Here is a 57,671-nt window from a genome sequence, read left to right on the forward strand (position 1 = left end):
CTGCGCCGCTCGTGCCAATAGTTAAAGCAATACAATTTTTGTTCATCGCGCCTGTTCCGAGATTAGCCAACGCACCGTCGCCACCGCCTATTATGTAAAGAAAATCATCTGAAACTCCTTTGCATTGATGTGTGACTTCGCAAACTTTAGATAATTGGTGTGGCTTTATGTTTAAGAAATCTAAAATTTCCTCATCCCAATTTAAAGTATGAATGTTTAACAATCCGGTTCCGGATGCCATGGAAGTGTCTGTATAATATTCATTGGTCAAATGATGCCAGATATATTCTTTTATACTGATGAATTTATAGGTTTTGGAAAATAGTTCAGCGTCAAATTCTTTGAACCAGGCAATTTTTGTCAAGGGAGAAAAAGGATGAATTGGTATTCCGGTTTTTTGATAAAAGTGTTTTCCCTGATCTGAATTTTTAAGTTTTTCGGCAATTCCCGCAGCTCTGTTATCTGCCCATAAAATAGCATCTGTCAATGGTTTTCCATTTTCATCAATTGCAATGACACTTTGCATCGCCGAACTAAAACTGATGAACTGAGGCTGAATTCCGTTTGTAATCTCATCAATACATTCCTTTACGGTTTGCAAAATTTCGTGCGGTTTTTGAACACTCCATTCCGGCTTGGGATGATACATGCTGTACGACTTAGCAATTTGTCGAAGTACATTTCCCCTTTTATCAAAACAAACGGCTTTTGTTGCTGTTGTTCCAATGTCAATGCCAATATACAATGCTTCCATGTTATTTATTTGATCCATAAATTTAAAAGTAATACCCCAATTAATCCCATTACTCCTATAATTGTTTCCATAACCGTCCAGGTTTTAAAAGTGTCTGACACGCTAATGCCAAAATATTCCTTAAACATCCAAAAACCAGTATCGTTTACATGCGAGCACATTAAGCTTCCAGCGCCAATAGACAAAACCATTAATTCCGGACTCACACCAGATGCAATCACTAAAGGCTGTACAATTCCGGCTGCGGTTAATCCGGCGACTGTCGCAGATCCTAAAGCAATGCGAATAATAGTCGCAATCAGCCAGCCTAAAAATAAAGGTGAAAGAGAGGATTGTTTAAAAAAAGTACTTAAATCTGTTCCTATTCCGCTGTCAATTAATACTTGTTTAAAAGCACCGCCGGCAGCAATTATTAAAATGATCATGGTAGCCGAACTTAAAGCATTACCTGATTTATCCATGATATCCTGCATTTTTCTTCCGCGCAAAATACCTAAGGTAAATACAGCAAAAAGTATTGCAATTAACATTGAAGTCAGCGGATTTCCAATAAAAAGCAATACGGCACATAACGCACTTTCTTTGGGCAAAATTAATTCACTGAACGTAGCAGTGGCCATTAAAAAAACTGGAACTAAAGCCGTTACAATGCTAATTGCAAAAGAAGGCATTTCTGATTCTGTGAAAGTTTTACTGTCGAATAATCCTTTTGGAGGAAAGGCATTTATTTTTTTTACAAATTCAGGAAAAACGATTCCCGCCATGAAAAGTACCGGAAGCGCAACTATAAGTCCGTAAAGAAGTGTTTTACCAATATTGGCCTTAAAAATAACTGCAATTGCTGTTGGTCCCGGATGTGGAGGTAAAAAACCATGTGTAATAGAAAGTGCCGATGCCATGGCAATTCCTAAATAAATGATAGGTTGTTTAGTGCTTTTGGCCACGGCAAAAACCATTGGAATCAAAATTATAAACCCTGCATTGTAGAACATAGAAATTCCAACAGAGAATCCGGTTATAACCATTGCCCATTTAATATACTGAATACCAAAGGACCGAATCATGACAGAGCTGATTCGCTGTGCAGCGCCACTATCAGAAAGCAAATTACCTAAAATAACGCCAAAAGCAATAATTAAAATTAAAGAACCTAACGTACTTCCTATTCCCTCCTGTATCGAATTGATTAAATCCGGAAAAGGCATCTGCTTAAAAATACCGACAAAGCAAGCGGCAATAAGAATTAGTAGCGACATAATTAAATTATTGAATGAGTGTTCTTTGAATTGTCTCGTAAAAATATTACTTTCTACACGTAAAAAGGCGCCATTTAAAATTTAATATGTTAAATAAATTCCTTTAAAGCTACTTAGAAAAATTATAAAAAAGATACGTTCTCGCCTAGCCCCGATCGAAACGGCATCTCCCTATTTAGAAAAACAAGGCTTTTTAGCCGTAGTTTTTCTAAATAGGGAATATAGTGGAGAGCGGGACTAAACGTTCTTTTGAAAAACGGAATTTCTGCTCCTCAAAAGAATCTTAACCCAACTTTACAGAATATCAGAAATAAAAACTACTTTTAAAAACGCTTCAAAAGCAACTTTTAAACCTTTTTATAATGCTCCAAATTAAAATAAAATCGCACCTTTTATTTGTTATTACTTTAACTTTTGCAAATTTCATATACGCTCAGACATCAAAAGAAAAAAGCTATAACTTAATAGCAAAAGGCGCAGTTCTCACAAAACTATCAGATCAATTCAGTTTTACAGAAGGCCCTGCAGCGGATAAAAAAGGAAATATTTATTTTACGGATCAGCCTAATAATAGAATCATGAAATGGTCGGTTAATGACGAACTTTCTGTTTTTATGGAAAATGCCGGAAGGGCTAACGGTTTGTATTTTGATCACGCAGGCAACCTTTTGGCTTGTGCCGATGAAAAAAATGAGCTTTGGAAAATAGACAAAACCAAAAATTATACTGTATTACTAAACAACTTTGAAGGAAAAAGGCTGAATGGTCCCAATGATCTTTGGGTTGATCCAAAAGGCGGTATCTATTTTACAGATCCTTTTTACCAAAGGGATTATTGGAAACATACCTCCAAAGAAATAGAGAAAGAATGTGTTTACTATTTATCTCCGGATAAATCCAAAATTATAAACGTTGGGGATGACCTTGTAAAACCTAATGGCATTATTGGAACTTCTGATGGGAAAACCTTATACGTAGCAGATATAGGAGCAAATAAAACGTACTCTTATACAATCGAAAGTAACGGTTCTTTAGGCAAAAAAACGCTGTTTACCGAATCTGGTTCGGATGGAATGACAATAGACGAATCCGGAAATATTTACTTATGCGGAAAAGGAGTTACTGTATTCAATCCGCAAGGAGAAAAAATAGCCCATATTAATGTTCCTGAACCATGGACAGCTAATGTTTGTTTTGGAGGAAAAAAATTTAAAACATTATTCATTACTGCCAGTAAAAGTGTTTATACGATAGAAATGAGTGTTCGGGGAATGAAATAATCGATAAATCATCGTTCCTATTTCTCTTGTTTATTTTTAGCACTTTCCAGAGTTTTGATTGAAATTTTATTCGTTAGTGAGAAATCAGACTTTTTTCAGAATCAAAAAACTTCAAAATCATCTTAATTTGATTCGAATTTGGGTTGAATTTTGCTTAAAATTAAATTTCACAAAAACAGAAAACCTTTCGAAACACCTTATTTTACTAGTATTTTAATTCTCTCTATGGTTGAATAAGAAAATATTATGATAAATTTATTTCATAATTAGAAAATCCGCCATACATTTGCCTAACAGTGTTAAACAATTTAATACTCGAATATAATGGCTAGCAAAGATCGAATTTTAAGACAAAAAGAAGAGACAAGGAATAATATCCTTGGGGCTGCTTATGATATCGTAAAAGATGAAGGCTGGAATGGTTTGAGTATGCGTAAAATTGCCGACAGAATCGAATATACTGCTCCTATTATTTATGAATACTTTTCGAATAAGGAAGCAATACTTGAAGAATTGACAGGTAAAGGTTTTATAAAACTGACTAAAGAACTACAGGTTGCAATAGATAAGTTTGAAAAACCGGAAGATCAATTAGAAGCCATGTGGATGACTTACTGGGACTTCGCTTTTACAAATACTGAAATGTACCAACTAATGTTTGGTGTTCAAATGACCTGCTGCGCACAACGATGTTCGGCTCAGGAGGGACCTTACAAATTATTCACCGGAGTTATTGCTGATGTAATGAAAGACAGCAATCCGAGCGAAGATATCATTAAACAAAAATATTTTACTTTCTTTTCTGTTATTCATGGTTTAATCGCCATCAACATCATTAACAAAAGTGATATTTTAGAAACAATAAATGCTCAAATTTTGAAAGATGCCATTGGTGGTATCATCAAATCGATACAATAGATTTTTTTTCAATTTTTACTTAACAGTGTAAAATAATTTAATTGGATAATATAAAATCCTTTTTTTTATAACCTTAACTTAACACTGTTAGAAAATTTAATAGAGTAATAAAAGCTCTTTTTTTAGACTTTTACTTAACGCCGTTAAATATTTTAATAATGATTAAAATAGAATTGAAAAAGCTTAAAGTATGAAAGTTTGCGCACATTTACTTAACAACGTTAGATAATTTAATTTAATTAGATATGAATCCCGAGAATCCCGAGAATGCCAGAATACTTAAGAATTTAATCCGAGAAAATGTTCAACCAATTAAAACCAATATGAAAATGAAAAATGTAATAATTATAACCAGTTTTGTTCTGGCTTTAGTATTAAGCAGCTGTGGCGACAAAAATCAGGCGCCTACTGCTCCACCACCGCCGGTTTTACCTGTGTTGGCTATCACAAGTGCAAATACAACTACTGATGCTGAATATCCAGCTGCTATACAAGGAACTGTAGATGTTGAAATTCGCCCGCAAGTAAGTGGAAACCTTGACAGAATTTTTGTTGACGAAGGTGCTTACGTAAGCAAAGGACAAACTTTATTTAAAATAAACGAACGTCCGTACCGTGAGCAGTTAAACAATGCTTTAGCAAGTTTACACGCTGCAGAAGCAGCTTTAATCAACGCTAATTTAGAAGTAGATAAATTGACTCCTTTAGTTCAAAACAAAGTAGTTTCTGATTACCAATTGAAAACAGCTAAAGCTTCTCAAAAAATTGCTGCTGCAAATATTGAACAAGCAAAAGCAATGGTAGGTTCTGCTAAAATTAATTTAGGATATACAAATGTTACGGCTCCAGTTAGCGGATATATTGGCAGATTACCTAAAAAACAAGGAAGTTTAGTTTCTGCTTCTGATGTTGAGGCTTTAACCACTCTATCAGATGTTCATGAAGTATTTGCTTATTTTTCTTTAGGAGAAACAGATTTCATCAACTTTAAAGAGCAATATAAAGGAAGTTCACTTGGTGATAAAATCAAAAAATTACCTCCCGTTACTTTGATTTTGGCAGATAACAACGCTTATCCTCAAACCGGAAAAATTGATATGGTTGACGGTCAGTTTGATAAAACTACCGGAGCAATCACAATTAGAGCGACTTTCCCAAATGCAAACGGAACATTACGTTCTGGAAACACAGGAAGAATCCGTTTAGGATTACAACACGACGATGCAATTTTAGTTCCACAGTCGGCTACAGTTGAAATGCAGGATAAAGTATTCGTTTTCACTGTAGGTAAAGATAACAAAGTAACTAAAATGCCTATTACAGTTGTGGGTAAAAGCGGTACTAATTATTTAATTAAAGAAGGTGTAAAAACTGGTGACCAAATCGTGTTAAGCGGTATTGACAAACTTCAGGATGGACAAGCGATTCAGCCAGAAAAATCAACTAAAGTTGCCGAAGTAACTAATAAAAAATAATTCTAAAAGACAATGTTCAAAATATTTATACAAAGACCTGTACTGGCAACCGTAATCTCCATTTTATTGGTGATTCTTGGAGTACTTGGTTTAACTAAACTGCCTTTACAACAGTTTCCTGATATTGCGCCGCCATCGGTTTTGGTAACGGCGGTATATCCGGGAGCCAACGCAGAAACGGTTTTACGTTCTGTGGCACCTTCTATCGAAGAATCTATAAATGGTGTAGAAAACATGACTTACATGAGTTCTACAGCAAGTAACGATGGTACTTTAGCAATTACTGTTTTCTTTAAACTAGGAACAGATGCCGATCAGGCTGCGGTAAACGTACAAAACCGTGTTGCTCAGGCAACCAGCCAGCTTCCTGCCGAGGTTGTACAACAAGGTATTGTTACGGCGAAACAACAAAACAGTTTCATCATGGCAATTGGTATGTACACTGATGATGAAGCAAAATACGATCAGACATTTGTTGCTAACTATGCACAAATCAATATTATCCCAGAATTAAAACGTATTCCGGGTGTAGGTTCTGCCAGTATTTTTGGTGGTGTAAAAGATTACTCTATGCGTGTTTGGTTAAACCCAACACAAATGTCAACTTACAAAGTGACGCCAAGCGAAGTTATGGGCGCTATTCAGGACAAAAGTTTGGAAGCGGCTCCGGGTAAATTTGGAGAGCGAAGCAAAGAAGTTTTTGAATACGTTATTAAATACAAAGGGAAATTAACTAAACCAGAGGATTATGAAAATATTGCTATACGTTCTAATGCAGATGGTTCAGTACTTCGCTTAAAAGATGTTGCGAGAGTAGAACTTGGAGCATATTCTTATAACAGTTTAACACGTTTAAATGGTAAAAAAGGAATTGTAATCGGAGTTATTCAGTTAGCTGGATCTAACTCAAATGATATTCAGATTGCCATTAACAAAATGATGGAAAAGGCTTCTAAAGATTTTCCTAAAGGCATAAAACACAATATTTTCTATAGTACAAAAGTATCTCTTGACCAATCTATTGAACAAGTTGAGCATACTTTATTAGAAGCTTTTATACTTGTATTTATTGTGGTATTTATCTTCTTGCAAGATTTTAGATCAACATTAATCCCGGCTATTGCTGTACCTGTAGCAATTTTAGGAACGTTCTTCTTCATGCAGTTATTCGGATTTTCGATCAACCTTTTAACACTTTTCGCATTAATTCTGGCGATTGGTATTGTGGTCGATGATGCCATTGTGGTAGTCGAAGCGGTGCATGCGAAAATGGAGCACAAACGCTTGTCTCCAAAAGTCGCAACCCATGAAGCAATGCACGAAATAACGGGTGCTATTATCTCGATTACGCTGGTAATGGCTGCTGTATTCCTGCCGGTTGGTTTTATGGAAGGTTCTACAGGAGTTTTCTATCGTCAGTTTGCCTTTACAATGGCAATTGCAATTGTAATTTCGGCTGTTAATGCCTTAACATTGAGTCCGGCGCTTGCGGCATTATTCTTAAAAGATAATCACGGAGACCACGATCACGACTCAGCTTATGTAAAAAAAGGATTTAAAGAGAAATTCTTTACTGCTTTCAACAGCAGTTTTGAATCTTTAACGAATCGTTACGTAGGCGGACTTAAATTCTTAATCAGAAGAAAATGGTTGAGTTTAGGCGGATTAGCTTTAATTGTTGTGGCTACGATTGTAATGGTAAAAACAACTCCTGCAGGATTTATTCCAACAGAGGATCAAGGATTTATTGCGATTGCAGTAAATACGCCATCTGGTACATCATTAGACGGAACTCAAAAAGTTATGACCGAAGCTGAGAATACTTTAAAAGCATTAGACGCTTCAAGATTCGTAACCGCGATTTCAGGTTTCAACTTATTGACCAACTCTACAAGTCCATCTTCTGCAGTTGTATTCGTATTGCTTAAACCAAACGAAGAACGCGGCGAAGTAAAAAACATTGACGAAATCATGAATCAGGTTCGTGGAAAACTGGGCGCTATTTCTGGCGGAAGTTTCTTCGTATTCAGTTTCCCAACTGTTCCAGGATTTAGTAACGTTGAGGCTTTAGATTTAGTTCTACAAGATAAAACAGGAGGAAAACTGGATAAATTCAGTGGAATTTCTCAAAACTTTATCGGTGAATTAATGAAACGTCCGGAGATTGCAGTTGCCTTTACCTCTTTCAAAGCAGATTATCCACAATTACAGTTGGAAGTTAATGACGAAAAAGCAAATCAATTAGGTGTAAATGTAAAAGACATTCTGCAGACAATGCAGGCTTATTTTGGTAGCGCACAGGCATCTGATTTCAACAGATTTGGTAAATATTACCGTGTTGTAGTTCAGGCTGATATTGCCGACAGAGCTGATCCAACAGCAATTGACCGTGTATTTGTGAAAAACAGAACAGGCGAAATGGTGCCAATAAATACTTTAGTAAAACTAACTCGTATTTATGGTTCAGAAACCGCATCACGATACAATTTATTTAACTCAATTTCTATTAATGCCATTCCAAAACCAGGATTTAGTTCAGGAGATGCCATTAAAGCAATTGAAGAAGTAGCAGCACAACAATTACCTGCAGGTTACGGGTTTGAATTCTCGGGCCAAACTCGTGAGGAGATTTCATCCGGAGGACAATCCGCAACAATATTCTTACTGTGTTTGATATTCGTTTATTTCTTACTTGCTGCACAGTACGAAAGTTACATTTTGCCTTTGGCAGTAATCTTATCAATCCCTGCAGGTATTTTTGGAGTATTCGTAGCTATTGGTTTAACTGGAATTGAGAACAACATTTATGTACAAGTTGCCCTTGTCATGCTGATTGGACTTCTCGCCAAAAATGCCATTCTGATCGTCGAATTTGCCGTACAGAAAAGAAAATCGGGACAAGCGTTAGTTAGAGCTTCAATCGATGCTGCAAAATTACGTTTACGACCAATTATCATGACGTCTCTTGCCTTTATCGTAGGTTTAATACCAATGATGAGCGCCACAGGACCATCAGCTCAAGGTAACCACTCTATTAGTATTGGTGCCGCCGGAGGTATGATTTCAGGAGTAATTCTAGGTTTGTTTATCATTCCTGTTTTATTCATCATCTTCCAGCATTTACAAGAAAAGGTTTCTGGAAAACCAGTTGCCGTAATCCATAATGAAGAAAAAGAATAAATGGAAAACTATATAACCACAGCTTTAGTAGCCATCATAATTGGCATCGCTTATATATCGTACAGAATCTCAAAAGATCTTGAAACTAAAGAGACTTGTACAGAAATTTAACCCTTTGGGATGAAAAAATATTTTAACACATAGAGACATAGTTTTTTTGTCTATGTCTAACAAAGAGAGCAAAAGAAACAAGTTTCCACACATAGCTAAGCTATGTGCATTTAAACTAGTGAAACGCCTTTTTAAAAGCCTCAACAAACTATGTTCCTATGTGTTTAAAAAAATCACACCTAACGGATAAAAAAAATTAATAAAAGAAAGAATGAAAAATCATATAACCAAAATCGTGACCTTCGCCATTCTGATCACGACATTAATATCCTGTAAAGTTTCGAAGGATATTGAAACTCCAAAAGATGCATTTCCTGAGAATTTCAGGAATGCATCAACTTCGAGTGATACAACAAGTATTGCTGATGTGGAGTGGAAAAACTTCTTTACCGAAAAAGATATTATCAAATTGATCGACAGCGCCGTTACGAGAAACAACGATTTGCAGATTGCCGAAAAAAACATTGAAATTGCACAATACAGATTTACACAATCTAAATGGGGAAATGTTCCTCAGGTTAATTTATTTGTAAACGCAAGTACAAGCAATCCGTCTGACAATAGTTTTACAGGATTGAACTTAAACCAGGCAATTGGTGCTAAACATATCGATGATTATTCTGCTGGAGCTTCACTTTCGTGGGAAGCTGATATCTGGGGAAAAATAAGAAATCAGAAAAAAGGTGCTTACGCAGGATATTTACAATCTGCAGAAGTTAAAAAAGCATTGCAGACAAATATTGTTGCCAATGTTTCAAGAGGATATTACAACCTTTTAATGCTGGACGCACAATTAGAAATTGCTAGACAAAATCTAAAATTAAACGATAGTACAACGAATATTATCAAATTAAAATACGATGCTGGTCAGGTAACTACATTAGCGATTCAACAATCTGAAGCACAAAAATTAAACTCAGCGCAATTGATTCCGTTATTGGAACAAAACATTGCGATACAGGAAAATGCTTTAAGTGTTTTAACTGGTTCTTTTCCGAATTCTAAAGAAAGAACAATTAAATTAAGTGCGATTGAAGTTAAAAACAATACAGCAATTGGAATTCCGTCTTCTTTAGTAAGCAGAAGACCTGATGTAAAAAGTGCTGAATTAGCTCTTAAAGCGGCAAACGCAAATGTTGGAATCACAAAAGCGGATTTATATCCAACTTTAAGAATTACTGCTCAAGGCGGAGTAAACTCTTTTGAAACCAGCAATTGGTTCAACATTCCGGCTTCATTATTCGGAACTGTTGCAGGAGGTTTAACACAACCGCTTTTGAACAACAAAAGAGTGAGAACTCAATATAATATTGCTGTTGCAGAAAGAGAAAAAGCTGTTTTAAGTTTTAGACAATCTGTTTTGGTTGCTGTAAGCGAAGTTTCTGATGCTTTAGTTAAAGTAGAGAAATTACAACAACAGGAAACTTTCTTAAAAGAAAAAGTAAAAACATTACAGCAAGCAATTAAAAATGCTAACCTTTTATTCAAAAATGGTATGGCAGAATATCTTGAAGTTTTAACAGCGCAGGCAAATTTATTGCAAAGCGAACTTGAACTTGCAGATGTTAAAAGACAACAACTTACGGCCAATACTGAATTGTACCGCGCTCTTGGCGGAGGCTGGAAATAATACCTGTTACATTACCCGTTAATTATTTATTTTTTGAGAGGAAAACGCTGTGAGACTTAGGTTTCATGGCGTTTTTTAGTTTTTTTTTGCCACTAAGTCACTAAGGCGCTAAGTTTTTTTTAAGTTTCTCGCAGATTTTGCAGATTGACCAGATTTTTTTTATGCCACAGATTACTCAGATTAAAAGGATTTTTATCTGCTTAATCTCCAAAATCTGCGAGAGCTTTTTTTATTCTCATTTTTTGTCAGGCTGAGCGAAGTCGAAGCCCCGCAATCAAAATCGACAATCTTTGCAGAGCCTCTTTGCGATCCTTCGACTTCGCTCAGGATGACAAACTGTATGGTTACTTCACTCCTACTATCGGTTCCAAAAAAAACTTAAAAGAAAACTTTGCGCCTTCGCGCCTTTGTGGCAAATAATCTACAATCAAAAAACTTGTCCCAAATGCCCCTAAAATAGTCGTAAATAACTATTTCATGAAAAAACAAGAATAGTATATTTGTAATACATTAACTAATAACTATTTAAAAATAAACCACATGAAAAAAGCAAAAATTATTTTTTGGATTGCAACTACTATTATTTTTCTATTCGAAGGCGTTATGCCAGCTTTGACTTCCCAGTCTGAAATGGCTAAAGAAGGGATCAGACATTTAGGTTATCCTGAGTATTTTGGAAATGCATTGGTGATTTTCAAAATTCTGGGAGTTCTCATTTTAGTAATTCCGTCTGTTCCTAAAAATGTAAAAGAATGGGCTTACGCCGGATTTGGTTTCGACTTTATATTTGCTTCAATAAGTCATTTTGCGGTTGATGGGATTAACTTTCAAAGTTTCTTTCCGTTAATCTTTTTAGTGATTTTGGCAATCTCATATATCTATTATCATAAAATCGAGCGATACAAAAATATTGCTTTGTAAAACATTCCTGCGATGATAGAAGTTTTTAAAACAAATGTTCAGGAAGTTGAGCAATCAGTAATGATTGTTGGGAAACTTCTTGAACATTTCCCAAACAGCATCGTCAATTTTGATCTCGAAGACTGCGATAAAATTCTTCGGGTTCACGCTGCTTCTATTTCAAACCATAAAATAATTGAACTTCTAAATTCGCATGGTTTTCATTGCGAAGCACTTCCGTAAATTCACAATTTATTGATTTACAAAATATTGCAATAAAAATCGTACTTTTGAGATACTAACATCTAAACCACAAAAAATGAATTTACCTGCAGAACATCAAACCGTAATGCCATACCTTATCCTGAAAGGCGCATCGCAATTTATAGATTTTACAAAAAATGTTTTCGGAGCTTCAGAAACGCATTCGAAGGCAGTCCGCGAAGACGGAACCATAATGCATGCCGAAATTACCTTAAACGGAAGCACAATTATGGTAACCGATGAAACTGAAGACTGGTCAAAACAAACGGCCAACTTATTTGTTTATGTTCTTAATGCCGATAAAACCTATCTAAAAGCATTAGAAAACGGTGCTGTTTCATTAATGGGATTAAGCGATCAGGATTACGGCAGAACCTGCGGAGTAACAGATCCTTTTGGAAATGTCTGGTGGATTACTTCCGTAAATTAAACTTTAAAAATCAATAATATGAAGACAGACGTTCAAAAAGATATTGTTGAAACATTCAAAAAATTAAATGATATTCTATCAAAATTTTCTGAAAACGAATTAAATCAGGTTCCCTTTCAAGGAAGCTGGACTCCCGGACAAGTTGTACAGCATATTATTTTAGCCTGTTCCGGATTTCCCGAATTATTTGCCGGAAATACGGAAAAAACAACCCGAAAACCCGACGAAAAAATTAAAGATATTGAAGGGCTGTTTTTAAACTTCAACATAAAAATGGATGCTCCTGTATTTCTGAAACCTGAGAAAAAAGAATACAATAAAAATGCATTAAACATAGAATTACTCAGACTTGAATCTGAGTTATTAGATTGTGCCGAAAAATACGATTTAACCCTAACCTGCTTAGATTTTCAGGTTCCGGGCTTTGACAAATTCACCATGTACGAATGGATTGATTTTGCATTAGTTCACACCCAAAGACATACGCATCAATTAAATTCTATTTTTCAACACATAACTAAACTCTAAATTAATGACATCAAAATCTAAAACTATTTTATTCTCTGGTTTACTGGCAGGAACTTTAGATATTCTTGCTGCAATTTTTGTTTACTCCGTTATATTACATCAAACAACTGCCGAAAAAATTCTGCAGTCTATTGCAAGTGGCATTTTTAAACAGCATGCCTATACAGGCGGCACACAAATGGTTTTCTATGGTTTATTACTGCATTACTTTATCGCATTTGCTTTTGCCTATTTTTATTATAAGATATATCCGCACGTTCCTATTTTGAAAAAGAACATTGTTGTTTCGGGAATTGTCTATGGAATTTTTGTCTGGATTGTAATGAACCTTATTGTGCTTCCAATTGTATTTCCAAAACTTCCATCAAAAGAATTTGATCTTCCCTTAATCATTTCTGTTTTAATTTTAATCGTCTGCATTGGTTTGCCAATTGCTTTTGTAACTAAGAAAAGTTATGAGATATGAGATATGAGTTATTAGCTTAACGCAATAATTTTAACGCAAAGGACGCTAAGATTTTTTAAAAGGCTGCATTTTCAATGCTGAAGTTCGCAAAGCTTTGCGAACTTTGAGTTTTAGTAAAAAACTAACTTATTAAAAATCTTAGCGTCCTTTGCGTTAAAACTATTTTAGCGTGCTTTGCGTTAAAATTATAAGTATAGATTAAAAACAAAAAAGCGAAATCAACACAAGTGTTAATTTCGCTTTTTTTAATAAACTTGAAACTTTAAACTCTTGATCTTCCGCTTATTAATGAGATAATAAATAAAACTAAGAATATAAAGAATAAAATTTTTGCGATACTAGCGGCTCCGGCAGCAATTCCTCCAAAACCAAAAATTCCGGCTACTATAGCCAAAATAATAAATGTGACTGTCCAACGTAACATAATATTAAAATTTAAGTTATAAAATGTGACTTTTACAAGTCTGATTTGTTTGTCTCTCAAAGTTCTCTTTTACTTACAAAAACAATTAACTCAAACGGTATATTTATTATCGCAATCCATTACAAATCATAAATTTATCAGGCTCTTTTAGAATTTTGGTCTCAACGTTATACAATTCCCATCCAGAAGCTTTAGAGTTAATTTTTTGATCGATTGAGTTAATTACCGCTGCGTTCCCAAGGTAATTTTATTCAAAATTAAAAACTGGCTCAGTTGAATCTTATAAAAAGATACTGTTATATAAATAAGGTATTTTTCTTAACAAAAAGTCATTTTTAATAGTATAACATTATTATGGTGTCGCCAATAAAAAAATTGTGGCGACTACTTTGAACCTTGACGACTTATTAACAGAACTAAAACAGAATCCCCATGAAGAAGATATCAAATAAATCGAAAATTGTTTTTCTTTCAACATTTCCTCCAACACAATGTGGAATAGCAACATATACTCAGGATACAATTAAAGGAATTACCGACATTTTTGGTAAATCAATAACTTGTGAAATTTGTGAATTAGTAGACAATCCAAAGACAAATTCGACACAGGCCTTTACATTAAACACAAAAGAAAGAGCAGAGTACACAAAAGTTGCCGAAGAAATTAATAAAGATAAAAATGTGAAACTAGTTCACATTCAGCATGAATTCGGTTTGTTTGGCGGTAATTATGGTGATCATTTACTAGATTTTTTAAATGCAGTAAAAAAACCTATAACCTATACTTTTCACACCGTTATTCCAAACCCGAATAACGAATTGAAAACTTTTGTAAAATTACTTTTGAGCTACAGCAATTCTGTTTTTGTAATGACAAACCAGTCAAAAGAAATTTTAATACAAGACTACGATATTGACGAAGATATCATTACAACAGTGGCACATGGAACCCATATTGTAATTTATGAAGAGCCGGCACAAGCAAAAGCAAAATTTGATATTCAAAACAAAATTGTACTTTCAACTTTTGGACTTTTGGGCGAAGGAAAAAATATCGAAACAGGTTTACAGGCTTTAGCAAAAATCGTCGAAAAAGAACCAAATGTATTGTATTTAATCATTGGCAAAACACACCCTAATTTAATTAAAGATGGAGTTGATACTTATAGAGATAAACTGGAAGCACTTGTTGACGAATTAAATTTACACAACAATGTTCGTTTCATTAATCAATATTTAGATACAGAGGAACTTTTAGAATATTTAAAAGCAACGGATATTTATTTGTTTACTTCAAAAGATCCAAACCAAGCTGTAAGCGGCACTTTTGCTTATGCAATGAGTTGTGCCTGCCCTATGGTCGCATCAAAAATTGCACATACAAAAGAAGTTTTAACTTCTGACTGTGGTGTTCTCGTTGATATTGGAAATGTGGATCAATTTGCAGAAGAAACATTAAAACTGATTTCTGATGAAAATTTAAGACGTGAAATGGGAATCAATGCATTTACTAAAATGAGAGCTTCATCTTGGGAAAATGCCGCATTAACACTTATGAATACTTATAAAAAGTTAATCGAAAATCCATCAGATGTCAAATACAGTTATCCTGATATTCAGTTAAGACATATTAAAAGATTAACTACAGATCTTGGAATTATTCAATTTAGTAAAATTTCAGTTCCGGATCTGGATTCCGGTTATACTTTAGATGATAATGCCCGCGCTTTAATCGCATTTTGTGCGCACTATAAATTAACCAGGGACAAAGACGATCTTCCGTATATTTTAATTTATTTGGATTTTATCGAAAGATGTCAAAAACCAAAAGGAAATTTCATCAATTATGTCGATCAGGAAAACCGTGAACATATTGAGCAAAATGCCGAAGTTAATTTAGAAGATTCAAATGCAAGAGCAATCTGGGCTTTAGGAACTGTGGTTTCAAATTCAGATATCCTTCCTGAAAACATTTCTAAAAAAGCAGCAAAATGTTTCCTTAATTCCTTAAAATGGGCAGAAAATATTCAATCGCCTCGTTCTATTGGTTTTGCAACAAAAGGATTGTATTTGTATCATAATGCCGTTCCAAATTTATATGTGGCAGCCATTATCAATAAACTAAATGCAAAACTGCTGGCAAATTACGAAGATACAGCTACTGAAGACTGGCAGTGGTTTGAAAATTATTTAACGTACGGAAACGGAATTCTGCCAGAATCTATGTTGTACGCATATTTAATTACAAACAAACCAGTTTACAAAAAAGTAGCCTTAGATTCATTAGATTTCTTATTGTCGAAAACATTTGTTGACGGGAATTTTAAAGCAATCTCAAATCAAAGCTGGTATCACAAAGGTTCAGAACCACAAGAATATGGAGAACAGCCAATTGATGTTACCTATACAATTCAAACATTAAATGCTTTTTATAACACATTTGAAACTCCGGAATACAGAAAGAAAATGAAAATTGCATTTAACTGGTTTTTAGGAAAAAATCATTTAAATCAAATTATGTATAATCCCGTAAGCGGCGGTGGTTACGACGGTCTTGAAAAAAACAATGTAAACTTAAATCAAGGAGCAGAATCAACCGTATGTTACTTAACCGCAAGATTAATAATGGAAAAATTTGCTCATGACGAATCAAAAGTTATTCCTTTAAATAAATTGAGAACAGGAGTAGCGATCAACTCTTAAAAAAATTATAGAAAAATTCCAATTAAAAAATTCCAAATTCCAAAGTTGGGATTTGGAATTTAAATGTTGTAATTTTATAACGTAATAGACTGACCAAAATTCTATTAAACCCGGAAAATCCCTTTCTTAATGAAAGGGATTTTTTGTTTACAGTAATAATTAATCTTAAAAATAAACTAAATAAATTTGCCTATCTACTAATAGGTAGTATCTTTGTCAAAAAATTACAGTCATGACAACACGGGAAAATATTATAGAAAAAGCAGATCAGTTTATTCGAAACAAAGGCTACAACGCTTTTAGTTTTAAAGATATTTCAAATGATATTGGCATTAAAACCGCTTCTATTCATTACCACTTCCCTACTAAATCTGATCTTGGCGTAGCGACCATAAAAGAACATATTGCCAGAACAGAGGCTTTAAAGAAAAGAGTAGCCAATGAATCTCCTCTAATAAAACTGGAAGCTTTTTTAGAAGTACAGGCACAAATAAAAAAAGAAAATAAAGTCTGCATTGTAGGTTCATTAGCAACAGATTTAAATACGCTCGACGAATCCATAAAAAAAGAACTACAAGGATTTTCCCAAATCGTAATTACCTGGCTGACGGAAGTTTTAATCGAAGGAAAAGAACTCAAAATATTTGATTTTGAAATGGCGCCAAGAACAAAAGCTATAATGATTATAACCAATATGGTTGCGATTGTACAGCTTTCGAGACTTACTAACGATAGTGATTTTGACTTGGTTAGAGAAACAATATTAACAGAATTAAGACCTAAAAAATAATGAAAAGAGTTGTAGTAACAGGATTAGGAGCAGTAACTCCTATTGGAAATAATGTTCAGGAATTTTGGAATTCATTAATTAACGGAGTCAGCGGTGCTGCTCCTATAACAAGATTTGACACCACACAATTCAAAACTAAATTTGCGTGCGAAGTTAAAAACTTTGATGCTTCGGCTATTTTTGAAAAAAATGAAATCAGAAAATACGATCTTTTTACGCAATACGCATTGTACGCCGCAGACGAAGCCGTAAAAAATGCCAATATCGATTTTGATTCTTTAAATAAAAACCGAATTGGAGTGATATGGGGCTGCGGCGATGGTGGTATTTCAACTTTTGAAGAACAAATTGGAGAATATAAATTAGGAAATGGCACACCAAGATTTAGTCCGTTTTTTATTCCGAAAAGAATTGTGAATATAGCTTCAGGCGTTATTTCGATTAAATACGGACTTCGCGGCATTAACTATACAACGGCTGCAGCCTGCTCTGCCAGTAATACTGCAATTATAGATGCTTTCAATTATATACGCTGGGGAAAAGCCGATATGATGATCACTGGAGGTTCTGAAGCTTCGGTTACAGAATCTTCCATTGGCGGTTTTAATGCTTCAAAAGCATTGTCTACCTTAAATGATGATTACAGCAAAGCTTCAAGACCTTTTGATGCCACAAGAGATGGTTTTGTTTTGGGCGAAGGAGCCGGCGTTGTGATATTAGAAAGTTACGAACACGCCATAAAAAGAAATGCTGTAATTCTGGCCGAAATTGTAGGCGGCGGTTTAGCCGCAGACGCTTACCACTTAACAGGAACACATCCTGAAGGTGAAGGAGCTGTTTTAGGAATGGAGCTTGCGCTTGAAGAAGCCGGAATTTCTCCAGATCAAATTGATTACATTAATGCCCACGCAACTTCTACTCCAACCGGAGATTTAAGCGAACTTAAAGCTGTTGAAAAAGTATTTGGAATAAACCCGAATGCGAATATTAGTGCTACAAAATCAATGACCGGACATTTACTTGGCGGTGCCGGAGCAATTGAAGCGATTGCGTGTATAAAAGCGGTTCAGGAAAATATTGTTCCGCCAACGATAAACACACAAAACGTAGAACCGGAATTTGCAGATAAATTTAATTTGACACTTGGTAAAGCACAATCCAGAGAAGTGAATTATACGATGAGCAATACTTTTGGTTTTGGCGGTCACGTTGCCAGTTCCATCTTTAAAAAATTCAAAGAATAAACAATTACAAATATTTCATTTAAAAAAGGGTTGCTCAATTTTTTGAAGCAGCCCTTTTTCGTTTTATATATTTTCATGTTCCATAGGAATATATCATCGGTAGAAAAATTATATTGTTATTATAATTTATGTTCCGTAGGAACGTAAATGTCGCTGATTTGCATTTTTTTTCTACCTACGAAACATTCCTATGGAATGATAACTGGATATACAAAAAGAGCTGTCTCGATTATTGAGACAGTCACATTTATTCTATATATTTTCATGTTCCATAGGAACATCTCGTCGGTAGAAAAATTATATTGTTATTATTGTTTACGTTCCGTAGGAACGTTTGATAAGCCAGATTATTAAAAAACGATTTCAAAATCAAACCTTCCTACGGAACGTAAATGTCGCTGATCTGCATTTTTTTTCTACCTATGAAATATTCCTATGGAATGAATAACCGGATACATAAAAGGGTTGTCTTAAAATTGAGACAGCCCTTTTGTTTTCTATAGGATGCGTGTAACGCAGCATTCATAAAAATATTGTGATTTTATGAAAATTATATAAGCCTCAAAAAAAGTTGTGTAAAGTATTTTAACAAGTATAGAAGTAACTTTCATATATAATTTAAAAAGTACCATAAACTGTTAAATAATTGATTTTCAAATTACACCTAACTATAAAAACTAAACATTTTGATTCTCAGCCTAAAAAATACATTCGCACAAATTGGAGATGCAACATTGTTTGCCAAGAGGTTTTTTAAGGAGGTTTTTGTTCCTCCTTATGAGGCTAAAGAGTTTTTGAAACAATGTTACATCATCGGTTATAAGTCATTGCCTTTGGTGGCAATTACAGGTTTTATTATGGGATTAGTGCTCACGCTTCAATCCAGACCAACTTTAGTGAAATTTGGTGCCGAAAGCTGGCTTCCCGGAATGGTGGCACTCTCCTTAATTAGAGAAATTGCACCCGTTATTACGGCCTTAATTTGCGCCGGAAAAATTTCGTCGGGAATTGGAGCCGAATTAGGTTCTATGAAAGTAACGGAGCAAATAGACGCTATGGAAGTTTCGGCTATTAATCCTTATAATTATTTGGTCGTAACGAGAATTTTAGCCTGTACGTTAATGGTTCCGTTATTAGTAATTTTTGCTGATGCCGTTGGAATTGTTGGCGGTTACGCCGGAATAAACATTCACGGCGACGTTAATTTCTATCGCTATTTAACGCAGATTATTCAGTCTTTAGAATTCTCAGATCTAATTCCGGCGACGGTAAAAACTTTCTTCTTTGGCTATTTCATCGGAATGATTGGATGCTATAAAGGATTTAATGCCGCAAACGGAACAGAAAGTGTGGGACGTGCTGCAAACTCAGCCGTAGTTACAGCTTCTTTAAGCATATTTATTATTGATATGGTGGCAGTACAATTAACCGATTTAATTTATTTGAAATGATTAAAGAAGAAAAAAATATCGAACCAAAATCAAAAGATAAAAAAAAGACCCCAATCATTGTGATTAAGGATTTACATAAAACTTTTGGCAAAGATAATACGGTTTTAAAAGGCGTAAGTCTTACCGTAAATAAAGGAGAAGATTTAGTGATTTTAGGACGTTCCGGTTCAGGGAAATCGGTAACCATAAAATGTATTGTGGGCTTAATTGTACCTGACAAAGGCGAAATAAAAGTTTTTGACGAAGATTTACTTGCTCTTTCTAAAGATGAATTAAACAAGATGAGAGTCAAAATTGGATTCTTATTTCAAAGCGGCGCCTTATACGATTCTATGTCGGTTAGAGAAAATCTTGCTTTTACGCTTCGTGCACACAAAAGAGATTTAACCGAAGAAGAAGTAGAAAAAGAAGTTCTGGAAGCACTTGAAAGTGTGGGTTTAGGAGATGCAATCGAAAAAATGCCTGCAGAATTATCAGGCGGGATGAGAAAAAGAATTGGTTTAGCAAGAACCCTGATTTTAAAACCGGAAATCATTTTGTATGATGAACCTACAACGGGTTTAGATACCATTACATCAAGAGAAATCAGCGAATTAATTCTGGATATCAAAAACAAACAAAAAACATCATCAATCATTATTACGCACGATATGGCCTGCGCCAAATTAACTGCCGATAGAATTATGGTGCTTAAAGACGGCGTAATTCACGCCGAAGGAACGTACGAAGAATTAGAAAAAGACGAAGACGAATGGGTACGCTCATTTTTTCAATAAACAGCAAAAATAAATAACTAGAAATCATGGAGAAGCAATCTGGATATACTTGGAAATTAGGAATGTTTGTAACAGTTGGGCTGCTGCTTTTTATAATGGCCATTTATTTCATCGGAAAACAAAAAAATCTGTTTGGCTCAACATTTAACCTAACCTCAAAATTTAAAACGGTAAGCGGTTTAGAAGTTGGAAACAATGTCCGTTTTTCAGGAATTAATATAGGAACCGTTGAAGAAATAAGATTAATAAATGACTCATCGGTTGTAGTATCGATGGTCATAAAAGATGAAGTCCGCGAATTTATAAAAACAGATGCGCGCGCCAGCATTGGTTCTGACGGATTAATGGGCGATAAAGTATTAACGATTTCTCCGGGAGTAAAATCCCAGAAAATAGTTGAAAATGGCGGAGCAATTGCTTCTGTAAACGGAATAGAAATGGCTGACCTTATGAAAAGCGTTAAAAAGAGCGTTGATAATGTAGGCGTAATATCTGATGAACTTGCGATTTTCAGTCATAGCATGAATAACGGAAACGGAGCATTGGCACGATTAGTCCGCGATGATAAAATGGCAAACAGCGTTTCGAATACACTTTCAAATTTAGAAACCGGAACAAAAGGTTTCAGCGAAAATATGGAAGCCGCAAAAAGCAATTTCCTTTTTAGAGGTTACTTTAAGAAAAAAGAAAAGGAAAAAGAAAAACAGAAAGAAGAAATAAAAGAGAAAAAAGAAGAACAGCAGGAAAAAGCGGCTAAAGAAAAAGAAGCCAAAGCCAAGGAAGAAAAAGAAAAACAGGAAAAAGCCAAAGAAGAGAAAGAAAAGCAAGACAAGCAAAAAGCTGAAGAAGCCAAGAAAGAGGCTGAAAAGAAATAGTAAAACTCTACGCCATGAAAACTTCGTTTAAAAATATAAGCCTTAAAATACTCAAATGGACGGGAATAGTAATAGCAGGAATCCTGCTGTTACTTTTTTTGGTTCCATTACTATTTCCCGGAAAAGTAGCCTCAGAAGTTAAAAAAATTGCCAACGAACGTTTAGACACAAAACTCGAGTTTTCGAAATCTAAGCTTTCGTTTTTTACCCATTTTCCATCGCTTACTGTTTCACTTGATGATATATCGATGACAGGTTCTAAACCTTTTAGCAGTGATACTTTACTTAAAGCAGATCAGGTTGCGTTTGGGATAAATTTGAAAAGACTGATTTTTGACAGTGAAGTTAAAATCAACAAATTATACGTTTCGAATGCTTTGATAAATGTAATGGTCAACGAAAAAGGACAAGCCAATTACAATATTTATGTCGCGCCAGAAGACAGAAAAGACGAAAAAAAAGATCCAAATGCTCCCGAAGAAGGAACGGCAATAAAGCTGGAACGAATTGATTTAGAAAACTGTCATGTTAAATACAACGACCGTTCTGCTAAAATTCTGGTTGACGCAAAAGGTTTTAATTATATCGGAAAAGGAAATCTAAGCGAAGATATTTTTGATTTAAATACCGATGCTAAAATTGACAGCTTAGATTTCTATTATAACCGAACAGCTTATCTTAGAAAAAAAGCCGTACGCGCAGATTTAATTACCAGAATCAACACACACGCACTTTCATTTATTCTTCAAAAAAATGAATTGCAGATTAATAAACTGCCATTAACCTTTACCGGTTTATTTACCATTTTAAGAGACGGTTATAAAATAAATATTAAAGCCGCTTCAGAAAATACAACTGTAAAAGATTTACTTTCTGTAATGCCGCCAGAATATTTAACCTGGCTGGAAGAAACTGAAATTTCAGGAAAAAGTAATTTAGTGCTTTCTTTTAAAGGAGATTATAACGTTTCGAAAAAACAGAAACCCAATTTAGCTTTCAATCTAAAAGTGAAAGACGGAGCGATTAATTACCAAAATGCGCCAGTTCCGTTAACTGATTTTCAAATGGATTTGAATGCCATTCTGCCTTCTCTTGATACAGAACAATTATTGGTAAATCTTAGAACTTTACGATTTAAAGTAGGTGAAAAAGATTATTTCAACGCTTATTTAAACAGCAAAGGTTTAAGCGAAATGAATATCAACGCAAGTGTAAAAGGTGCGCTTGATCTTGCTGTTGTCGATGCTGCAATAGGTTTAAATACTGTGGAATTAAAAGGGCTTTTAAAAACCAATATTCAGGCGAGAGGGTTTTTTAGTACTTCAAAAAAATTATTTCCTAAAACAATTGGTGGTATTTCGCTTAGAAACGGCTGGCTGAAAACAGACTCCTATCCTAACCCAATTACTGATATTACTTTTATTGCCAATGTCTTGAACAAAGCCGGAACTTTCCAAGATTTGATCGTTGCCGTTGCGCCTGCATCATTTGTTTTTGAAGGAAATCCAATGTACGTAAACGCCACTTTATCTGATTTTAGTGATTTGGCTTATAATGCAAAAATTAAAGGCGAATTGAATGTTGGCCGAATCTATCAGGTATTTTCTCAAAAAGGCCTTGATGTAACAGGTTACGCAAAAGCTGATTTATCTCTTAAAGGAAAACAAAGTTACGCGACAACAGGACAATATAGTAAACTGGATAATCGCGGAACAATCCTGTTGAAGAACATAAAAGCAACATCAGAATTATTTCCGAAATCCTTTTTTATCAAACAAGGAAATTTCCGTTTTCAGAATGAAAAAATGTGGTTTGAAAAATTCTACGCTTCTTATGGAAAATCTGATTTTGATATTAACGGATATCTTTTAAATACGATTAATTATTTTCTGGAATCGCACGGAACTTTAAGCGGAGACTTCAACCTAAAATCAAAACTGATCAATGTTGATGAATTTATGGCACTGGAAAAAGGTGAAAATAAAGACCGAAAACTCGAAGTAGAATATGCTAAAGAAGACCACCCAAAAATGAGCGGTGTAGTTTTGGTTCCTAAAAACTTAAATGTTTCGCTTACCGCAAATGCTGATAAAGTAGAATATAACGGATTGAACTTAAATAAGCTTACCGGAAAAGTAGGGATTTCAAAAGGCGCTTTATATTTAGAAAATACCACTTTTAATATTATCGATTGTATTGTTGGCATTAATGCCGGATACAAAGATGAGACGCCAACAACAGCTCATTTTGATGCACATTTTAATGCCAAAGATTTCAGCGTTCAGCGTGCATACAAAGAAATCCCGATGTTTCATGATATGGTTACGGCGGCAGAAAAAGCGCAGGGAATTATTTCTGTTGATTATAAAATTAAAGGCGATTTAAACGGAAATATGGGACCTATTTACGAATCACTTGAAGGCGGCGGAACTATTAATCTGCGTGATGTAAAAATTAAAGGTTTAAAATTATTTGAAGGTGTAAGTTCTAAAACAGGACAAGATGGTTTAGGCGATCCCAAAATGGAAGGAATCGAAATCAAATCAAACATTGATAATAATTTAATTCATATTGAGCCTTTTACTTTTAGTGTGGCGAGTTTTAGACCTACCATTAAAGGAACTACCAGTTTTGACGGATTGCTGGATTTACGAATGCGTTTAGGGCTTCCGCCGGGCGGAATAATTGGTTTTCCAATCGTAATAACCGGAACTCATGAAGATCCTAAAATTAAAATTTTCAGTAAAACAGGTCAGAAAATTTACGATGCTGTTTATGATGAGAAGAACAATAAAGTGATTAAAAAAGAAAAAGTCAGCAAAAAGAAAACCTAATTTATTAAGGCAATGAAAAAGAAAAAACAAAATAGCGGAAGCACATTTGAAAAATTTGCATCAAAAACATCTAAAGCTGCCGGAAGCACAACAGCTTTTATAAGTGCTTTTGTTATTGTATTAGCATGGGCAGTTTCGGGACCTATTTTCGATTATTCTGAAACATGGCAGCTGGTTATTAATACCGGAACAACAATCATAACCTTTTTGATGGTTTTTTTAATTCAAAAAGCACAAAACAAAGATTCACTGGCAATTCAGTTAAAACTAAATGAACTCGTGGCTTCAAATGAACATTCAAGCAATAGTCTGGTTGATATTGAAAATATGACAGAAGAAGAAATGATTATTGTCCAGAAGTTTTATCGCCACCTGGCTGAACTTGCAAAGAAAGACGAAAGCATTCGAACTTCTCATTCGCTGACCGAAGCGCATTCTCAGCATGAGTACAAAGATAAAAACAGAACTAAACATCGTGCTTCACGAAATACGACTAAGAAATGAAATTACGCTCTACAGAAACCTTTTGGCCTCTTATAAGCGCCATGAATACCAGTTATCCTTCCATTGATTCTGATATTAAAACTGAGATTTTGATTGTTGGCGGAGGAATAACAGGGGCTTTAATGGCTTATAAATTAATTACCGCAGGAAAAAAAATAGTATTAGTTGACCGCCGCGACGTAGCAAATGGAAGCACGGCCGCCAGTACCGCTTTGCTTCAATATGAAATTGATGTTCCGTTACACGAACTGATTAAACTGCGAGGCGAAAAATGTGCCGTAGACAGTTACAGAAATGGTAAGAAAGCTATTTTTGATTTGCGAAATATAATTGATACCGTAGAAAGCGACTGCGGGTTTGAGTTCAAAAAAAGTATTTATTTTACATCCTATAAAAAAGATATACCGTTTTTAAAGAACGAGTTTAAAGCCAGAAAACAGCGCGATTTTGATGTAACCTGGCTCAATAAATATGAGCTCGAAAAAATGGGTTTAAACGCCATTGCAGCAATCGAATCTAAAACTGCCGCAGTTATGGATCCGTTTAAACTGGCAAACGATTTATTGTCTTACTGCCATCAAAACGGAATGCAGATTTATGACAGAACGAATATTACTTCTGTCCAGACTACAAAAGGGAAATGCATTGCACACACCGAAAATAAATGTACGATAACTGCAGATCATGTTGTGTATTGCAGCGGTTATGAAAGCACTGAAACTATTGAAGAAAAAATCGTTGATTTAAAAAGCACGTATGCGCTGGCTTCTGAAATCGTTCCTGAATTACCTACAATTTTAAAAAATGCGGTTATTTGGGATACTTCTTCTCCGTATTATTATTATCGCGCCACCGCAGACAACCGAATTATTATGGGCGGCGGTGATGAAGAATTCAGAGATGCCAGAAAACGTGATAAACTGATTCCCAAAAAAGAAGCTTCTTTAATGCGTCAGTTTAAAAGACGATTCCCGAATGTACAATTCAAATTAGATTATTCCTGGGCGGGAACTTTTGGCGAAACTAAAGATGGCCTTCCCTATTTTGGAAAACCAGACCCGAAAAAAAACATCCATTACGTTTTAGGTTTCGGAGGCAACGGAATCACTTTCAGCGTAATTGGAATGAATTCTATTGTTGATTCTATAAAAAACAAAAAAAATCCGGATTTAGATTTTTATAGGTTTGGACGCTGAAAAAGTTTCTAAGATGCTAAGGTTCTAAGCTGCTGAGTTTTTTTCTTAGCATCTAAAAACTTAGAATCTCAGCATCTTAGAAACTTAGCAACTTTCTTAAACTTTAAGCTCCATCTGAATATTACATCTTTTATAAGGTGTTTCCAGTCCAAATACTTTCTCGAAACCTAATTTATAATATAAGTTTATGGCGGGTTTTAAGATCGTGTTGCTTTCCAGATAAATCTTTTTTGCTCCTAATTCTTTTGCTTTTGCAACAATTGCCTGTCCTAATAGCCAACCGATATTTTTACCTTGTGCTTTTGGTGAAACGGCCATTTTTGCCATTTCAAAATCATATTCCGGATTGTTCATCTTGATAAGGGCGCAGACTCCTACGGGTTCGTTTTCATACAAAGCCACAAGAATTTTTCCGCCTTTGTTTAAGATATATTCTTCGGGATTATCCAGCGCTTTATAATCGGCATCTTCCATTTCAAAATACGTTGAAATCCATTCTACATTTAAGGCTCTAAAGGCTTCCTGATATTCTGGTTTGTATTCTACGATTTTGACATTTTTGCTTTCGCGGATTTTTTTCTGATCGCTTACTCTTTTAAACATTGATTTTTGTTCCAATAGAAATTCCCATTCCTCAAGCGCCGCCCAAAGATTATGTTTAGATTCGGCAATTAAACCGTCTATCGCAACATCAATATCTTTTAATTGCTGCTGGATATTTTTCGCTAGCAAAAGTCCTTTCGCAGTCAAAACGACATTGTTTTTTCGTTTATCATCTGTTTTCAAACTTTCCTGAACCAATCCCGCAGCTGTCATTTCGTGAATAATCTTGCTTACGGAAGGCTGCGAATGTCCAATTTCATTTGCAATTTCCGTAATCGTTAATTCTCTTTCTTCTGCCAGCGTATAAAACACAGGAAACCACTTCGGAACAAAATCTGCACCGTATAACTCATAAATTTTAGAAGCATCATCTGTTATAACCGCAGTCATTAATCGTAAACGACTTCCTAAAGCCGCTTTACCTACTTTGTTGAAAAATTCCATATTATAATTAATTATATAACCAGTTATGCAAATGTATAAAAAAAATCTTTTTGACAAAAGATTTTTTTAGTTGCTAAGATTCTGAGATGCTTAGATTCTAAGTTTTTTTTCTTAGTATTTGAGAACTTATAGTAACTGAACGCTGAGTAATACATGGAAAACTTCGGAACTAAAAATCTTAGAAACTTAGAAACTCAACATCTCAAAAAAAACTAAGATTCTAAGTTTGGAGCCTTTAAGTTAAACTTAAAACCTCAGCGACTCAGAATCTTAGCGTTTTGTATATATATATCTTGCTTAATAGCTAACGACATTAATTTTTTTAAGATGCGAAGTGGCTAAGTTTGTGAGTTGCTAAGAAAAAACTTAGCAACTTAGTATCTTAGAACCTCAGCAACTTTATTAGGCGGTTACTGCCAACGGATTCAAATTAAACTTATACTCTTTTGGACTGCAGTTAAATTTTTGTTTGAAGATTTTAGAGAAATAACTTCTGCTTGTAAAACCAATGCAGTACACAATTTCAGAAATATTTAAGTCTGATGTTCTTATTAGGATTTCGGCTTTTAGAACTCGCATGTGCGTGATATAATCGTTTACGGTTCTGTTGTGAATCATTTTAAAACCTTCCTGAAGCTTATTTGGCGATAAACCTGATTTTTTACTCAATGATTTAATGGTAAAAGGTTCTTCCGGATTTGCCTTTATAGTTTCTGAAAGTTCTTTTATTTCTTCCATTTCTCTTAAAGTTAAGCAGTTTGCTTCTTTAGAAAATGAATTTAAGTCGTCTGTGTGCTGTTGGATTTCCATTGCCAGAATGATTCTTAAAATACCTTCTTTCAATAAATTTCTAACTACTCCGGTTTGTGTTACGGCGTTTAACTGTTCGATTTTTTCACCAATTTTTAAATTGTATGAACCGGCATAAAAGAATTCTCCATTAAGGTTTTCTTCAAAAAATGTTTCCCTAACCATTTGGTTTAAAGAATTTGCCTGAGTTGATTGTGTTCCCACAATTATTAAAGTGAATTTTGTTTTTTTATCTTTTTCAAAAAGCAAAACATTATCCTGGTTTAATTTTGAAGTTACAATCGCAGTCTGAAAAGTTTTTAGTTTATGTTCTTCACCATGAACCCCAAAACTATGCGAAAGATTTCCCTTAGAACAATAAGCAAAATATAATGGTGATGAAATTCCGTTATTAATATTCAGTTTTAAATCAACTGAAAAAGTCATATCAAACTGAACATAAGAAATATTGTCATTAAAAGAAGCACCGCTAATAGAGCCTTTTGCAAAATTATTATTTACTTCAAGTGTATATTCATCAACGTCAAAAGTTACTTTTCCGCCGAAGTTTTTATTCAACTCTTCAAATATGTTTTGAATTTTCTCTGTATGTATAGTAACTATTTTCATTTTGTTTCGATTTAAATTCTGTAATTTTAAATGATTCTTAAACCAACATATTCGTTTAAAAAAGCAGATGTTCAAAGTTCGCTCAATCACAAACCAAAAATGTTATATAATTTTCTACAATTGTTTTATAATTACTTATCTATATAAGTTTAACTCAAATAAAATATTTCTTAATTCAATCAATGAAAAGCTACTCCTTCTCTCCTATAAGTTCAAATGATTCTAAAATTCTGATTTTAGGTACAATGCCCGGAACAAAATCGTTAGAACTCAATCAGTATTACGGACACAATCAGAATAATTTCTGGAAGTTTTTGTTTACTATTTTTAAAGAAGATTTCTCAAATGATTATGAAACTAAAAAAGCGCTTTTGCTGAAAAACAAAATTGCGCTTTGGGATGTTTTGCAATATTGCGACCGCGTAGGAAGTTTAGACAGTGCTATAAAAAATGAAATTGCCAATGATTTTGAGACATTCCTGAAACAACATCCCAAAATAAATACGATATTATTTAACGGACAAAAAGCGGCAGCGTTCTTTAAAAAATATGTGCACTTAAAAAAAGAATACACTTTAATTACGCTTCCGTCCACAAGTCCGGCAAACGCTGGCAAATCATTTCAGTCAAAACTAGAGGAATGGAAAGTTATTGAAGAAATCATATAAAAAAACCTCAAATATTGAAATAATATAACTTTTGAACTTTAAAATATAACACGAAATTTCTCAACGTGCTATAATTTTACAATTAAGAAATCAAAGCCCCGGTTTAAAAGGATTGATGAAGAAGAGGCTTTTTAAAATTATAGATATTATTAAGACAAACTTTTTACAAGTTTAGATTATAAAGAGAACATTGGTTATGTTAGTTTATTTTTGAGAAAAAAGCTATTCTAAATTATTAGGGTAGCTTTCTTTTTTTTTACATTTAACATAAAATTCCAATTATGAAAATTCAAACTTACTACAATCATATTCGGTTTTACACTCCGCACCATTTTGTGTATTATCCTATTTTAACGGTATTTCTTGTATTTAGTATTTACTTTGCTTCTACTACAAATGATACTCTTATTTGGTCTTTTATAAGCGTTGTTTTTGTGTTTTTATTTTTCCTTGCTTATATGCTTCGCCAGCATTATGCGCTTATTTTACAAAACCGAATTGTACGCTTAGAACTTCGTTATCGCTACTTTACATTAACGGGTAAAAGACTGGAAGAATTTGAACACAAATTAACCGATGATCAAATATTTGCGTTACGATTTGCTCCAGATGACGAATTTCTTCCGTTACTTGAGGATGCATTAAAAAATAACCTAACAGGTGACGCCATAAAAAAAGCTATCGTGCACTGGCGCGCAGATTATAACAGAGTTTAAAGGGGATTTTAGAGTTTAGATTGCAGATTTTAGATTCTCTCTATTACGTAATTTTTCGTTTCCTGCAAGGTTTTCAAAACCTTGTAGGTATAAATACTCCAAACAAATTGATCTGATATAGAAACCTACAAGGTTTTGAAAACCTTGCAGGACCGTCAATGAATTAAATTATTTTAAAAGCCTTATAACTTATAATTCATAACTCATAACTTCTTACCTTTCATATAATTAAAAGGAATATAAAACAAAAACAGACCTAACCAAACTATCGCAACTACAATAAAAAATATAGACATAATATTTGGGTGCAAATAATTTGGCTGGTAGAAATAACGTTCTAAAGTCTGGAATTTTTCATTCAGGGCTTTTCTGTCGAAGTAATTTTCTATTCCTTCTAAACGTCTTTCCTGATTTTTGGTGTAATAAAAAACTTGAGACGTTAATTTTTGAGGAACAATATGTGTCTCGATATTATATTTTTTAAATAAAGTATCGAGTTTTTGAAACTGCTTTGTCAACGAATCTTGCTTGAATTTATACAACAAATTATATCGTTTTACAGCAGCTTCATATTGCTGCTTTTCAATTGGTTCACCGTTAACAGGCTTATAAAGCGATTTATTTTCAAGGAAAATGCAAATATCTTTATCATATTCCGGACTGACTTCAGTTCCTTTAAATACGATTTGTGTGCTGTCTCCAATAACTGTTTGTTTGATTATCCTGTCTTTTACAATATTTACATCCAATCCGACAAAATCGAAAATTGAATCTGCTTTTTTAGAAACTTTATTATAGGTTTCGGTTAAAACTTTTAGCGTGTCAATACTGTAATAAGTCGTTACTGTACCAAATTGATCATGATAAATTAATTCTTGTTTTTCTTCTTTAATTACGGGATAAGGTTTTGGATATAAGATATTCTCGTAATTAAATAGTTTCTCTGAATAATAGGAGCTTGAATTATATAAAAACGGGTTTAAAACATTCAGTAATTCTTTGTCTTTGTTATAACTTTTCTCTGATAATTCTCCTTTCAGCTTTACATTTTGCCCAAAGCTAAAACTGATAAAAAAGGTTAAACTCACAAACGAAATCAGTAATAAGAAAAAACCAATCTTCAGGATTTTTCCAAAAGAATAATGTTGTCTTGCATGATTCTTCAATAAAAAAATAAGAAAGAAAAGCAAAAATAAACCGCTTATAAAAAAGTGGGAAATCGATACATTATCATAAAACTTAAATCGGTAAAACTCTGAATAAATATCAATTTTCTTAATTCCTTCAAAAGTAAAATAGCCATATAAAAAATAGGCTAAATGAATTACTGCTAAAATTATAAAAGACTTAACGAGGTATTGCTTTAAAGCTTTGTTCATATCTCAAGGGTTATACTCAAATATAAGCAATCGCAATGGCAATGACAAGACTCAATCTTAATTTTTGGTCTGTACAAGGTGTTTAAACCTCCTTTATAAATAAGTATTATCTGATAACTATTTTTATACATACCTGAAAATCAAAACAATAAAATTCAATAAAAATAATTTACATGATTTTTTTTGTTAACTTTAATGATTGTAATCTCATTAATAAACCTAAAACCTCAATACCATGAAAAAATTAGTTTATTTTTTGATAATTCCTCTCTCCTTTTTTTCGGCAAATGCACAGACAACCGCCGAAATAACAGACGAAAATACTTTAACTACTGTAAAAAATAGTTCAGATGAATTTCAGAATTATGCTGCAGATGATCTTCCGTGGCATGGAAGGCGATTTAAAGCAACCGCTGGTGTATTTTTTCCCGTAAACAATACTGAAGTTGAAGTTAACGGAACGGGTGGCAGAATTGGAACTGATATTGATTTTGAAAAAGATTTAGGTTTTGAAACAAATACGGTTTCCTTTTTTGGCGCTTTTGAATGGCGCGCTTCCCGAAGATCCCGGTTTAATCTGGAGTACTTTTATTTAAAAAGAAATTCGGAAAAAACACTTCAAAAAGAAATTGAATTTCAGGACCATACTTATCCGGTTGACGCAAGAGTTTCTGCTTTTTTAGACAATCAAATGATTCGATTTGCTTATGGATATGCCATAATATCTAAACCAAAATACGAACTTGGTTTATTGATTGGTGCGCACGTAATGCTAGCTGATGTTGGAATAGGACTTGTAGGAAATACGATAGAGGCATCATACAGAGATAATGTTGATTTCACAGCTCCTTTACCTGATGTTGGAATCTGGGGTGAATTTGTACTTGGAAAAAAAGTGGGTTTATATGCGAATATAAATTATTTTGCTCTTAAAATAAATGATATCGACGGCCGAATTATCAGTTATAATTTATCGGTTTTATATAACGTTTATAAAAATTTCAGTCTTACGGCAGGTTATACGGGTTTAAATTTCAGGCTCGATGTAACTAAACCAAGAATTGATGGTTTCTTTAAATGGGGTTATAATGGGCCAACTTTGGCTGCAACGTATAGTTTTGGAAATCATGTAAAGTTTTATAAACATTGAGTTTTTGTTTCAGGTTTAAACTTTCAGGTTTTAGTCTATGCGGGTAATTTTTTAACGCAAAGAGCGCTAAGATTTTACGCAAAGCACGCTAAGTTTTTTTAATAAGGTAGGTTTTTATAAAACCCAAAGTTCGCAAAGCTTTATCAACACAAAGCTTTGCGAACTTTGCGCATTCTAAATGCAATCTATATAAAAAAAACTTAGCGCTCTTTGCGTTAAAAAAATTATGCGTTAAAACAAACAATCCAATCAACACAAAGCTTTGCAAACTTTGAGCATTGTAAATGCTATCTATATCAAAAAAACTTAGCGTTCTTTGCGTTAAAAAAATTATGCGTTAAAAAAAACCGCAATACATTTAAATGAACTTATATAACTTATATGGTTTAATCAAAAAAACAAACCCGACATCTTTTGCAAGATATCGGGTTCATCCACTCAAACTTAACTCAAAATAATCTAAACTTTCTTATTTCTCGATTGGAGTGAATTTTATAGCTGTTCCTCCGCCAGCTGCCAATTTGATATTTAAAACGGTTTGGTTATTTACCTTTTGTTTTGAAATTGTTACAGGATAAGGATTTGTTTTATAGTTTGCTCCTGCTCCATCGGCATAAATTTCGGCTTCGTATTCTTTTCCTTTGTCTAAGAAAGATAATGTAACTTTAAGATCTCTGGCATCTTTGTTTGTAATAGAACCTAAATACCAGTTTTTCTCGTCCCAGTCTTTACGAACGATTGTGGTGTATTCTCCAATTTTAGAATCTAAAACTTTTGTATCTGACCATGTACACGGAACATCTTTTATAAACTGAAATTCTGGTTTATCAACATAATTCTCCGGTAAATCTGAAGCCATTTGCAGCGGACTGAAAATGATAACATACAAAGCCAATTGATTTGCCAAAGTAGTCTGAACTCTCGCTCCGGAAGGAGTTTTATAATCAAAATTGAAATTCCCCGGTGTGTAATCAAACGGACCAGAAAGCATTCTTGTAAACGGCAATGTTGTTAAATGCTGAGGCGTATTTCCGCCGTCTACAGACCAAGCGTTATATTCCTGACCTCTTCCGCCCTCTTGTGACATAAAGTTTGGATACGTACGCTGAATCCCGGTTCCTTTTATCGGTTCGTGATTGTCGATCATGATGTGATATTTGGCTGCTGTTTCGATTACTTTTCTGTAATGACGAGACGCATACTGGCTGTCATGCCATTCTTTTTTATCCAAATATTTGTTTACATAACCCGTTTTAACTGAGTTTACACCCATTTTTTGATACAATTTAAAGGCATCTTCAAGCTGGCCTTCATAATGTTTAGAAGCACCAGCTGTTTCATGATGCCCTATTAATCGAACATTTTTTATGGCAGCATATTTTGTAATTTCTTCCAAATTAAAATCCGGATAGGCTTTTACAAAACTAAACGCTTTCCCATCGGCAGTCCAGTCGCCGTCCCAGCCCTCGTTCCAGCCTTCTACCAGAACGCCGTCAAAATTGTTTTTCGCAGCAAAATCAATATATTCTTTTGTATTTTTTGTTGTAGCACCGTGTTTTGGGCCTTGTCCCCAAGTGAATTTCTCCAAATGCATTCCCCACCAAATACCAATGTATTTAGAAGGCGTAATCCACGAAAGATCTTCAATTTTCGAAGGTTCGTTCAAATTCAGCATAATAGTCGAAGTTGCAACTTCTCCTGGAGTTTTACCAACAACAACCGTTCTCCAAGGTGTTTTAAAAGGTGTTTCAGCATATACTTTTACACCATCAGCCCAAGGCACTAAATCACTTTTGTATTGTTTATCACTTGTTTTTAAAAGTGTCATCGAAGCAAAATCAGTTAAGTTGGCTTCGTGAATCGCAACGTATAAATTCTCTTTTGTTTCAAAAGTTGCCGGAGTATTTATGGTATCTGTTTTGCTGATTGGCGTTTTACGGTATTCACTTTCGTAATAACTGTTTTCGCGGTGCACCGGAATCCACCAAACATCATTATTTGATTTAAAGGTAAACTGTGTAATTTCGTTTGAAATTTTCACTTTTCCTAAATGAGGCTGTTTTGGAAATTCATATCTAAATCCTACTCCATCATCAAAAACCCTGAAAATAATATCAACTAAACGCTCTTCTCCTTTTGATTCTTTTAAGTGAACAATCAATTCGTTGTGGTGATCACGAACTTTTTTGAATTCTCCCCAAGGCTGTTCCCATGTTTGATCGGCAGATTTTTCTTCAGTCGAAACCACTTCAAAACCTTCAGTCATTTTTTGAATTCCCTGAAATTCAAATCCCATTAACGAAGGTTCTATAACCGATTTTCCGTTTGAAGTAAAACTGTATTGAGGCTGACCTGAAACAGTTAATTCAAAAACTAATTCGGTTACTTTCCCCGGCGAATTAATTTTGTATGTTTTTTTAGTACCAGCACTGCAGGCGCAAATTAATATTGACGCTAAAGCAATTATACAGTATCTATATCTTATGTTTTTCATTATTTAATTGTATTAATTACAACTCTTATTTTATTTCGTTTATTAACTGTTTTGCTTTTGCGGGCTGCATGGAAACAAAATAATTAAAAGCCTGATCCAGTTTATTCTGAGCATCGGCATTGCCTTTCTTTTCTACTCGCAGGTTGTACATTTTGCTTATATCCGGAAATACAGATTCGGTGTTTTTAACTCCCGCAAATGCTTTTACTTTTTCGATGTACAAGTAACCAAATTCAACTGTTGGTTCAAACATGGTTCCTTCTCCAAAGTCGTTCCAGGTAATTAACTGCAGGTAATTTAAATTGGCATTTTTAGCCATAGAAAGTGTTTCGTCTAGCGTTGCACCATTGTTGTGCTCAATTGTCCATCCAATTGCATCTCCGCCTCCGCCTTCGGCATAAAAATCTTTAAAACCAGGATAAGCACTTCCAATTGCTACAGAAAGTTTTGGTTTTGTATTGGTATAAAAATTTGTTAGATATGTACTGTTTTTATAAACCCACGCATATTCTCCAGATGCATTTGCTCCGGCTTCTACAGATTGGTCCCAAAGGGTTAAAAAAGTTGGTTTTGTCGTAATGCTATTGAAAACGTTTGTCCATTCGGCAGGCGTTTGCAATACAATTGGCCCAAAATTTAATAACAATGGTTTTCCGTTTACTTTGATATAATTTGCATCATCAAAATAATTTTTCTCCATATAAGCTAAATCTGTTTTTGCTGCACTGGTTACAGAAATTGCTTTTCCGGCATTGACAACGTTTGTTGTAACTCTGTCTTCATAAACTATAGCATATTCCAAGCCCACTTTATCCAGCATGGCAATAAGCTGTTCTGTGTTTTCTTTTACCATTCTGTAATCGTTGACATCGTAAGTTCCGTACCAGTCGATCAAAACACCATCAATTCCTGAATATTTCATCAATAATAAATGATTTTCAATCACATTTTTATCTCCCGAATGATATGGACCAATTAGAGGATAATAGTAAGAGGCAATTTCCCTGCGGTTGTTTGCGCCTATAGTATTCGGATTTTTGTTTGCCATTGTCCAGTGGTATCCCCATTTTTTATCGGCACTGCTTTCATTGGTTTCAAACCAGGGCATATAGTGCACATAAATTTTGGTGCTGTTTGTTTTTTCAACTGCAACGGGTTTAAGCACTTCTGGTTTTACTGGTTCATTGGGGCTTTTGTCATCGCTGCTGCATCCGGAAACGATTACAATGTTCAGTATCCCAAAAAACAATAATGTGATATATCTTTTCATATTGATTTAATTTTTATTTTTTGCCACAGATTAAAAGGATTAAAATGATTTTTTTTTGCATTTTATTTGCTCACTATCTGTGATTAAATTATTTCACGCAGATTTAAATAGATTTAAATAGATTTAAGCAGATTGTGCAGATTTATTATACATTAAAATCAGATCTGCTTTAATCTGCATAATCTGCGTGAAACATTTTTTTTTAAATCTTTTTAATCCTTTTAATCTGTGGCAAAAATTATTCTTATAAACATGTCAGCCTTCCACGACTAACCAACATGGAAGACTGACATTTTTGAACCTAATTCAAAGGATACCCAGGATTTTGTTTCAGGTTTTTATTAGTTGTTAAAACGGTGCTTGGAATAGGGAAAATTGCTTTGTAAGCTTCTGTTGTTCCTTTTTCCCACCATGGCAGGAAGAAAGTTCCAAAACGGATGTTGTCTGTTCTTCTTCTTCCTTCAAAAGTAAATTCCTTAAGCAATTCTTTATCTATAAAATTAAGATCGATTGTTGCCGGCATTTCTTCTCCGGCACGTGCTGTAACTTGTTGTACAAATGGTTTTGCTAAATCTGCAGATCCTAAACGAACGTAACATTCTGCCTGCATCATTAAAATTTCGGCATAACGAATTACTACTAAATCGTGATCACGTTCCCAGGTTTCTCCGGCTTTCATTTCGTATTTTCCTAAACGAACACCTTCATTTTCTTTTGCATCGGCAACACTTGTAACTGTTTCTGTATAGGTTAATGGTTCTCCATTATCCATTGTAATTACAGTTCCGGTTGCTAAATTGATCTGATCTCCCGCAACCATACATTTTTTTCTTTTGTCTGTATCGGCAAATTCAGAATAAACTCCCGGCTGCGCGCACATTCCGTTTGCGCTCCAAGGATAATCTCCAACTGGAGAAATTGTCAATTTATGAAGGTAATGACAAGACATTGAACTCATGTAATTTCCAACTGTTCCTGCTTTTGAATCGTAAGGAATTGCGAAAATAATTTCAGGAGATTTCTCGTTTTGAGTTGCAAAATTGGCAAAGAAATCAGGAGCTAATGTGTAACCTGAAATTTTCTGGCACATGTCGATACAATCCTGCCAGCGCTCTGTTCCTATAAAAGCTTTTGAGTTCAAATATAATCTTGCTAAAAGAGCATAAGCCACATTTTTTGTCATTTTAGAATACACTACATTTCCAGTTAAATGCGGAATTGCGTCTGTTAATTCTTTTTCAACAAAATCGTAAACTTGTTTTCTTGTAGAATTTGTTGGAAGTGCTGTATCTGCAAAATCTACAACGATTGGCACATTTCCGAATAAGTCTAAAAGATTGTAATAGTAATACGCTCTTAACGCTTTTAATTCTGCATAAATTGGTGCTTTTGCATTAGCTGTCAATGACGATTTATCGATTTGATAAATGATGGAGTTGATTTTTGCAATTCCGGTATAGTTATAACGCCAAGCCGAAAGAATCATACGGTTGTCTGCTTTCCAGGTATGTTTTTGCGCATCCTGATATTGTCCGCCATCGTACCAGTTTGTTCCTCTGGTAGGAATTGTAGCTTCATCAGAAACCGTTTCGTTCAAAAAGAATACGTATTCGCAGGTTGGATAATTGTTTGAAATTCCATCTGCAAAACCTCTTAACGAAGAATACGCCCCGCCCACTAATGCATCAATTTCTTTTGGAGTATTTCCAAAATTTCCATCTTCTACTCTATCATATAATTGTTCATCCAGATCGGTACATGATGATATCGTAAAAAGCATGCTTACTAATATTGCTGCTGTTATTTTGATTTTCATTTTTTATATTTTTGAGTTAATCGCTTAGTTATTCAGCGTAAAATTTAATCCTACAGAGATTGTAGTCGGTCTTGGATAATTGTTATACTTATCTATACCAGGTGCTGCTAATCCTGTTTGGTCAACACCATCCTGTGCATTTAAACCAATCTCCGGATCTACTCCTTTGTATTTTGTAAATACAGCAAGATTTTCTCCCATGATATACATTCTCAATTTTGAATTTTTGAAGCCTAATGGCATTGTATATCCAACAGAAAGAGTTTGTAATCTAAAGAAAGACGCATCTTCGATCCAGTAATCAGAATATTTAGGAGAAGAAGTAATACCGCTTCCTAAGAAATCATCCGGTACATTGTAAGATGGTAATCTTGTTGGATCGTTCAGCATCATGTTTGTAGCATTCAACGCTTTTTGTCCAAACATTCCGTAACCTGTAATACCAAGATCAAAATTTCCGTAAGTAAAATTCATTCCAATACCCATAGTCAAATCTGGCTGAATATTTCCTAAATCTGTTTTATCAGCATCAACTAAAGCACTTTCTGCTACAACATTTCCTGCTGCATTGTAGTACTGGATTTTTCCGTTTTCATCAAGACCAGCATTTCTGAATCCCCAGAAAGTTCCCACCGGATATCCTTCTGCAATAACTTGAGAATATTGACCAGACATACCTGCTAAACCGTGTAATGAACCGCTGTAAATAACATCTGTTTTATACGTTGGGTTTGATAATTTTTCGATTTTTTGGATGTTGTGTCCAAGTGTTAAATTAGCATTCCAAGTGAATTTATCTCCTCTTACGATATCAGCATTCAAAGTAAGTTCAACTCCTTTGTTAGACATTTCACCCACGTTTGCTAACATTGTTCCCACTAAATATGGAGGCTGAGGAACTTCATAAGTATACAATAAATCGTCTGTGTTTTTTTGGTACCATTCAAATGAACCTGTGATTCTGTCAAAAAGACCAAAATCGATACCCACGTTGATTTGTCTTGTAGATTCCCATTTCAAATCAGGATTTGGGTTTTGTTTTGGAGAATAAGCTAAACTCCAGGTTCCTGTAACCGGATCGTAATAACTATCATTTCCAACTCCTAAAATAGAAAGTGATTTGTATTCACCAATTCCGTCCTGATTACCTGTAACTCCATAACCAACTCTTAATTTTAAAGATCCTAACCAGTCTTTTGTACCGCTCATAAAATCTTCGTTAGAAATTTTCCATGCTGCAGATGCAGATGGGAAAGTTCCCCATTTATTGTTTTCTCCAAAACGGCTTGAACCGTCACGTCTTACTGTTGCAGTAAGCAGATATTTTCCGTCGTAATTGTAGTTTGCACGAGCGTAGAAAGAAACTAAATTTGATTTTCCTTTATAAGAATAAACATCTCCTAAACGATAGTTGTAACCTGCACCTAAGTTGTTGTAGCCAAAAGCATCACTCACAAATCCGCTTCTTTGTGCTCCAAAACCTTGGTAAATATTTTCTAAATAAGAATAACCTGCCAATGCGCTAACGCTATGTTTTCCAAATACTTTAGAATAATTTACATAAAGTTCGCCTTGTGCATTTGTATATTCTGCGTAAGTTCTTTGCGCGTAACCAGCTTCAGTTCTTCCTTCCATAATAGCGTAAGTTGGTTTGTAAGTTCCGCCTGCTACTGCATTATGTTCTAAAGAAATATTAGCAACTGCCTGAAAATCGTTTAAGAATTTAACCTCTGTTTTAAAGTATCCTAAAAGTCTGTGTCTTTCATTATCAACCGTTCTGTTTGTTAAAATCTCAACAGGGTTTTCGTAGATATTTCCTCCTACAGATGTAAAGTTTCCGTTTGCATCATAAACCGGAATTGTTGGATTTAAGTTGTAAGCACGCTCAAAAATTCTGTAATCAATAGGATGCCATTTGTCGATATTAGCAAATAAACCCATATCAAATTTTACATCTTTATTGTCTCCAAGATATTGGTAAGCACTAACGTTTCCGCTGATTCTTTCTAAACCAGATTTTTTAATAACGCCTTCGTTGTTTAAATAAGCGATTGAAGCTCTAAAACCACTGTCCACTTTTCCAGAATTAATACTTAAAGTATGAGATTGTGAAATAGCTGTTTGTTCGATTGCTTTTTGCCAGTTTGTATTTCCACCGTAATCAACAGCATCCATATTTCCGGTTTGACGAACATAACCTCGCCATTGGTTTGCAGATAAAAGGTCTAAATTATCAGCAACATAACCTACGCTTGATAAACCGCTGTATACTACAGAAACGCCTTTTGTTCCCGATTTTGTTGTAATAATAATAACTCCGTTTGCTCCTCTTGAACCGTAAATGGCTGTCGCCGAAGCATCTTTAAGAACGTCGATCGATTTAATATCTGCCGGCTGAACCACGTTGATATCAACACCAGCAATTCCGTCAACTACAATAAGCGGACTGTTGCTTGCTGTTAATGAAGTTCCTCCACGTAAACGAAGCGTTGCACCTGCAGCTGGATCTCCTGAAGGACGAATGATATTTAATCCGGCAACCTTTCCCTGCAGAACTTGTTCTGTAGAAGAAATTGTTCCTTTAACCAAATTATCTGCCGTAACGGTTGAAATAGCTCCCGTTAAATCAGATTTCTTTTGTGTTCCGTATCCAACAGAAACCACCTGAACTTCTGCTAATTGATAACCGTCATTTTGTAAACGAACTTCTAATTTTGAAGAAGCAGCTGTGATCTGTACTTTTTGAGTGGTTGAACCGATGAAAGATACTTCGATTGAACCTCCTACGGCTACCTCTAAGCTAAATTTTCCGTCAAAATCTGTTGTTGTTGCATTTCTTGTTCCAGTTTCGATAATCGAAGCTCCCGGCAACACAGTGCCTGTATTGTCATAAACGGTACCCGTTACCAGCTTTTTTCCCTGAGCAAACATTCCTGCCGAAAGAAAAAGCATGAAAATCATGAATACCAGCGATTTAGTAGTCCACATTTGATGCAGGACTATTCTTTTATTTTTACTATTCATATGTAGTTATTTATTGTTTTTCTATCAGTCATATGTAATTCGCATATCCATTATTTGTTCAACGACTAATTTAGGATTATGCTCATTTCATTAGAATGATGTTTTAATTTGATAGTGAATTATTTGTCTAAGGTTTTAAGCGGAATTGTCGTATCTGAAATCGTTTTGTCTTTGTTGTCTTTAACTAAAACATGAATTTCACTTAAAACAGGAGAATCCTTAAGTTCTGAAACCAAATTGACAAATCCTTTTATCTCTGCAGTTCCACCGCTAAACTCACCAGAAATTGTTTTTGCACCAGCCGTAATCGTATAAAGCAATTTGTTTACTCCCGGCTCATTGTTTTTTCTGTAAATTCCTAAGAAATCTTTCTGGCTGATTTGTAAAGGAAAAAATCCAAATATTGGTGCCGGCGGCGGCTCATAAGCTCCTGCATATAAAACCTGATCTGGAATTGTTCCTGCCCAGTCGTCTTTTACCATAAGGAAAACTAAATTTTCCATCACGTAACCGTCTGGTGCATTGTAGTATGTTTTTGGAACTAAATCCATTTTGTAGAATCCGTTTCCTAAATCTTTTAGTTTGGTTTTTTCAACAATGTCCGGTAACCATGATTGGTATTCTTGTTTAATATCCCAGTTGTTCAATCCGCTGTGAATATGAACGCTTGTTGCTCCCGCAAATCCCGGAGCTAAATTGGCATTAAATAAAATACTTACTCCTTTATCAATTGTTGGTTTTGTTGGATAAGCTCTAATTAACTCATTCGCAGTATAAAAAGAAGAAAAATCAGTGTATGGCATATTGGCCACGTCGCTTTGTTTAGATCCTGTTTTATCTTTTAAACGAAACCAAAATCCTGCGCTTGCTGCAATTTCAGCCGGGGTTTTAGAAAAATATACTGTTGGAGTTAAAGTAAAACTCCACACTTTATTTCCTTCATAGTGCAGTTTTGCGAAATCAGATGAATTCTCCCAGTTTCCCGCATCTGGTTCAGATGGTGACCAAATCCAGATGTATAAATCCTGATTTTCTGCAAACGTAGTTCCAGAAAGATCAAAGTACCATGTAACTTGCTCATCATATTTGTAAACAACCGGAAATGATGACATAGGTCCCACAGCTCCCGCGTTTTCTTGTGCCTTTGTAAATGTTGGAGTCATCAAAAGGGCAAGTAAAATTGTATATAGAAATTTTTTCATATTACTTTTAATTAATAGCATTTAATTTAAATACATAAGTCACAAACGGAGTTCCTCCTGAAGAGTGCACCAACTGAAATTCCATTTCGTCATTGTTTCCAGGAACAGATGTTACTCTAAGTTCGTCTGTTTTTTGAGTTTTAGCAGCGTCGCTGTACAAGTAGATTCTTACTGCGCTTGCATTGGTCTGTTGAAAATCTGAGCTTAATTCCCAATAGCCTTTTGGAGCAAATAAAGGAGGAACATTGCCCGTCACTTCATAACTTGTAGGTTTGTTTTTTTCGTCTACGCTAAAATTGATTTTAAAATCTTCGTAGTTAAAAAAAGTACTCAAGTTTTCCTCGCTTGGTTCGATCTTATTTGCCTTTGCAAATTCGTCAACCATTTTTAGATTTGTTAATCCCCAATTTCCGTTTACTTTTTCATAAATCGTAATTGGATCAACGTAGCTTCCGTCTTCTGTATTATCGCAGCTAATCACGAAAAAACAAATAAACAGAGCTAACCAGTAATAACTTTTACTTCTCATAAATTTTGGTTTTTGTTAGTTTTTCATCCCTTAAAAAGGACAGTACGAAACTAGATGTTAAATAAATCTAAAAAAAAATATCTGTAAAAAATCAAGATATAATTCAAACGTTTTCGTAATTAATTAATTGATTTACAGTGTTTTAAAATTTTACTAAAAACATAAAAATCAAGGTCTTGTATAGACGCAAAGTACCTGTAGAATAATGGTAAATATGACAATATGGAAATTTTATGTGAATATTTTTTCACTATACATATATATAACCGCTTTTTATTGTATAATTGCAAATTATTAGAGTACTTTTAACATTTTAAAGCCTTTTAGACACTCACACTAAGGCATTTCGAAAAAAAATCTTAAATCAGTACTCTCCTATTTCTAAAACTGTTAATCATCAGTTTTTAATTAATTTTGCTTTTAAACGAATTAACTCAACCATAAATTACCTTACCTTAAAACCACAACCAAACCATGCAAAAAATATTTGTACTGTATTTTTTCATTGCGGGTTTTTCTCTAACTGCGAAAGAGACCAATCCAATTCTTGAAGAATTAGACAATGTACTGCTAAAAAAAGAAGTTTACTTAAAACAGAAATATCGCAAAATTGAAACTTTAAAAAAGAATGTTTCAAAATTTACTGTCAGCCAAAATAATGAGCAATTGTATCATACCTATATGTCATTGTTTGAAGAATACAAATCATTCAAATATGATTCGGCTTATTATTATTTAGAAGAAGCTAAAATCAAAGCCATTGTTTTAAAAGATCCTAAATATTTGGCTAAAAGCCGAATTAAGGAAGGTTTTGTACTGCTTTCATCAGGATTATTTAAAGAAGCTATTGATACGCTGAATGTTATTGACGATCAAAAACTGGATCAGAAAAACAAATTTGAATATTATAATATCAAAGCACGTGCATACTACGATTTAGCCGATTATAACCGCGATCAGCGTTTTAATATTCATTATGTTCAGCAGGGAAATCATTTCCTTAAAAAGGCCTTAGAATTAATCGGAACCAATTCAAATGAATATTGGGCTGCCGAAAGTTTAAAACGTTTAAAACAACAAGACTGGCGCGGCGCCGAATTTGCTTTCAGCTACTGGATCAATAATTACGATTTACCGCCTGATTATTACGGAATAGCAACTTCGAGTCTCGGTTATATCTATTCGGAAAGAGGCTATACTAAAAAAGCGATTTATTATCTCGCACTCGCCGCTATTGCCGATGTTAAAAATGCGACGAAAGAAACTGTCGCGCTGAGAAATCTTGCGAATGAACTTTTTAAAATGGGTTATCTGGACAAAGCAAACGAATATATTAATATTGCGATGGATGACGCTACTTTTTACAACGCCAGACACCGCAAAATTGAAATCTCATCCATATTGCCTATTATCGAAAAAGCGCAGTTAAACAACGTAAAAGATAAAAACGATAAACTCGAAAAAATCATTATTCTTTTAACGATCCTGACGCTGATTATCATTTTGTTTTCGATTATTATTTTTAAACAATTAAAAGAGAAAAACAAAGCGAGAAAAATAATGGCTTCGTCATACGCACAGCTTCAGGAAATGAACATAAGTTTGAGCGAGGCAAATGCAATTAAAGAAGAATATATTACGTATTTTATTAAAGCAACTTCGGCTTTCATTAATAAGATTGATCATATCCAAAAAAGTACGCTTCATAAAATTATTACCAAAAAAACAGATGAAGTTATTGCGAGTTTAAAACGTTATAATGTAAAGGAAGAAAGAGAAAATTTGTTCCATCAGTTTGATGAAATCTTCCTCAAATTGTTCCCAACTTTCGTGACTGATTTTAATCATTTGTTTCCGAATGATCATAAATGTATTGTAAAGAAAGGCGAACTTTTAAATACGGAACTCCGCATTTTTGCTTTGTACCGATTAGGAATTCAGGACAGTAGTCAAATGGCTGAATTTCTGGAACTTTCTGTAGCTACCATTTATACGTACAAAACGAGAATTAAAAGTAAATCAGACTTTAAAGATACTTTCGAAGAGAAAATTATGGCGATAAAAACGATATAAAAAAAGGTTTAGCCACAGATTAAAAGGATTAAAAAGATTTTTTTATGTAGAGTGTACTTACTAAAAAGGTTTGCCACGAATTACACGAATTTCCTCTAATTTTTTATGCTGTAAATTGATAAAAAAAGATTCGTACAATTCGAGCAAAAATACACACACAGTTAAAATCTTTTTAATCCTTTTAATCTGTGGCAAAAAAAACGTCACTAATTCACGAATGAATTGAGCATACTGATTTGTGGAAATTTGTGTAATTCGTGGCTAACTTTTTTTACTCTGCAGATTCTAACTGCAAAATCATATTTTGATAATATTTACTCAACGAGAATAATTGCTCAGCAAAAATCATAACGGCCAGAGGAACGAAGAAAAATATGGTTAGATCTCTTTCGTATAAAAAATACGTCGTTATCATAAAAATACGGGTATATTCGAGATAATAAATCCATTTGCGCTGTTCTAAAATAGCCCCGCAGTTTATTAAAGTGATGATTATAATAGACAATACAAAAATCTTATCGTACGCCTCTAAATGATCAAAGTAATAGGTAAAAACGGTTAGCAATAAAGTAGAGATTCCTAATTGAATATAAAGGTAATTTCTAAATCGGAGTCTTTGATGCGGATTGCTTTTATCCTGCAGAAAGCGTTTTTCTAAAGTCGGACGAATATCCTGATCCATGTGCGCCGGACTGCCGAAAACAGCTTTCCATCTTGCTTTAAATCCTTTTGAACGTCTCCACAATTCGTATATTTCAAAATAGTAGTGGAAATGCTGCCAAAGGAAACTATAGCTTTTTAGCGGATGCGTTAATCCGTATTTTGGTTTTTCTTCTTCTTCCTGGAAAGTTCCAAAAAGACGATCCCAAAACGTAAACATATCGCCGTAATTTTTATCAAGGTATTTTTCGTCAGATGCGTGATGAACACCGTGAACAGAAGGTGTTACAAAAATATATTCCAGCCATTTTATTTTTCCAACGAGCTGCGTGTGCGTAAAGAAAGAATACGCTCCGTGAACAATAAGCATGGTAATTACCATTGTGGGATGAAACCCAACAAAAGGAAGAATACACCAAAATCCCGTTCGAATTATCGCCTGAAAAGTGGTAATTCTGGCTGCGGCCGTAAAATTAAATTCTTCACTATGATGATGTACAATGTGTGCTGCCCAGAAAAAATTGACTTCATGTCCTAATCTGTGATACCAATACCAGACAAAATCTGTGGCGAGAATTAAGGCAATCCAGACTAAAAAATTACTCGGAACATCAAAAATCCGATAATCATCATAAATCAAATAGTACAATTGGTAAAAGCTTGCGGCAACAAACAAATTAATCAATCGTTCTGCAATTCCAATACTAATATTAGAAACAGAACTTTCATAATTAAAAATTTCAGGTCTCTTTTTTCGTTGTGCCAGCTTATATTCAAGGAATAAAAACAGAAAGAAAGCAGGCATTGCAAAGGCTAGAAAATTAATGTTTTTCATTTTTAAAAATTACTTTTTATCGATTTTAAGAAACTAAACTACAATTAATTAAACTAAACAGCTATTTTCATCAACCAATATCAGATACAAATATATTGATATTAACCGATGAAAATAGTCTTAAATTTCTCTTAGAAAAATCTAGTTCTGATTGTATTTATCGGCTTCCAGAGTCACTTCTTTAACAGATTGTGTATCTGCCACTTTTTTCAAAGCAATAATGTAAGCAGCAATTCGCGGCGTTACACTATGTTTAGCAGCAACCCTAAATACAGTTTCAAAACCTTTTTCTAATATATCTTCTAAACGTTTATTAATTTGATGAATTCTCCAGGATTCTAACAATGAATTTTGAAGCCATTCAAAATAAGAAACGGTTACACCTCCGGCATTTGCTAAAATATCCGGAACTACTAAAACATTATTCTCGTGTAAAATTTTATCAGCATCAGAAGAAACAGGTCCATTTGCAGCTTCAATAATTATTTTGGCACGAATATCTTTGGCATTCTTTTGTGTAATAACATCTTCTTTTGCAGCCGGAATCAAAACATCAACATCTAAAAGCAATAAATCCTCATGTTTGATTGCAACTGAATTTGGATAACCTTTAATAGTTTTATTATTTAGATTATAATACAAAATCAACTCAGGAATATTGATTCCATCAGGATTGAAAAAAGCTTCAGAAACATCACTTACAGCAACTATCTTAACTCCTTTTTCATATAAAAACAAAGCCGAATGCAAACCAACATTCCCAAATCCCTGAATGGCAGCAGTTGATCTTGCCGGTCTTATTTTTAGTTTTTCAAGCGCAAGCAAAGTAATAATGCTCACTCCTCTTCCGGTTGCCTCTACTCTTCCTAATGAACCTCCTGAATGCAGGTGTTTTCCGGTTACAACAGCATGAATTGTTTTACCGTGAACCAATGAAAATTCGTCCATTAACCAGCCCATTTCGTCTGGGCCTGTTCCCATATCAGGTGCCGGAACATCTTTTTCAGGGCCAAAAATATCGGCTAAAGCTTTTGTATACGCTCTTGTTATTCTTTCTAATTCTGTTTTAGAAAGTGTTCTTGGATCACAAATAATACCGCCTTTTGCTCCTCCAAACGGAATTCCGGTTACAGCAGATTTCCAGGTCATCCAGGCGGCAAGTGCTTTTACTTCATCAAGATTAACAGCATTATCATAACGAATTCCGCCTTTTGACGGACCTAAAGCTGTATTATGAATTACGCGGTATCCTTCAAAATTTTGTTCGGTTCCATTATCTAGTGTTATAGAAAAATTGACCACAATTTGTTTTTCCGGACGCTGCAGCTTTTGTCTTAATGATTCATCTAATTTAAGAATATCGGCTGCTATATTAAACCTGTCAATCATAGATTGAAAGGGGTTCTGTTTTATAATTTCTGCACTCATAGTATTTATTTTTAATTTTTTGGTTTATCGATTTGGGCTTAATAAAATGTTTCTTCTGAATAAAATCAGCAACAACACATGCAACACGGAATTTTCATCTGGCAGCAATGCATCATACTATTTATGTTTCTATTCGATCTCATTTTATTTTTATTTAATAGTTCCTAAAAAAAGCCTTTCATGGTGCATGAAAGGCTAAAAAAAAATAACTAACAAGTACTTTCTCTATTAACGCCATTTCATCGCATAGGTCGACATGCAGCACATAGTCAAACTGCACATAACCGGGATGATATTTAGACTATAGTTTTTCATTGTCATTGCAAATCTATAAAATATATTTATAGACTCTATAGAATTAGTCGGGTTTATTTCAGAAAAATATAAATTTAACATTAAATCTCTTGTAAATTAATGATTTAAGAAATTAAAAAAAGTACTAAAATTGTGATTTTACGATGAAAACAATGGCAATTAAGGCTAAAACAAGTCCTAAAATATTGATTTTAGATAATTTTTCTTTAAAGAAAAGCATTCCAACAAGACTTCCCAAAACGATCACGCCCATGTTCATTCCGGCAAAAACAGTTGAAGGATTTTCGGCGAAAGCCTTATGCGCTTTTAAATAAAACAATATATTTCCGAAGTTGAAGATTCCGACCAAACCTCCAAAAAGAATGTTTTTATAATTGAGTTTTACTCTTTTTACGGCAACATCATAAACGACAACGAGTAAAGAAACAGCCAATGAAATATCAAAAACGATAAACAATGAAGTTGTGTAAGGCAAAGCGGTAAAAAGTGCAATTTGCTTAAAAAGGATATCGATAATCCCGAAACCTATAAATACAGCTGCCGGATAAATCCATTTGTTTTGATCGTTTCCTGATTGTTTTTTTAAGATGAATAACAGCGCTATAAATCCAATTATTAGTCCAATAACTTTATACGAATTGAATTCTTCTTCAAAAATAAGCCACGCTGCAATTATCGGAATAAAGAGCGATAAACGCTGTGCCGCATCAGTTTTTGCAATTCCCATATGTTTTATGGAAGTGAATAAAAACAAAAAAACAATTGGCAGTAAAACGCCAACGGCTGCGTAAATATTCCACGGAGCATCTGCATGAACTACATTTAAATCCGGGCTAAAAGTAAAATAGCAAAGCGATATTGCCATTATATAATTGAACGCAATAATCTGAATTGGGTTTGCATTGTATTTACGGGTTATTTTGAAGATAACACCAACCGTTACACTGCATAAAATACTTAAAACAAGAAACAACATAGGATTAAATTTTGAATACAAAAATAACGTTTATCTCCTTATAATGAATGTTCCTGAAAAAACATATTAGTCACTTTTTAACCATCCTGTAATACTCATTCTGGTATTTTGTGTAACTAAAACTTCGTGAACCAATTCATTACTTTTAAAGAAAACGGTTTTTCCTTGAACGGGCGAGATTTTCTGCTCGCTGTTGTTTTGGTGAATCATTAATTCTCCGCCATCACTTTCTTTCCAATTACTATTCAAATAACTGATCATCGAATATTTACGACTTGAATTATTTTTGAATTGATCTAAGTGTTTCAAATAAAAATCGCCTTTTTCGTATAAGGAATAATGAAATTCGTAACCTGTAATTCCGGCAAAACAGCTTTCGTTTAAGTAAAGTACAAAAGCATCAATTTTATCGAAAAATTCATTTTCAAAAACATTATTATGCTTTTTATCGAGCCAATAAATAGCATCATTTCTAATTTTTCCGTCAAAAGAAAGTTTTTCAGAATTTCCAATTCCAGCCGTCAAAAGTAAACTGGCAGCATTTAAATCGATTAAATTTTGCTTGAGATTATTTGATAACTCATCACTTATAAACCGTTCCGAAATTCCAATTTTATTCTCTATATAACTTGCTATCAAATCCTCAAAACTATCATCCATCGCTTTTTTAGGCAAACTGCAAATACAGCCAACGGAACAAGGTAGACTATTTAAAACTGGTAACACTGTTTTTATAAATAATAAACCCGACAGGTTTTTAAAACTTGTCGGGTTTAATAACTACTGCTGAATTAACAATTAACAACTAATAATTTATAATTTACTAATATAACTTCCGTACATATCTTTAAATTGGTGTCCTTGTGCAAAACGGTCTTTGCTTAGTTTTTTATATTCTACCAAAGCCCACAACACAAACTCTTTTACAAAATATTGATCTTTTTGATCTAATTGCGGCTGGTATTTTTTTAATAGAATATCCAAAGGAGTAACTTCGTCTAAAATAGCCTGATATTCAGCATCAGTAGCGTCATCTAATAATTCGAAACCGCTTTCTGCAAAAAACCATTCAATTAAATCAGAATAAGGTGTTTTTTCTCCCGGCTTTTCTAATTTTTCGATTTTAGGGAATAGCGTTGGAAACAAAGTTCGAATTGCCATTCCAATCAAATGCTGCGCTACAAAAGCAGCTCCCTCCTGCTCTCCTTCATAAACCAATTCTACTTTTCCAGTTATCGCCGGAATAATTCCGATAAAATCAGATAAACGAAGATTTGTTTTATCAACTCCGGATTTTAAAGCACGACGTTCTGCTGTACTTATTAAGTTTTCAAAAGCGGTAATACTCATTCTGGCACTTACACCGCTTTTATTATCGATGTATTCGCTTTCACGGGCTTCAAAACTTATTTGCTCTAAAATATCTCTCGCTAAATTCGGAACATAAACTATATCGCTTTGGTTTTCGTCCAGTTTTGCTTCCTGTTGTGTAATCGTTCTTGCAATTTCAACCGTTTCAGGATAATGCGTTAAAATCTGCGAACCAATTCTGTCTTTAAGAGGTGTTACTATACTTCCTCTGTTGGTGTAATCTTCCGGATTTGCGGTAAAAATAAACTGCATATCAAGTGGCATTCTCAATTTAAATCCGCGAATTTGAATATCGCCTTCCTGCAGAATATTAAATAATGCAACCTGAATTCTGGCTTGTAAATCTGGTAATTCGTTAATAACAAAAATACTTCTGTTTGCTCTCGGAATCATTCCGAAATGAATTACGCGATCATCTGCATACGATAATTTTAAATTTGCGGCTTTAATTGGATCAACATCTCCAATTAAATCGGCTACGGTTACATCCGGCGTTGCTAATTTCTCGAAGAAACGTTCGTTTCTGTGTAACCAAGAAATTGGTGTTTCATCTCCTTTTTCTTCGATTAAATCTTTTGCAAAACGTGAAATTGGATTCAACGGATCGTCATTGATTTCTGAACCTGTTACAAACGGAATATATTCATCTAACAATTCAACCATTTTACGGGCTAAACGTGTTTTTGCCTGTCCGCGAAGTCCTAGTAAATTAATATTATGACGAGAAAGAATCGCACGCTCCAGTTCTGGAATTACGGTATTTTCGAATCCGTGAACGCCCTCAAAAACCGGTTTCCCTGATTTTATTTTTTCACGAAGGTTATTTCGCAATTCGTCCTTTACACTTGTGCTTTTATATCCTGCAGCTTTTAACTGTCCTAATGTTTTTATATTATTAATTTCCATTTTATGAAATATCTATTTTGTTTATTGTTTTTTTTAACGGCAAATATTGTGTCATTACTTTGTGTTAGACGCACTGCTGTGCGTCTCTACGATATGCGTTGTGTATAAATTTAATCCTTTTGTAAATCAACTTTGTGTCATCTCTTTGCGTAGACGCACTGCTGTGCGTCTCTACGATATGCGTTGTGTGTAAAATTATCACAAATCAATAAAAACAGCGCTTCGACTTCGCTCAGCGTGACAGCTGAAAACTGTGACTAAAAACTGAACACTGAACACTTACCTCACCCTTTTCTTCCTATTCGTTTCATAATCTTCAAAAATCATTTCACCAAGACCTTTTAATCCGGTATAAAATGCTTTTCCTTGATTTGCTTCTGTAAAATGATTCACAAATCGCTGTAAATATGGATCATTTGCAATCATAAAAGTCGTAATCGGAATGTGTAATTTTCTGGCTTGCTGTGCCTGTGTGTAACATTTATCTACAATATATTCGTCGAGACCGTTGCTATTCATATAATACGAACCGTCCCGTTCGCGCACGCAGCTTGGTTTTCCGTCAGTAATCATGAAAATCTGCTTGTTTGTATTTCGTTTTCGGCGTAAAATATCCATTGCTAATTGCAATCCGGCAACTGTATTGGTGTGATACGGACCAACTTGTAAATACGGCAAATCTTTAATTGGGATTGTCCAGGCATCATTTCCAAAAACCAAAATATCAAGCGTATCTTTTGGGTAACGGGTTGTGATTAATTCCGCCAAAGCCATTGCTACTTTTTTCGCTGGTGTGATTCGGTCTTCGCCATACAAAATCATACTGTGGCTAATGTCGATCATCAAAACGGTGCTCATTTGTGCTTTGTACTGCGTTTCTTCGACAACCAAATCATTCTCTGTCAGCATGAAACTTTCAACCCCATTATTAATTTGGGCATTTCGCAGACTTTCGGTCAATGAAATACGTTCTAAACCATCGCCAAAATTAAATTCGCGAAATTCTCCCGTATGTTCATCGCCATTTCCGGCATGTTTTGTTTTATGATTTCCGTTTCCGGATCGTTTCAGATTTCCGAAAATTTGATCTAAAGCCTGCTGACGAATTGCGCGTTCTGTTTTAGCAGTGATTCCAAAACCGCCGCTTCCATCTTCTTTGACTTCGTCTTTTATGTAACCTTTCTTTTTTAAATCTTCGATAAAATCATCGATCGTGTAGTTCTCATCTGTTAGTTTATATTCTATATCTAATTCCCGAAGCCAGTTGATTGCTTCGTCAAAATCCCCCGAAGTATGGGTGATTAGCTCTTTGAAAATACCAAAAAGTTTTTCAAACGGAGACTGAAACGGGGCTTCGTACGACTTAAAATAAAAACCTTTTTTAAATTCGTTTTTCATAATTCTAAAATTAAGCCTTTTTGGAATTATGAAAATAGAAACGTTTATTAATTTTTAGTTAAAATATTTAACCAAAATTCGCAGCTAACAGTGTTAGATGTAATAATTATTCAAACTTTCCGTCGACATAAAACCAAGCATTATTTTCAAATTTAAAGGTTGAAAACTCATAATGAGTCTGCGGTTTATTATTGGAGTTTAAAAAATAGGCTTTAAACTCCACTGTATTTTCTGTAAAACTCAGGATTTCTAATTTTTGCCATTTATTTGCTGTAGCCCATTTTAGAATTTCTGCTTTCGAATAATATTTTCTTTCTGAAATATAAGTTGTTTCCAAAAGATATTCAGAATTATGAGTAGCATAAGCCGAATATCTGGAACGCATTAAAGCCAAAGCTGTCGGCGCTTTTTGGTTATTTTCGAGATACAATCCGCAGCAATTTTCAAACTGTAATCCTGTATCGCAAAAGCATTTATGCGTCGCCATCTACTTCTTCTTCTCCGTTTAGTTTTACATGAAGCTGGTTTAATAAAACCTGATATCTGCTTATTTCTCTAACTTCTTCATCTTCTTCAGCAAAATCAATCATTTCGTCTAATACTTCACTTACATCTAATAATTTATTATTTGCTTCTCTGGAATCTCCTGCAGCGATTAAATCAATGATTTCCTGCACACTCGCTTTTAAACTTTCAAATTTTGTATTCATAATAGGCGTGTTTTTTTTGTTTGCCACGAATTTCACGAATTAACACGAATTTTTAATTTGAATTGAACACAAAGCTTAAAAAAATAATTCGTGCTAATTCGTGAAATTCGTGGCAAAAAATATATATTTAGTTTTCTTCCTTTTTATCTTCGTTGAATTTTTTCAAAATTTCTTTCAGTTTTTCTTTGCGGGAAACTTCGGCTTGTTTTTTCTTTGCCTGAGCTTTGTGCAACTTGTCATTGTGAATTTTGATATTTCGTTCGTTATTGCGTCCCATTATATTTCTCTTTTAATTTCTTCTAAACTCCTTTCAGTAAAAATCAATTCGTTGATAATCTGCTTTCTTAAATCGGCTATATCTTCATAATCAAAATATTTTGCCCACGAAGTTAATTCCTGCAGATTTCTAATTTGTTTTAAGCGTTTTGTGGTTTCAAAACTTGTTCTCAAAATTGCTTTTCCGTCGTAATTCGGGTTATTTTTATGCTGATAATTGGCAAGGTTCTTTTCAAAATCGGCTTCTATGTAATATAGTTTTTCTTCAGCATTATCAGGATAAAATTCTTCCCAGGCTGCAAAACCAATTTTTGTTTTTGATTCGGTTTCCGGTTCAAGGGCAATTAGACGCCATTTACTGTTGGCTAATCTTCCCCAATGATTGGATACGCGATACATTCCGGCTTCGGTATAATAATAAGAACTTCCTGCCTTGCTTTCAAACTGTTTTTTTAAACCTTCTATTTCATTTGGAAGCACTTCATTAAAAACACAAAAGGTATTCTTAAAAGAATTTGGATGTGGCTTAAAATTTTTCTGCATGTGCAAATATACTCAGATTGTCGCGAACTCCCTAAAACAAACCTAAATTGATTAACTTTGTCGTTTCAATTTTAAAATAAAAAACTATGTCTAAAGATTCACAAGAAAAAATGCCGCAAAAAGGAGTTTATACCGGCATTATCGAAAAAGATGAAAACAACAATTATTTCTGTGGTGAATATCTTTTAGATTATAAAATCGCTCATACTAACTTTAATATTGGAGACTGGGTTACAATTAAATCTGTAATTGAGAATCCAAGCGACATTAGCTACGATAAATACCCAAAGAAATCTAAAAACTTCGATAAGGCTAATCATAAGCCGGAATAAGTTTTTTGTTTCAGGTTTAATGTTTCAAGTTGAAATGAGAATATTTTAACGCAAAGTACGCTAAGATTCTTTTACTGTATTGCAAGCGGTATTAATAATATTAAGTTCGCAAAGCTGTTAACGTAAAGCTTTGCGAACTTTCCGTTTTTATAAAAAACATACTTAAAAAAAAATCTTTGCGTACTTTGCGTTAAAATTTCGTCCTAACATTATAAAAACCTATAACTTCTACCGAATATTTTTTCGATCAAAAGTGAAAAGTTAAAAAAAAGTGTACCTTTGCAAAAAATTTGTCGATTTGAACTAATTAATATCGATTTCAAACTAATAGACAAGTAGTTACCTTTTATTTATGAAAAAAATAGTTGAATACCGCAAGTTACTAAACGTAGAAAAAACTGCAGAGTTAAAAGATTTAAAAACAATTTATCGTAATGCGATGAAAGAATCTCATCCTGATAAATTTGTAGGAGACGACGCTGGTTTAAAAGAGGCAGAAGAAAAAAGCAAAACAATCATTGAAGCTTACCACTTTTTAGTAAGTATTCACCCTGATACTATTAAACTTAATTTACCTGAATATACAGAAACAATTTCAACTTGCACGATTACAGATTACAAATTTGTAGAAGGACGTTTGATTATTGATTTTTCTAACGGAAGTGTTTACGAATACATCAGTGTTCCTAAAGCTACTTACGTGAAAATGGTAAATGCTGATTCTCCTGGAAGATTCGCAAAAAGACACATTTTGAACTCTTTTACCTGGAGAAAGAAAACAAATCAAGAATAAATTTATTCAAAAATAATTCAAAAAGCACTCTTCTTACAGAGTGCTTTTTTTATGGCTTAGTATTAAAAAAACTCTATATTAGCATTCAAAACAATAAATAAATAAGAGCTTTAAATCAATTAAACGCTTCAAAACACTTGATTACAGGACATTTAGACACGAAAAAACTATAACAAAATTTTAGGTTACAAAATTCTATATGTTTTATAATTTTAGATACTTTTGTTGCACAAATCAATTAACTAATTAATTTTTTATAATGAAAAAAATACTTTTTTTACTTACAGCTTCTGCAGCTATCATTTCATGCAGTAAAGTTAAAGACGGAGAATACCTAATTACTGGTACTGCAAAAGGAATCGAAAACGGAAAAACTATCATTCTACAAGGACAAGATCCAGCTACAAGAATGACAATTGCGTTAGATACTGTAAAAGTTGAAAATGGAAAATTTGAAATTAAAGGAAAAGTTAAAGAACCAGCTTTCCATACATTAATACTTCAAGGTGCTAACGGGCCAATCCCATTTATCTTAGAAACTGGAGAAATCAATATCGAAATTGACAAAGACAGCATCCACAAATCTAAAATTTCTGGAACTTACAATAATGACGAGTATGTAAAATTCAATGATGATCTTACAAAAACTCAAAAAAACTTAATTGATTTTCAGAAAAAGAATACTCAAAAAATGCAGCAAGCGCAGCAAGCTCAAGATACAGCAACTATCAACAGCTTGATGAAACAATACATGGAAATCCAAACAGAAGTACAAGCTAGTACTAAAAAGAAGTATTTAGCTTACGCTGAAGGACACCCAAAATCTTATATCTCTGCGTTGATTATTCAAAGTATGATTAATGATCCAAGCAATGATATCAAAAAAACAGAGAGTTTATACAACGCTTTAGACGAATCTGTAAAAAACACAACTCCTGGTAAAGAAATCAAAACTAGACTAGGTCAAGCTAAATTGCCTGCGGTTGGTGCATCAGCTCCTCCAGTTGGCAGCGCTAAATGAAGAGCAGATTTTTCTGCGCCAAATCCGCAGGGAAAAGTAGTTTCGCTTAAAGAAAGTTTAGGTAAAGTTACTATTGTTGATTTCTGGGCTTCATGGTGTGGACCATGCAGAAAAGAAAATCCAAACGTTGTAGCAATTTACAAAGAATTACATTCAAAAGGATTAAACATTGTTGGCGTTTCTTTAGATAAAGATGCTGAACACTGGAAAGAAGCTATCGCAGCAGATGGTTTAACATGGACACATGTTTCTAACCTTAAATTCTGGGATGAGCCAATTGCGAAACAATATAATGTTGAATCTATTCCTGCAACTTTTATTCTTGATGCATCAGGAAAAGTGGTTGCTCAAGACTTAAGAGGTCCGGAATTGAAAGCAAAAATCGTAGAATTATTAGCAAAATAATCCTACTTTTTAAATAAAGTTAAAAAATCTCCCTAGTGGAGATTTTTTTATTTTATTCAATTCCAATGAATTAAAAAATAACTTTAAAATAACTTAAAATTAAGTTCTTTTTTTGTTTGCAAATCTAGAAAACGTTGCTATCTTTGCCACCGCTTAGAACAACAAAGCACAACAAATTGAGATCGGGGAGATACTCAAGCGGCCAACGAGGGCAGACTGTAAATCTGCTGTGTGAACTTCGCAGGTTCGAATCCTGCTCTCCCCACGGAAAGGCCGAAAAGCAAGAAAACCTAATGTTTTCAATCTTTTCAAAAAGCCTTAAAAAATGTCTTAAAGCCAGTAAATCCGATGATTTACTGGCTTTTTTGCTTTATGGCCTATTTTCAATATTTATAAATGCTCACAAAATTAAAGGTGCAGAATCGGTGCACTTTCCAGTGTGGAGTTGATACCTTTTTTGCGACTAAAAGCTTAGGCAGTATCTATCGGATGTAGTAAAAAATGAAGATATATAGCCTAAAAATTTCTGACTGGCGGCTAACTTTATTCCCGCTAAATTAAACGGCATGAAAAATACTAGGAGAACCTTTACTTTAGGCTTTAAGATCCTGGCCGCTTCGATGAGCATCCACTGTGGAAGAGTCCGCGACGTGGCAAGAGAACTCAACATCAGTACAAGTAACCTTCAGCACTGGAAGAAGCTTTACCAAGAAGGCAGATTTACCATAAAGAAAACTTCAGCTGAAATATCCCATAAAAATGAGCTGCAGAAGCTTCGGAAGCAGATAAAAGAATTAGAAATTGAAAGGGACATCCTAAAAAAGGCTCAAAATATCTTCTCCAAGAGCGGCGGGTGAAATATGAATTTATTAGAGAAAATGCTGAAGTATTTCCTGTCGAGAAGATGTGCCGGATTTTTCAGATTC

50 protein-coding genes, 1 tRNA gene and 1 pseudogene (2 of these 52 cut by a window edge) are annotated in these 57,671 nt (G+C 34.1%); 30 read left to right on the forward strand and 22 right to left on the reverse strand.

Features of this window, described 5'->3' with window-relative positions:
* Positions 1-772 carry the 5' portion of a gluconokinase gene (locus ACODSB_RS02845; RefSeq protein ID WP_488935928.1) on the reverse strand. The gene continues 665 nt to the left of window position 1, outside the view, so only the first 772 of its 1,437 coding nucleotides appear in the window; its start codon is at positions 770-772; its stop codon lies beyond the left edge, outside the window.
* Positions 760-2,010, reverse strand: a complete 1,251-nt coding sequence (locus ACODSB_RS02850) for a gluconate:H+ symporter (protein ID WP_488935929.1) — start codon at positions 2,008-2,010, stop codon at positions 760-762. The genes ACODSB_RS02845 and ACODSB_RS02850 overlap by 13 nt, the downstream gene beginning before the upstream one ends.
* 362 nt (positions 2,011-2,372) lie before the next feature.
* Here ACODSB_RS02850 and ACODSB_RS02855 point away from each other — a divergent pair, with 362 nt between their 5' ends.
* The 10 genes from ACODSB_RS02855 to ACODSB_RS02900 all read left to right on the forward strand — a co-directional run bounded on the left by ACODSB_RS02855 (position 2,373) and on the right by ACODSB_RS02900 (position 13,192).
* On the forward strand, positions 2,373-3,290 hold the full coding sequence (locus ACODSB_RS02855) for an SMP-30/gluconolactonase/LRE family protein (protein ID WP_488935930.1): 918 nt from the start codon (positions 2,373-2,375) through the stop codon (positions 3,288-3,290).
* A gap of 324 nt (positions 3,291-3,614) precedes the next feature.
* Positions 3,615-4,208, forward strand: a complete 594-nt coding sequence (locus ACODSB_RS02860) for a TetR/AcrR family transcriptional regulator (RefSeq protein WP_053474489.1) — start codon at positions 3,615-3,617, stop codon at positions 4,206-4,208.
* Between the two features lie 323 nt (positions 4,209-4,531).
* Positions 4,532-5,683, forward strand: coding sequence for an efflux RND transporter periplasmic adaptor subunit (locus ACODSB_RS02865; RefSeq protein ID WP_488935931.1), 1,152 nt, complete (start codon positions 4,532-4,534; stop codon positions 5,681-5,683).
* 12 nt (positions 5,684-5,695) lie between these two features.
* Entirely contained in the window at positions 5,696-8,863 is a 3,168-nt protein-coding gene (locus ACODSB_RS02870; protein ID WP_180856750.1) for an efflux RND transporter permease subunit, read from the forward strand.
* 322 nt (positions 8,864-9,185) lie between these two features.
* Complete coding sequence (locus ACODSB_RS02875) at positions 9,186-10,604, forward strand: TolC family protein (RefSeq protein ID WP_488935932.1); 1,419 nt, start codon at positions 9,186-9,188, stop codon at positions 10,602-10,604.
* A 540-nt stretch (positions 10,605-11,144) separates the two neighbouring features.
* Positions 11,145-11,525, forward strand: coding sequence for a DoxX family protein (locus ACODSB_RS02880; protein ID WP_488935933.1), 381 nt, complete (start codon positions 11,145-11,147; stop codon positions 11,523-11,525).
* 12 nt (positions 11,526-11,537) lie between these two features.
* On the forward strand, positions 11,538-11,747 hold the full coding sequence (locus ACODSB_RS02885) for a hypothetical protein (protein WP_053474484.1): 210 nt from the start codon (positions 11,538-11,540) through the stop codon (positions 11,745-11,747).
* A gap of 76 nt (positions 11,748-11,823) precedes the next feature.
* Positions 11,824-12,198, forward strand: coding sequence for a VOC family protein (locus ACODSB_RS02890; protein WP_053474483.1), 375 nt, complete (start codon positions 11,824-11,826; stop codon positions 12,196-12,198).
* Between the two features lie 18 nt (positions 12,199-12,216).
* Positions 12,217-12,726 carry a DinB family protein gene (locus ACODSB_RS02895; protein WP_053474482.1) on the forward strand — a complete coding sequence of 170 codons (510 nt, stop codon included), beginning with the start codon at positions 12,217-12,219 and terminating at the stop codon, positions 12,724-12,726.
* Between the two features lie 4 nt (positions 12,727-12,730).
* Complete coding sequence (locus tag ACODSB_RS02900) at positions 12,731-13,192, forward strand: DUF1440 domain-containing protein (RefSeq protein ID WP_488935934.1); 462 nt, start codon at positions 12,731-12,733, stop codon at positions 13,190-13,192.
* A 262-nt stretch (positions 13,193-13,454) separates the two neighbouring features.
* Here the strand turns inward: ACODSB_RS02900 and ACODSB_RS02905 are convergent, their stop codons facing one another.
* A complete protein-coding gene (locus ACODSB_RS02905; RefSeq protein ID WP_071638579.1) occupies positions 13,455-13,616 on the reverse strand; it encodes a DUF1328 domain-containing protein in 162 nt (53 codons plus the stop codon).
* Positions 13,617-14,048: 432 nt separating this feature from the next.
* Between ACODSB_RS02905 and ACODSB_RS02910 the strand changes: the two genes are divergently transcribed.
* From ACODSB_RS02910 to ACODSB_RS02950, 9 genes are all read left to right on the forward strand, one after another.
* Positions 14,049-16,319, forward strand: coding sequence for a glycosyltransferase (locus tag ACODSB_RS02910; protein WP_488935935.1), 2,271 nt, complete (start codon positions 14,049-14,051; stop codon positions 16,317-16,319).
* A gap of 232 nt (positions 16,320-16,551) precedes the next feature.
* Positions 16,552-17,109 (forward strand): TetR/AcrR family transcriptional regulator, encoded by a 558-nt coding sequence (locus tag ACODSB_RS02915; RefSeq protein WP_488935936.1) that lies wholly within the window; start codon positions 16,552-16,554, stop codon positions 17,107-17,109.
* Positions 17,109-18,353 (forward strand): beta-ketoacyl-ACP synthase II, encoded by a 1,245-nt coding sequence (gene fabF, locus ACODSB_RS02920; RefSeq protein WP_488935937.1) that lies wholly within the window; start codon positions 17,109-17,111, stop codon positions 18,351-18,353. Before ACODSB_RS02915 ends, fabF begins: the two co-directional genes overlap by 1 nt.
* Before the next feature lie 686 nt (positions 18,354-19,039).
* The gene (locus ACODSB_RS02925) at positions 19,040-19,804 is read left to right on the forward strand and encodes an MlaE family ABC transporter permease (protein ID WP_053474442.1); all 765 of its coding nucleotides are present in this window, start codon (positions 19,040-19,042) and stop codon (positions 19,802-19,804) included.
* The gene (locus ACODSB_RS02930; protein WP_488935938.1) at positions 19,801-20,580 is read left to right on the forward strand and encodes an ABC transporter ATP-binding protein; all 780 of its coding nucleotides are present in this window, start codon (positions 19,801-19,803) and stop codon (positions 20,578-20,580) included. The genes ACODSB_RS02925 and ACODSB_RS02930 overlap by 4 nt, the downstream gene beginning before the upstream one ends.
* A gap of 26 nt (positions 20,581-20,606) precedes the next feature.
* Positions 20,607-21,455 carry an MlaD family protein gene (locus ACODSB_RS02935; RefSeq protein ID WP_053474440.1) on the forward strand — a complete coding sequence of 283 codons (849 nt, stop codon included), beginning with the start codon at positions 20,607-20,609 and terminating at the stop codon, positions 21,453-21,455.
* A gap of 14 nt (positions 21,456-21,469) precedes the next feature.
* Positions 21,470-24,289, forward strand: a complete 2,820-nt coding sequence (locus tag ACODSB_RS02940) for an AsmA family protein (RefSeq protein WP_488935939.1) — start codon at positions 21,470-21,472, stop codon at positions 24,287-24,289.
* Between the two features lie 12 nt (positions 24,290-24,301).
* Positions 24,302-24,793, forward strand: coding sequence for a low affinity iron permease family protein (locus ACODSB_RS02945; RefSeq protein WP_488935940.1), 492 nt, complete (start codon positions 24,302-24,304; stop codon positions 24,791-24,793).
* Positions 24,790-25,989, forward strand: a complete 1,200-nt coding sequence (locus ACODSB_RS02950) for an NAD(P)/FAD-dependent oxidoreductase (protein WP_488935941.1) — start codon at positions 24,790-24,792, stop codon at positions 25,987-25,989. The genes ACODSB_RS02945 and ACODSB_RS02950 overlap by 4 nt, the downstream gene beginning before the upstream one ends.
* Positions 25,990-26,085: 96 nt before the next feature.
* Here the strand turns inward: ACODSB_RS02950 and ACODSB_RS02955 are convergent, their stop codons facing one another.
* On the reverse strand, positions 26,086-27,036 hold the full coding sequence (locus tag ACODSB_RS02955; RefSeq protein WP_488935942.1) for a bifunctional helix-turn-helix transcriptional regulator/GNAT family N-acetyltransferase: 951 nt from the start codon (positions 27,034-27,036) through the stop codon (positions 26,086-26,088).
* A 402-nt stretch (positions 27,037-27,438) separates the two neighbouring features.
* Complete coding sequence (locus ACODSB_RS02960) at positions 27,439-28,455, reverse strand: helix-turn-helix domain-containing protein (RefSeq protein WP_488935943.1); 1,017 nt, start codon at positions 28,453-28,455, stop codon at positions 27,439-27,441.
* 182 nt (positions 28,456-28,637) lie between these two features.
* Between ACODSB_RS02960 and ACODSB_RS02965 the strand changes: the two genes are divergently transcribed.
* A complete protein-coding gene (locus tag ACODSB_RS02965; RefSeq protein WP_488935944.1) occupies positions 28,638-29,123 on the forward strand; it encodes a DNA-deoxyinosine glycosylase in 486 nt (161 codons plus the stop codon).
* Between the two features lie 281 nt (positions 29,124-29,404).
* Positions 29,405-29,839: a DUF6526 family protein gene (locus ACODSB_RS02970; RefSeq protein WP_488935945.1), complete on the forward strand. Its 435-nt coding sequence runs from the start codon at positions 29,405-29,407 to the stop codon at positions 29,837-29,839.
* A gap of 203 nt (positions 29,840-30,042) precedes the next feature.
* Here the strand turns inward: ACODSB_RS02970 and ACODSB_RS02975 are convergent, their stop codons facing one another.
* A complete protein-coding gene (locus ACODSB_RS02975; protein ID WP_488935946.1) occupies positions 30,043-31,218 on the reverse strand; it encodes a hypothetical protein in 1,176 nt (391 codons plus the stop codon).
* A 235-nt stretch (positions 31,219-31,453) separates the two neighbouring features.
* Here ACODSB_RS02975 and ACODSB_RS02980 point away from each other — a divergent pair, with 235 nt between their 5' ends.
* Positions 31,454-32,368 (forward strand): hypothetical protein, encoded by a 915-nt coding sequence (locus ACODSB_RS02980; protein WP_180856763.1) that lies wholly within the window; start codon positions 31,454-31,456, stop codon positions 32,366-32,368.
* Between the two features lie 469 nt (positions 32,369-32,837).
* Here ACODSB_RS02980 and ACODSB_RS02985 read toward each other — a convergent pair whose 3' ends face one another.
* From ACODSB_RS02985 to ACODSB_RS03010, 6 genes are all read right to left on the reverse strand, one after another.
* Positions 32,838-34,862: a glycoside hydrolase family 97 protein gene (locus tag ACODSB_RS02985; RefSeq protein WP_488935947.1), complete on the reverse strand. Its 2,025-nt coding sequence runs from the start codon at positions 34,860-34,862 to the stop codon at positions 32,838-32,840.
* Positions 34,863-34,887: 25 nt separating this feature from the next.
* Positions 34,888-36,132 (reverse strand): glycoside hydrolase family 99 protein, encoded by a 1,245-nt coding sequence (locus ACODSB_RS02990; protein ID WP_488935948.1) that lies wholly within the window; start codon positions 36,130-36,132, stop codon positions 34,888-34,890.
* Between the two features lie 301 nt (positions 36,133-36,433).
* A complete protein-coding gene (locus ACODSB_RS02995) occupies positions 36,434-37,948 on the reverse strand; it encodes a RagB/SusD family nutrient uptake outer membrane protein (protein ID WP_180856766.1) in 1,515 nt (504 codons plus the stop codon).
* A 24-nt stretch (positions 37,949-37,972) separates the two neighbouring features.
* Entirely contained in the window at positions 37,973-40,972 is a 3,000-nt protein-coding gene (locus ACODSB_RS03000; protein ID WP_488935949.1) for a SusC/RagA family TonB-linked outer membrane protein, read from the reverse strand.
* A gap of 119 nt (positions 40,973-41,091) precedes the next feature.
* The gene (locus ACODSB_RS03005; protein WP_488935950.1) at positions 41,092-42,174 is read right to left on the reverse strand and encodes a hypothetical protein; all 1,083 of its coding nucleotides are present in this window, start codon (positions 42,172-42,174) and stop codon (positions 41,092-41,094) included.
* Between the two features lie 7 nt (positions 42,175-42,181).
* The gene (locus ACODSB_RS03010) at positions 42,182-42,703 is read right to left on the reverse strand and encodes a DUF5004 domain-containing protein (RefSeq protein ID WP_053474426.1); all 522 of its coding nucleotides are present in this window, start codon (positions 42,701-42,703) and stop codon (positions 42,182-42,184) included.
* Positions 42,704-43,177: 474 nt separating this feature from the next.
* Here ACODSB_RS03010 and susR point away from each other — a divergent pair, with 474 nt between their 5' ends.
* Positions 43,178-44,776, forward strand: a complete 1,599-nt coding sequence (susR, locus tag ACODSB_RS03015) for a SusR family glycan utilization regulator (RefSeq protein WP_053474425.1) — start codon at positions 43,178-43,180, stop codon at positions 44,774-44,776.
* A 271-nt stretch (positions 44,777-45,047) separates the two neighbouring features.
* Here the strand turns inward: susR and ACODSB_RS03020 are convergent, their stop codons facing one another.
* From ACODSB_RS03020 to ACODSB_RS03065, 10 genes are all read right to left on the reverse strand, one after another.
* Complete coding sequence (locus ACODSB_RS03020) at positions 45,048-46,271, reverse strand: sterol desaturase family protein (RefSeq protein WP_053474424.1); 1,224 nt, start codon at positions 46,269-46,271, stop codon at positions 45,048-45,050.
* A 141-nt stretch (positions 46,272-46,412) separates the two neighbouring features.
* Positions 46,413-47,699 (reverse strand): Glu/Leu/Phe/Val family dehydrogenase, encoded by a 1,287-nt coding sequence (locus ACODSB_RS03025; RefSeq protein WP_180856771.1) that lies wholly within the window; start codon positions 47,697-47,699, stop codon positions 46,413-46,415.
* 439 nt (positions 47,700-48,138) lie between these two features.
* Positions 48,139-48,990, reverse strand: a complete 852-nt coding sequence (locus ACODSB_RS03030; protein ID WP_488935951.1) for an EamA family transporter — start codon at positions 48,988-48,990, stop codon at positions 48,139-48,141.
* A 66-nt stretch (positions 48,991-49,056) separates the two neighbouring features.
* Positions 49,057-49,650, reverse strand: a complete 594-nt coding sequence (locus ACODSB_RS03035) for a 2OG-Fe(II) oxygenase (RefSeq protein ID WP_488935952.1) — start codon at positions 49,648-49,650, stop codon at positions 49,057-49,059.
* A gap of 153 nt (positions 49,651-49,803) precedes the next feature.
* On the reverse strand, positions 49,804-51,267 hold the full coding sequence (locus ACODSB_RS03040) for an AAA family ATPase (protein WP_488935953.1): 1,464 nt from the start codon (positions 51,265-51,267) through the stop codon (positions 49,804-49,806).
* A 279-nt stretch (positions 51,268-51,546) separates the two neighbouring features.
* Positions 51,547-52,665 (reverse strand): vWA domain-containing protein, encoded by a 1,119-nt coding sequence (locus ACODSB_RS03045; protein WP_053474419.1) that lies wholly within the window; start codon positions 52,663-52,665, stop codon positions 51,547-51,549.
* Positions 52,666-52,771: 106 nt separating this feature from the next.
* Positions 52,772-53,152, reverse strand: a complete 381-nt coding sequence (locus tag ACODSB_RS03050) for a YchJ family protein (RefSeq protein WP_488935954.1) — start codon at positions 53,150-53,152, stop codon at positions 52,772-52,774.
* On the reverse strand, positions 53,139-53,375 hold the full coding sequence (locus ACODSB_RS03055; protein WP_488935955.1) for a hypothetical protein: 237 nt from the start codon (positions 53,373-53,375) through the stop codon (positions 53,139-53,141). Before ACODSB_RS03055 ends, ACODSB_RS03050 begins: the two co-directional genes overlap by 14 nt.
* 127 nt (positions 53,376-53,502) lie before the next feature.
* On the reverse strand, positions 53,503-53,652 hold the full coding sequence (locus ACODSB_RS03060; protein WP_488935956.1) for a hypothetical protein: 150 nt from the start codon (positions 53,650-53,652) through the stop codon (positions 53,503-53,505).
* Positions 53,652-54,194, reverse strand: a complete 543-nt coding sequence (locus ACODSB_RS03065) for a hypothetical protein (RefSeq protein ID WP_488935957.1) — start codon at positions 54,192-54,194, stop codon at positions 53,652-53,654. The genes ACODSB_RS03060 and ACODSB_RS03065 overlap by 1 nt, the downstream gene beginning before the upstream one ends.
* 86 nt (positions 54,195-54,280) lie before the next feature.
* Between ACODSB_RS03065 and ACODSB_RS03070 the strand changes: the two genes are divergently transcribed.
* The 7 genes and pseudogenes from ACODSB_RS03070 to ACODSB_RS03100 form a co-directional block, all read left to right on the forward strand.
* Entirely contained in the window at positions 54,281-54,526 is a 246-nt protein-coding gene (locus tag ACODSB_RS03070) for a hypothetical protein (RefSeq protein WP_053474415.1), read from the forward strand.
* A 352-nt stretch (positions 54,527-54,878) separates the two neighbouring features.
* Positions 54,879-55,319, forward strand: coding sequence for a KTSC domain-containing protein (locus ACODSB_RS03075; protein WP_053474414.1), 441 nt, complete (start codon positions 54,879-54,881; stop codon positions 55,317-55,319).
* 259 nt (positions 55,320-55,578) lie between these two features.
* A complete protein-coding gene (locus ACODSB_RS03080) occupies positions 55,579-56,340 on the forward strand; it encodes a DUF4369 domain-containing protein (RefSeq protein WP_053474413.1) in 762 nt (253 codons plus the stop codon).
* Positions 56,341-56,358: 18 nt separating this feature from the next.
* Positions 56,359-56,745, forward strand: a pseudogene (locus tag ACODSB_RS03085) (peroxiredoxin family protein); the annotation flags it as partial.
* 184 nt (positions 56,746-56,929) lie between these two features.
* Positions 56,930-57,010, forward strand: a tRNA-Tyr gene (locus ACODSB_RS03090).
* A 301-nt stretch (positions 57,011-57,311) separates the two neighbouring features.
* A complete protein-coding gene (locus ACODSB_RS03095; protein WP_488935958.1) occupies positions 57,312-57,602 on the forward strand; it encodes a transposase in 291 nt (96 codons plus the stop codon).
* Positions 57,599-57,671 carry the 5' portion of an IS3 family transposase gene (locus ACODSB_RS03100; protein ID WP_488935959.1) on the forward strand. The gene runs 800 nt beyond the window's last position, so 73 of the gene's 873 nt are visible here — the first part of the coding sequence; it begins with the start codon at positions 57,599-57,601; its stop codon lies off the right edge, out of view. The genes ACODSB_RS03095 and ACODSB_RS03100 overlap by 4 nt, the downstream gene beginning before the upstream one ends.

The sequence above is a fragment of the Flavobacterium sp. FG68 genome, from assembly GCF_057808895.1.

Coding starts and splice junctions, on each gene's coding strand:
- ACODSB_RS02960 (WP_488935943.1), bottom strand. CDS start 28,455: ATGAAAATAGTTACTATACATACAGAGAAAATTCAAAACATATTTGAA.
- ACODSB_RS02880 (WP_488935933.1), top strand. CDS start 11,145: ATGAAAAAAGCAAAAATTATTTTTTGGATTGCAACTACTATTATTTTT.
- ACODSB_RS02860 (WP_053474489.1), top strand. CDS start 3,615: ATGGCTAGCAAAGATCGAATTTTAAGACAAAAAGAAGAGACAAGGAAT.
- ACODSB_RS02910 (WP_488935935.1), top strand. CDS start 14,049: ATGAAGAAGATATCAAATAAATCGAAAATTGTTTTTCTTTCAACATTT.
- ACODSB_RS02985 (WP_488935947.1), bottom strand. CDS start 34,862: ATGAAAAACATAAGATATAGATACTGTATAATTGCTTTAGCGTCAATA.
- ACODSB_RS02955 (WP_488935942.1), bottom strand. CDS start 27,036: ATGGAATTTTTCAACAAAGTAGGTAAAGCGGCTTTAGGAAGTCGTTTA.
- ACODSB_RS02905 (WP_071638579.1), bottom strand. CDS start 13,616: ATGTTACGTTGGACAGTCACATTTATTATTTTGGCTATAGTAGCCGGA.
- fabF (WP_488935937.1), top strand. CDS start 17,109: ATGAAAAGAGTTGTAGTAACAGGATTAGGAGCAGTAACTCCTATTGGA.
- ACODSB_RS03055 (WP_488935955.1), bottom strand. CDS start 53,375: ATGAATACAAAATTTGAAAGTTTAAAAGCGAGTGTGCAGGAAATCATT.
- ACODSB_RS03000 (WP_488935949.1), bottom strand. CDS start 40,972: ATGAATAGTAAAAATAAAAGAATAGTCCTGCATCAAATGTGGACTACT.
- ACODSB_RS02980 (WP_180856763.1), top strand. CDS start 31,454: ATGAAAAAATTAGTTTATTTTTTGATAATTCCTCTCTCCTTTTTTTCG.
- ACODSB_RS03025 (WP_180856771.1), bottom strand. CDS start 47,699: ATGAGTGCAGAAATTATAAAACAGAACCCCTTTCAATCTATGATTGAC.
- ACODSB_RS02890 (WP_053474483.1), top strand. CDS start 11,824: ATGAATTTACCTGCAGAACATCAAACCGTAATGCCATACCTTATCCTG.
- ACODSB_RS03075 (WP_053474414.1), top strand. CDS start 54,879: ATGAAAAAAATAGTTGAATACCGCAAGTTACTAAACGTAGAAAAAACT.
- ACODSB_RS02850 (WP_488935929.1), bottom strand. CDS start 2,010: ATGTCGCTACTAATTCTTATTGCCGCTTGCTTTGTCGGTATTTTTAAG.
- ACODSB_RS03030 (WP_488935951.1), bottom strand. CDS start 48,990: ATGTTGTTTCTTGTTTTAAGTATTTTATGCAGTGTAACGGTTGGTGTT.
- ACODSB_RS02975 (WP_488935946.1), bottom strand. CDS start 31,218: ATGAACAAAGCTTTAAAGCAATACCTCGTTAAGTCTTTTATAATTTTA.
- ACODSB_RS03095 (WP_488935958.1), top strand. CDS start 57,312: ATGAAAAATACTAGGAGAACCTTTACTTTAGGCTTTAAGATCCTGGCC.
- ACODSB_RS02895 (WP_053474482.1), top strand. CDS start 12,217: ATGAAGACAGACGTTCAAAAAGATATTGTTGAAACATTCAAAAAATTA.
- ACODSB_RS02870 (WP_180856750.1), top strand. CDS start 5,696: ATGTTCAAAATATTTATACAAAGACCTGTACTGGCAACCGTAATCTCC.
- ACODSB_RS03070 (WP_053474415.1), top strand. CDS start 54,281: ATGTCTAAAGATTCACAAGAAAAAATGCCGCAAAAAGGAGTTTATACC.
- ACODSB_RS03010 (WP_053474426.1), bottom strand. CDS start 42,703: ATGAGAAGTAAAAGTTATTACTGGTTAGCTCTGTTTATTTGTTTTTTC.
- ACODSB_RS02940 (WP_488935939.1), top strand. CDS start 21,470: ATGAAAACTTCGTTTAAAAATATAAGCCTTAAAATACTCAAATGGACG.
- ACODSB_RS03080 (WP_053474413.1), top strand. CDS start 55,579: ATGAAAAAAATACTTTTTTTACTTACAGCTTCTGCAGCTATCATTTCA.
- ACODSB_RS02935 (WP_053474440.1), top strand. CDS start 20,607: ATGGAGAAGCAATCTGGATATACTTGGAAATTAGGAATGTTTGTAACA.
- ACODSB_RS03045 (WP_053474419.1), bottom strand. CDS start 52,665: ATGAAAAACGAATTTAAAAAAGGTTTTTATTTTAAGTCGTACGAAGCC.
- ACODSB_RS02885 (WP_053474484.1), top strand. CDS start 11,538: ATGATAGAAGTTTTTAAAACAAATGTTCAGGAAGTTGAGCAATCAGTA.
- ACODSB_RS02990 (WP_488935948.1), bottom strand. CDS start 36,132: ATGAAAAGATATATCACATTATTGTTTTTTGGGATACTGAACATTGTA.
- ACODSB_RS03035 (WP_488935952.1), bottom strand. CDS start 49,650: ATGGATGATAGTTTTGAGGATTTGATAGCAAGTTATATAGAGAATAAA.
- ACODSB_RS02965 (WP_488935944.1), top strand. CDS start 28,638: ATGAAAAGCTACTCCTTCTCTCCTATAAGTTCAAATGATTCTAAAATT.
- ACODSB_RS03060 (WP_488935956.1), bottom strand. CDS start 53,652: ATGGGACGCAATAACGAACGAAATATCAAAATTCACAATGACAAGTTG.
- ACODSB_RS03020 (WP_053474424.1), bottom strand. CDS start 46,271: ATGAAAAACATTAATTTTCTAGCCTTTGCAATGCCTGCTTTCTTTCTG.
- ACODSB_RS02930 (WP_488935938.1), top strand. CDS start 19,801: ATGATTAAAGAAGAAAAAAATATCGAACCAAAATCAAAAGATAAAAAA.
- susR (WP_053474425.1), top strand. CDS start 43,178: ATGCAAAAAATATTTGTACTGTATTTTTTCATTGCGGGTTTTTCTCTA.
- ACODSB_RS02855 (WP_488935930.1), top strand. CDS start 2,373: ATGCTCCAAATTAAAATAAAATCGCACCTTTTATTTGTTATTACTTTA.
- ACODSB_RS03005 (WP_488935950.1), bottom strand. CDS start 42,174: ATGAAAAAATTTCTATATACAATTTTACTTGCCCTTTTGATGACTCCA.
- ACODSB_RS02900 (WP_488935934.1), top strand. CDS start 12,731: ATGACATCAAAATCTAAAACTATTTTATTCTCTGGTTTACTGGCAGGA.
- ACODSB_RS02970 (WP_488935945.1), top strand. CDS start 29,405: ATGAAAATTCAAACTTACTACAATCATATTCGGTTTTACACTCCGCAC.
- ACODSB_RS02865 (WP_488935931.1), top strand. CDS start 4,532: ATGAAAATGAAAAATGTAATAATTATAACCAGTTTTGTTCTGGCTTTA.
- ACODSB_RS02915 (WP_488935936.1), top strand. CDS start 16,552: ATGACAACACGGGAAAATATTATAGAAAAAGCAGATCAGTTTATTCGA.
- ACODSB_RS02995 (WP_180856766.1), bottom strand. CDS start 37,948: ATGAAAATCAAAATAACAGCAGCAATATTAGTAAGCATGCTTTTTACG.
- ACODSB_RS02945 (WP_488935940.1), top strand. CDS start 24,302: ATGAAAAAGAAAAAACAAAATAGCGGAAGCACATTTGAAAAATTTGCA.
- ACODSB_RS02875 (WP_488935932.1), top strand. CDS start 9,186: ATGAAAAATCATATAACCAAAATCGTGACCTTCGCCATTCTGATCACG.
- ACODSB_RS02950 (WP_488935941.1), top strand. CDS start 24,790: ATGAAATTACGCTCTACAGAAACCTTTTGGCCTCTTATAAGCGCCATG.
- ACODSB_RS03050 (WP_488935954.1), bottom strand. CDS start 53,152: ATGGCGACGCATAAATGCTTTTGCGATACAGGATTACAGTTTGAAAAT.
- ACODSB_RS03065 (WP_488935957.1), bottom strand. CDS start 54,194: ATGCAGAAAAATTTTAAGCCACATCCAAATTCTTTTAAGAATACCTTT.
- ACODSB_RS03040 (WP_488935953.1), bottom strand. CDS start 51,267: ATGGAAATTAATAATATAAAAACATTAGGACAGTTAAAAGCTGCAGGA.